Origin of the sequence: Enterobacter sp. EGD-HP1, assembly GCF_000733275.2 — a bacterium.
Classification (GTDB): Bacteria; Pseudomonadota; Gammaproteobacteria; order Enterobacterales; family Enterobacteriaceae; genus Enterobacter.
The window spans coordinates 1-55523 of record NZ_AVOP01000013.1 but is presented as its reverse complement, the minus strand read 5'-3'; the positions used below and the strand labels follow the sequence as shown (position 1 = coordinate 55523).

The window sequence follows — 55523 nt, the reverse complement described above, 5'->3', positions numbered from 1 at the left end:
CGGTATCGACGGCGATAGCACCAAGATTCGTCAACACACCGCGCTCGTATCCTTCCAGTGCTGGATTGAGCTCTTCCTGATACAGCGTATCGTAGTCGGGGTTGTAGACGATTTCCTGGACGTCGTGAATTCCATAAGCCTTGAGATCTTGCGGGGTTAAACCAGTAACACGCATATCACTGCTCCTTAGCCAATATGTACTGCCTGAAATTGTAGGGTTTTTCTGAGGTTGTTAACCGCGACGGGGCTCATAGATTTACGCATCTGGACAAAACCCTTACTAACGGAAAACGCTGCGACTCCAGTCACAGCGCAGGCGGATTATCGCAGGAATCGCTTTTTGGTTGGGGAAAATGTTCCGAAAAGGTTAAAGAGTGGTGATTTTATCGGAAAGAATGTGAATGTAATCGCATACACGTAAGAAAATTACGTAAGAGTTACATAGGGAAAACGATTCAGCTTATGCGGGGATTTTGACCCTCATCCCAAAGGGGAGAGGGTCAGGGTAAGGGGAAGAGGTTTAGTGAACCTGCGGATCCGCCGGGGAGGCGTTATTGCGGATCTCAGCGATATCCATCGAATTGAACACATAGTGGGTACCGCAGTAGTCACAGTGCATATCAATTTCGCCGTCTTCCGCCATGATGCTGTCGATCTCTTCATCCGGCAGGGTTTTCAGTGCGCCAGCGCAGCGCTCGCGTGAGCAGGTGCACTTAAATTCCACCGCCTGCGGGTCGTAGACCGTCACTTCTTCTTCGTGGTACAGACGCCACAGCACGTCGGTCGCCGACAGGTTGAACAGCTCTTCCGCTTTGATGGTTTCGGTCAGCGTTGCCAGGTGCTCAAAGTCATTGGTCTGTGCGTCCTGCGCAGGCAGAACCTGCAGCAGCATACCGCCCGCAGCAGGCTGACCGTCCACTTCACCGGTGCGGATGAAGAGACGCGTCGGCAGCTGTTCAGAACGCATGAAGTAATCTTCCAGGCAGGCTGCCAGCGTATCGCCTTCCAGACCCACCACACCCTGATAGCGCTCGCCTTCCTCAGGAGAGATGGTGATCACCAGATAGCCATTACCCACCAGCGTCTTGAGGTCCGCATTTTCAGGCACGTCGCCCTGAACGCGCGCCACGCCGCGCATTTGCTGCTGGTTGTTGCCGTTGATCACCGCCAGCGTCATCGGGCCGTCACCCTGCAGCTGCACGGTGATATCACCGGCAAACTTCAGCGTCGCCGTCAGCAGGCTGGTGGCAACCAGCAGTTCGCCCAACAGGGTCTTCACCGGCAGCGGGTAGTTGTGGTTTTCCAGAATCTGTTTCCAGGTTTCGGATACGGTGACCAGCTCGCCGCGCACGGCGAATTGTTCAAACAGATAGCGGTGTAATTGGTCGTGTTGGGCCATTTTCATCTCTCGTGCGGGTGAGGTTACTCGGTCTCACCGTGTTTAAATTTCATCAGATCGCGGCGCTCTTTTTTATCCGGTCGCCTGTCCGGGTGAGGCATCGTCAGCGCGTTCATTTTGCGCGCCAGCGCGGTCTTCTCGCGTTTTTCAATGCTCTCCGCCGTCTCTTCATAAAGCAGTACGGCTTCTGTTGCGGGTCGACGCTGTTCGGTAATGGCTTTAATCACCACCGTACGTTCATCGTTGCCCTGACGCAGCGTTAAGGTGGCATTCAGCTCAACCAGCTTGCTCGGTTTGCTGCGCTGGCCGTTGTAATGCACTTTTCCGCCGTCAACCATCTCGCGGGCAAGGGCGCGTGTTTTATAAAAACGCGCTGCCCACAGCCATTTGTCCAGTCTTACCCCGTCAGAGGGTTTTTCTTTCATGGCGTCTCCTTCACGGTCAGTGAGGGGATCATCTGGCGATAGTCGTTCAGCCCGGGGTGGCGCAGATAGCTTTTTTCAGCCAGGCCAGAGTCAGGATTGGTCACGCCCAGACAGTAGCGAATGCCAAACCTTGCCGCGGAATCCAGAATGGGCTCGCTGTCATCAATGAACAGCGTACGTTCTGGCTGCAACCCCGTCTCTTCCTTCACCGCATGCCACAACCGCTGATCCTCTTTCGGATAACCAAATGTGTGGGTGGAAAGTAATAAATCAAGGTGCGACGCCAGACCGGTATGCTCCAGCTTCACCGCCAGATTATGTGGATGCGCGTTGGTCAGCAAAATACGGCGCTTGCCGCTTGCTTTCAGCGCATCCAGAAAGGGCACGGTATCCTCGCGCAGAACGGCGCGCGGGCCCTGGGCGGTGGTCATGGCACAAATATCCAAACCGAGGCGCTCGCTCCAGTAGTCAAGACAGTACCAGTTTAGCGTATGTTGCACTGCGCTATATTGCGAACGAATGAATGCCTGCGCTTCTGCCGGGGAGATCCCCTGCTGTTCGCCATAGGTTTCAGGAACCAGCGTTTGCCAGAAATAGTTATCAAAGGCGAGATCGAGCAGCGTGCCGTCCATATCCAGCAGAACGGTATCAACCTCCTGCCAGGCGATATCAAGATGCATTAGGGGGAACTCCAGCCAGAAGAAACGTGCGCGACAGGGTAGCACATCTTGCCGCGCAACGACGTTATCAGATCAGGCTCTCAGACGAGGGGATCAGCTTAGGATTGAGGCAGTTTTCATAATACTGCTGGATGTCGGCAAGCCGGGTGCGCGAGCGCTGGTAGCGGCGCAGGGCCATAAAGCCGTTCCAGAAAATGGCGATCAGCATCGCGGTCATCAGCAGAGAGGTGCCAATGTAACGCCATAAACCTGCGCTATCCGGCATCCGGTGCAGCCCGATATGGCGGGTGCCGTTAGCATCGGTGTAGATGCTTGTGACAATCCCTTCGGCGCTGAACGGCGTTTGCATCAGCATCTGCGCCAGGCGCTGGAACTGGCTCCACTGCTCCTGCGCCGGGTAGTCATAAAGCGCGACCTGCGGGTAAGGCTGATCGACCAGGTCGCTACCTTCATCGCTGACAATCACAAACCCGCCCGGTGCCGGGCTGTTCAGCGCCTGAGCCGCACGGGTGGTTTCGCGCATCATGAACGGCGAGGTCGAGGTGGCGACCAGGTTATCCAGCGATTCAGCGCTCACCGGACGGAGCAGCACGTTAACGCCGTCCAGTCGCCCCGCTTCCGCGCGCTTTACCAGCGAGTCCCAGTCTTTGCTGTTCCCCAGGTTGACCAGCGCATTCTTGAGGCGGATGCACTCATCCTGCGAGGAGCAGAGATCTTCAGTTTTCAGGACGATGTCACCAAAATCATCCAGCAGAACCATGCCTGATTTCTGAATGGCCGAGCGCAGAGCAGGGCTGACGCGCGAATCATCGTCCGGTTTCGGGTGCAGCTGGCGGTTCACCGTCTGGGTAAGCGCCGTGGCCTTATTCACCACTTCGGATTCCGGCAGCGGCAGCGGCGGCGCGTCGTTCCAGATAATTTGCGAGCAATCGAACGGCATGAACGGCGAGTTCTGGCGGGTGTTCCACGCCCCCGGGGTGTGAATATTACACATCCCGGTACCTTTCAGGCGCAGCGTGTCCCCCACGCGCACACCGGCTTCATCCAGTTTGTTGACGCTGCTCGCTTCAATGGTTTGCGCCCCTTTGATCCACGACAGAGTGAATTTTATGGGCATATCCAGCGGCATGAAAAGCAGCAGCATGGCTAAGACCAGCGCAGCGCCGCCGGCAATGACCGCGCTGCGCAGCCAGTGCTGAAGCGGGAAATTTTTCACTTCATCATGCAAAGACAGGAAGCGTCCCTGACGCACAACGTGGCGGTCAAGGTAGATATCAATATCGGTTTTCTGCCCTAAGTCCTGCGCAATCCACGGTTGCCAGTGGCGCGGGTAGATCAGGTCGATAATACCGAGCGAAATATTGTTGAGATGTTCCTGATCGTTTTCACCGAACAGGCCCCAGCGCTTTGGCGTACCGCGCAGGCAGTGGATCTCGCGCAGCGAGGTTTTGGCCGGTGGGGCAAAGAGCCCCCAAAGCCCGGCAGCCAGCAGCAGCACCGCGCCGCCCGCCAGCCAGGGGACAAACACATCCGGCGTGAGCAGGCAGATAAAAAAGAGCAGGAAGGACGCGACGATCAGAATAGCTTCACGGATGCCGTCCGGGCGGCTCAGGGCGTACTCTTCATGCGTTTCCTGGCGAATGTTCAGCAGTTCGATCTGCTCCGTCTCTTCGCCACGAATGGAAGCCTGCGTTGAACTCGCGCGCTCCAGCGCAAAACGCGGAGCTTCCTGAAGGTATTCATTCAGCGTATGGCCGTTAAGCGAAATAACCAGGGGCAACGAATCGGTGTGAATCAGCTCAACGCTGTTTTCGTCATTAATGTATTGCTCCCAGGACGGGGGCAGATGCACTTCGACGGAATCAAGGTAATAGCGCCATTTATTGGGGTCATCAGTGGTGATGCCATAGCGCGTGATGGAGCGCGTCACGCAGAGCACGGTATCACTTTGCGCATTAAGCTTTAGCGCGACGGGCGCAGCGGTGGCCCCCGTTGGCCCAGGCGTTAACTGAGTACGGTTCAGGATTTCGAGATAGTTTTCAACCGCATCGCGCTCGTCTTGCGTGAGTTTACGCGTGCTCGCACCCGCAAATGCATTTAAAAAGGGCAGACGATAACGGCGCTGTACCCGGCGCCTGTACAACCACCCTGCAACCAATGCGCTGGCCAGCATAGCAGCGAGAACAATCAAAATGGTGCTCATGCTTTCCCCATCTTACTTATCTTACAGGTGTAGTCAGTAGCACCTTTACATTGAATGAGAGTCTGTGGTTGGCTATCGGCAAGTATGGAGTCGAACTTGAGCATTCTGAAGCGCATCCCAGTGACCGGTGATGATAGCAAAGCCTGTTATGGCGCGATATCAGCAAATTCCTGGAAACATTTCAACCTCTTGACATTTGTTTTGAATTGAGGATTGATCCCTGCTACGTTGCATAAATGTAAATAAAGAACGATTGACATTGCCGAAACCGTGCGGCATATCGCACAATAACGCCAGTTCTCACTGCTAAGACCCATCACGATGAGCAAACCACTACAAAAACCCACCATTCTGAATGTTGAAACTGTCGCCAAATCGCGCCTGTTTAATGTCGAAAGTGTGGACCTGGAGTTCAGCAACGGTGTGCGTCGCGTTTATGAACGTATGCGCCCCTCTTCGCGCGAAGCGGTGATGATTATTCCCATTATCGACGATCATCTGATTTTGATCCGCGAATATGCTGTGGGAACGGAATCTTACGAGCTTGGTTTTTCGAAAGGGCTTATCGACCCGGGTGAAACCGTCTTCGAAGCGGCAAACCGCGAGCTGAAAGAAGAGGTCGGCTTCGGGGCGAATGAGCTTTCATTCCTGAAAAAACTGAGCATGGCGCCGTCCTATTTTTCCAGCAAAATGAATATTGTGGTGGCCGAAGATCTCTATCCTGAATCGCTCGAAGGGGATGAGCCGGAGCCGCTGCCGCAGGTTCGCTGGCCGCTAGCGCACCTGATGGATCTGCTGGAAGACCCTGACTTTAATGAGGCTCGCAACGTGAGCGCGCTGTTCCTGGTACGAGAGTGGCTGAAGGGGCAGGGGCGACTGTAGGCCATAAAAAAAGCCGGGTGGCGGCTTCGCCTTACCCGGCCTACGATGCTTTGCCCGGTTTTTACCGGGCATTTTTATTTTTAGAACAGCTCGTGCGTTTCGCCGTTATCAATAATCTCTGTACCCACCTCATGCACCGCCTGCGTGGTTGGCTGCGTGCCCTCGATGAAATACTCTTCGCGACTATTACCGCCGTTGGCGAGCTGACCCGTGCTGCGGTCGATATTGACCGTCACCACGCCTGGCGGTGGCGTCAACGGCTGCTCCGGCACGCCTTCAAGAACGGACTTCATGTAGGCGTCCCAGGCCGGCTGCGCGCTCTTCGCTCCGCCTTCGTAGCCGGAAATCTGATCCTTAATCGCGCCGGATGCCGTTGTACGACCTAAGTCACGGCGGTGATCGTCGAAACCGATCCAGACCGATGTCACCACGCCCGGCCCGTAGCCGGAGAACCACGCATCTTTCGAACTGTTGGTTGTCCCCGTTTTACCGCCGATGTCATGGCGCTGCAAATCACGCCCTGCGCGCCAGCCTGTGCCCTGCCAGCCCGGTTCGCCGAAGATGTTGGTGTTCAGTGCGCTTTTGATCAGGAACGACAGCGGCGTGTTGATCACATGCGGGGCATACTCCGGCGCACCGGTCTGTGCCACCAGCGACTGGTTAGCCTGCTCGAGCTGCGGCTGCGGCACGACGCCGTTCTGCTGCTCCTGAGACACGGCAGGATCTTCCATGTCCTTGTTTTCAAGCACCTCGGATTTCGGCGTATTGCCATAAATGACCGGAATATCGCAGTCAGGACAGGCAATTTTCGGTTTTGCTTCGAACAGCACGCCGCCCTGGTCGTTTTCGATCTTGCTGATGAAGTACGGGTCAATCAGGAAGCCGCCGTTGGCCATCACCGAGTACCCGCGTGCGACCTGAAGCGGCGTAAAGGAGGCGGAACCTAACGCCAGCGACTCGGTGCGAACGATGTTCTGCGCCGGGAAACCGAAGCGCTGCAGATACTCTGCGGCATAGTCGACGCCCATCGCGCGCATGGCGCGCACCATCACCACGTTTTTCGACTGTCCCAGACCCTGACGGAGACGAATAGGACCGGCATACTCCGCAGGGGAGTTCTTCGGCTGCCAGTCGGAACCGGCACCGGCATCCCAGCGGGAGATTGGCACGTCGTTCAGGATGCTGGCGAGGGTCAAGCCTTTATCCATCGCGGCCGTGTAGAGGAACGGTTTGATATTGGAACCGACCTGACGCAGCGCCTGGGTGGCGCGGTTAAATTTGCTCTGGTTGAAATCAAACCCGCCGACCAGGGCCAGGATGGCACCGTTCTGTGGATTGATAGAGACCAGGGCCGAGTTGACGTCCGGCACCTGCGCCAGCCACCAGGATTCGCCTACCTTGCGCACCCAGATTTGCTGCCCGGTTTGTACCGCATCGGTCACTTTACGCGGCGTTGCGCCCTGCAGGGTATCCGAGCGATAAGGACGCGCCCAGCGGATACCGTCCATACGCAGGGAGACGGAGGTACCGTCCGCGAGCGTCGCAACGGCCTCCTGAGGATCGGCCTGCGTCACCACGGCAGGAAGGAGCGGACCATAGGTCGGCAGCGCCTTCAGCGTACGGGTGATTTTTTTGTTGTCCCACGCGCTTTCGCCCACTTTCCAGAGCACGTTTGACGGGCCGCGATAGCCGTGACGCATATCGTAGTCCATCACGTTGTTCCGCACCGCTTCCTGAGCCGCCTGCTGGACTTTGCGGGTGACGGTGGTGTACACGCGATAGCCATCTTCATAGGCCTTGTCGCCATAACGATTCACCATCTCCTGGCGAACCATTTCGGTCAGGTAAGGGGACGCGAAGGCGATCTCAGGAGCGTGGTAGTTAGCGTCAATGACATCGTTACGCGCCTGCTCGTACTCGCTCTGGCTGATGTAGCCTTCGCTCAGCATACGTGACAGGACGACGTTACGACGCGCGGTGGCGCGATCGAGCGAATAGAGCGGGTTAAACGTGGACGGCGCTTTCGGCAGACCGGCAATGGTTGCCATTTCGCTTAAGGTGAGTTGCTCAACAGGCTTACCGAAATATACCTGTGCGGCAGCCCCCACGCCATAGGCGCGGTAGCCCAGGTAGATTTTATTGAGGTACAGCTCAAGGATTTCGTCTTTGCTCAGCAGCTGCTCAATACGAATCGCAAGGAACACCTCTTTGATCTTACGTATCAGCGTCTTTTCAGGGCTGAGGAAGAAGTTACGTGCCAGCTGCTGCGTAATGGTACTCGCCCCCTGAGAGGCGTGGCCAGAGAACAACGCAATGCTCGCGGCACGGAAAATCCCCACCGGATCGACACCGTGGTGCTCGTAAAAACGGCTGTCCTCCGTGGCGATAAAGGCTTTCACCATCACGGGGGGGATTTGGTTTAAGGTCAGCGGAATACGACGCTTCTCGCCATACTGCGCCATCAGCTCGCCATCGGCGCTATAGACTTGCATCGGGATCTGGAGTCGTACATCGCGAAGCGTGGCGACATCAGGTAGCTGTGGCTCAATATATTTGTACAAACCGTAAATCGAGCCTGCTCCCAGCAGAATGCAACAGACTGCAAGGATGAATAAATACTTTACGAACTTCACCGGAGATTTCCCATTTGGTTTCACTTGGGCAGTTTCTAAACAATCGCGCGGTAGTATAAAGGCAAGCCTGATTCATTGATATAGCCGTCAAGACGACGGGCGATAAGGAGATCGTGAAGCATGGCTTTCAAAACATGGCAAACGGGCGTTCATATTCAACAGGATAGGGTGCTGATCGTTGCGCTGGCTCGGGAGAAGTCCGGCTGGTGCTTGCGCCGCTGGTGGGCGGTTCCTCTGGCCGAAGGCATCCTTCGTGACGGCAAAATTTGTCAGCCAGAACAGCTGGTTAATGCGTTACGCGACTGGCGAAAAACGCTGCCTCACTACCACCGGGTGTACCTCTCTTTCCCGGCAGCACGCACCCTGCAACGGTCGCTTCCCCGCCCGACCGTTGCGCTGCGCGACAGCGAGCAGCTCTCATGGCTTGGCGCGGCGCTCGCGCGCGAACTGGAGATGTCTGCCGATACGCTCTGTTTCGATTACGCGCAGGATACCTTCAGCAATAGCTTTCAGGTGACTGCCGCGCAAAACAACGAGGTCGAGACCCTTCTGGCGCTGGCGAAAGCGCTGCGTTTGCGGCTGGTAGCCATTACGCCGGATGCCAGCGCGCTGGCGAATCTTCTTCCTGCGGTGGCGCAAGCGACGTGCGTTGCCTGGCGGGACGATCGGCAGTGGCTGTGGGCGATGCGCCACCAGTGGGGGCGCCGCTTTATCACAGAAGCCGAAAGCGTGGCCGAGCTGTCTGCGCTGCTGGCGCTTGGTCCGGATGACATCGCGCTGTTTGATAACCGACGTGACCCGTGGGAAATCCTGAAACGCTGCCATGCCCCGCTACCGGACTGCGGCGCTGATTATACCGTTGCGCTGGCGCTGGCCATGAGCGAGGTGCCCGGATGAGCATCATGAATTTTCTGCCGTGGCGACAGCAGCGGCGCGCGCGATGCCTGCGTTTCTGGGGCGCAATGTCTGTCGGCACCGTGCTGTTGATGTTCGTGGTTATGTTCGGTCTGCGGATGAACCCTCTTATGAGGCTGCACGTGCTGCAAACGGATCTGACGGGAATGCAGACCGTGCAGCATGCGCTTCTCTCCCGGCAGAAACTCGCCTCACAGGCACAGAAGCCAGCGCAGACGCTTCAACAACGCGCATGGCAACCGGTGCTGGAGTCGCTTTCCCGCACCATTCCTGACCAGGTCTGGCTGGCAGAGCTTCGCTATCAGCCGCCTGCGCTGATGCTGAGCGGGTATGCCCTAACCCTGCCGGCCCTTTCTGCTCTGCGCGATGCGCTTGGACAAATTACCGGCTTCACGCCCGGGACGGCGGGTGAGCTTCGGCAGGACAGCCAGGGGCGCTGGACGTTCACCCTTCATCTTAAAAGCGAGGGTTAACGCGTGGATTTCCTGTTAGAACGCTGGTGCGAAAGCCGTCCCTGGAATCGGGTGCTCTTCTGGTGTCTGGGGAGCCTCCTGGCAGGACTGGCCGCGTGGGGCACCTTGCTCAGGCCGGTAGACAGGCAGTGTGCTGAACGACAACGCCAGCTGATTCAGGACGCGAGAGCTAACGCGGCGTTATGGCCTGTCGTCAGAAAGGGGCCGTTTCGTCCGAAGGCAACGGAATCAAGAGAGTTGACGCCGTTTTCTCCGCTCGATTTTCAGGGCGATAACACGACGCTGGTTTACTGGAAGCCGCTGCCAAAGGGAGGGGAACTGATGCTGGAGCTTGAGTGGCAGGCGCTGCCGGCGCTTTTTTCCCGGCTGGCGCAGCGGGATGTGCAGATCGCCGCTTTCGCGATTGCACCACAAGGTACAGCGCTGCGCCTGCGGCTGGAGCTGGAACATGCGAAATAGCGCGCGATATCTGCTGGTTTGCTCAGCGCTGCTATTGACCGGCATGCGCGATCCGTTTCGCCCGCCGGACGATCCCTGCGCCATTGCCGAACTGGCGCAGTGGCACTATCGCGGCATGGTGGGAGGGCCGCAGGCTATCGGCATTTTACAGGATGGGCAAAAGCGATGGTACCGGCTGAAAATGCATGAGCGCTTCCCGGCGGGCTGGACGATAACAGCCATCAATGAAACGGAGCTGGTTGTTGATGTGGGTGACACATGTGAACCAGGAAAATGGACGTGGCAACGAGAAGGAACGGATAAGAATGAATTTACGGATAATGCTGTGGCTGCTGGCGTTCAGCCATCCGCTGTGGGCCGCCGCGCCAAAACCGGTCACGATGGTGGTGGATGACGTGCCTGTTGTCCAGGTGCTGCAGAGCCTGGCCGCACAGGAGAACCGTAATCTGGTGATATCGCCCGATGTCGGCGGCTCGCTTTCGCTTAACCTGACGCGCGTCCCCTGGCGGCAAGCGTTACAGACGGTTGTCACCAGCACTGGCCTCGTTTTGCGAGAGGAGGGCGGCATTTTTTACGTGCATACCGCCGCCTGGCAGCGTGAACAGCAGGAACGCTCAGAGCAGGAGCGGGCGCGTCGACAGCTTGATGCGCCGCTGGTGTCTCACAGCATCCCTTTTTCCTATGCCGATGCCGGAGAGCTGCAAAAAGCCGCGGAAAAACTCCTGAGTCCAAAGGGAAGTTTATCTGTCGACAAACGCACCAACCGCCTGCTGATTCGGGATAACCTGACGGTGGTGGAGACGCTGCAAAGCTGGGCCGCTCAGATGGATATTCCCGTCGAACAGGTCGAGCTGGCGGCGCATATTGTGACCATGAATGAAAAAAGCCTGCGTGAGCTGGGAGTGAAGTGGAATCTCGCCGACGCCACCGACGCGGGCAAGGTTGCTCAGCTCACCACGCTTGGCAGCGATCTTTCCGTCGCTAGCGCCACCAGCCACGTGGGTTTTAACATCGGGCGAATCAATGGTCGGCTGCTGGATCTGGAGCTCTCTGCGCTGGAGCAAAAACAGCAGGTCGATATCATCGCCAGCCCGCGGCTGCTGGCCTCGCATATGCAGCCGGCCAGCATCAAGCAGGGGAGTGAAATTCCGTATCAGGTTTCAAGCGGTGAAAGCGGCGCCACCTCCGTTGAATTTAAGGAGGCGGTATTAGGGATGGAGGTCACGCCGGTGGTTTTACCGGGAGGGCGCGTGCGCCTGAAATTACATATCAGCGAAAATATGCCGGGACAGGTTCTGCAGCAGGCGGACGGCGAAACGCTGGCGATCGACAAACAGGAGATAGAAACCCAGGTGGAGGTAAAAAGTGGAGAAACGCTGGCGTTGGGCGGAATTTTTTCGCAGAAGAACAAAACCGGCAGTGACAGCGTGCCGGGGCTGGGAAAAATCCCCTGGCTTGGGCAGCTTTTTCGCCATGATGGGAAGGATAATGAACGGCGCGAGTTAGTGGTGTTTATTACGCCACGTCTGGTCGGTATTCGCTGACGGGTGACGATCCCCGCAATGATTTTGCATTCAGTTTGTTGCAGATGTTTGACGTGGGGCATGAATTAGCATACAAGGAGTACCGATTTGAGTTGGACTTACGTCTTATTACCTTATGCGCCCGACGCGGTGATTTAATCAGTTGCCAAACAAGCCGGAGTATTGAGATAATTTTTAGTCTGACTCTCGCTCTATTGCATATGAGGTTTCAGTTCATGTCCTGCTACGCTGAGTGTCTGCGCAGCGGGGATTACCATTAACGAATAGTCTTAGTAGTACCGATAAAATGGCAGAGAAACGCAATATCTTTCTGGTTGGGCCTATGGGTGCCGGCAAAAGCACTATTGGGCGTCAGTTAGCTCAACAACTCAATATGGAATTTTACGATTCTGATCAAGAGATTGAGAAACGAACCGGAGCTGATGTGGGCTGGGTTTTCGACGTAGAAGGCGAAGAAGGTTTCCGTGACCGAGAAGAAAAAGTGATCAACGAACTCACGGAAAAACAGGGCATCGTTCTGGCAACAGGCGGCGGCTCTGTGAAATCTCGCGAAACCCGCAACCGTCTCTCCGCCCGTGGCGTAGTGGTCTATCTTGAGACGACCATCGAGAAACAGCTGGCACGTACGCAGCGCGATAAAAAGCGCCCGCTGCTGCAGGTTGAAACGCCACCACGCGAAGTTCTGGAAGCGTTGGCCGATGAACGCAATCCGCTGTATGAAGAGATTGCCGATGTGACCATTCGTACTGACGACCAGAGCGCTAAAGTGGTTGCAAACCAGATTATTCATATGCTGGAAAGCAACTGATTCTGGCTTTATATACACTCGCCTGCGGGTAAAAGCATTAAAGGTGGATGTCGCGTCATGGAGAGGATTACAGTTACTCTCGGGGAACGTAGTTACCCTATCACCATCGCGGCTGGTTTGTTTAACGACCCAGCTTCCTTTTTACCACTGAAAGCGGGTGATCAGGCGATGCTGGTCACCAATGAGACGCTGGCTCCGCTTTATCTCGACCGCGTACGTCACCTGCTTGAGCAGGCGGGCGTAAAAGTCGACAGTGTGATTCTCCCCGATGGCGAGCAGTATAAAAGCCTGACGGTACTGGATACCGTCTTTACCGCATTGCTGCAAAAACCGCACGGTCGCGATACAACACTGCTTGCCCTGGGCGGCGGTGTTGTGGGCGATCTGACCGGCTTTGCGGCCGCAAGCTATCAACGTGGCGTCCGTTTTATTCAAATCCCGACCACGTTGCTGTCCCAGGTCGACTCCTCTGTGGGTGGCAAAACGGCAGTCAACCATCCGCTCGGCAAAAACATGATTGGCGCGTTCTACCAGCCCGCATCGGTGGTGGTGGATCTCGACTGTCTGAAAACCCTGCCGAAGCGCGAGCTGGCTTCTGGTCTGGCGGAAGTGATCAAATACGGCATTATTCTGGACGGCGAGTTCTTTAACTGGCTTGAAGAGAATATGGATGCGCTGCTGCGCCTGGATGAGGCTAAACTGGCATACTGCATCCGTCGTTGTTGTGAGCTGAAAGCAGAAGTTGTCGCAGCAGACGAGCGTGAAACGGGCTTACGTGCTTTACTGAATCTTGGGCATACGTTTGGTCACGCGATTGAAGCCGAAATGGGTTACGGTAACTGGCTGCACGGTGAAGCCGTCGCGGCCGGAATGGTAATGGCTGCCCGTACTTCAGAACGTCTCGGGCAGTTCACACCGGAAGAGACGGCACGCATCATTGCGCTGCTTGAGCGTGCAGGTTTGCCGGTGACCGGACCGCAGGTGATGTCGGCGCAAGCGTATTTACCCCACATGATGCGCGATAAAAAAGTATTGGCAGGCGAGATGCGTCTTGTACTCCCGCTTGCAATAGGGAAGAGTGAAGTGCGCGGCGGAGTGCCGCACGATGTCGTTCTTGGCGCTATCGCTGATTGTCAGCAGGCGTAACAACTAGAAAGGTCAGGCCACTGTCGCAGGTGGTCGTTTAGCTTCAGGTGAAATGCAAAGTCGTTAGCATAAGCCTTTGAGTGGGGTGTTAAATGGATGAATTCAAACCAGAAGACGAGCTGAAACCCGATCCCAGCGATCGTCGTACTGGTCGTTCTCGTCAATCTTCAGAACGTGATAACGAGCCGCAGATCAACTTTGACGATGTTGATCTGGATGCAGACGATCGTCGCCCTTCGCGCAGCCGCAACGCGCACGAAGAGCGAGCAGAAGAGGATTATGAGTCCGAAGAAGATTCAATGGACGAACAGCCTGTAGAGCGTCGCCCGCGTAAACGTAAAAAAGCCGCTGCGCCAAAACCGGCTTCCCGCCAGTACATTATGATGGGCCTGGGCGTTCTGGTGCTTGTGCTGCTGATTGTCGGCATTGGCTCCGCGCTTAAAGCACCGTCAACGAACTCAACCGAGCAAACTGCTTCCGCTGAGAAGAGCATCAACCTGTCCGGTAACGATGCGTCCAATCAGGCGAATGGCGCACAGCCTGCACCGGGTGCAACTTCCGCAGAGCAGACCGCAGGTAACACCACAGCGCCGCAGGATGTTTCTCTGCCGCCCGTTTCTTCAACCCCTGCTCAGGGTCAGACACCTGCTACGCCTGAAGGCCAGCAGCGCGTAGAAGTTCAGGGAGACCTGAACAATGCGCTGACGCAGCCGCAGAACCAGCAGCAGGTTGATAACGTCGTGGTTAACTCCACGCTGCCAACTGAGCCGGCAACCGTTGCCCCAATTCGCGGTGGTAATGCTCAGCCACAAACGGCTGCGACGGAAACCAAGCCGCGCCAGACGCAAACTGCGACACGTCCTGAACGTAAGCAGGCGGTGATTGAGCCTAAGCGTGAAACCAAACCTCAGGCAGTTGTCAAAGCGCCTGAAGTGAAAGCCGCACCGGCACAGCCGAAACACACCGAAACGGCTGCGGTGAGCGAGCCTGCTAAAGCGCCAGTCACGCAGACTGCGCCGAAAGCAACGGCGACCACAACGGCACCGGCTGCCACAGCTGCGCCTGCGGCAACAGCCTCCAGCGGCGCGGCAGGTAAAACTGCAGGTAACGTCGGTTCGCTGAAGTCTGCGCCATCCAGCAACTACACGCTGCAGCTGAGCAGTTCGTCTAACTATGACAACCTCAACGGTTGGGCGAAGAAATCAAATCTGAAAAACTACGTGGTTTATCAGACGACCCGTAACGGTCAGCCGTGGTATGTGCTGGTGAGCGGTGTGTATGCTTCCAAAGATGAAGCAAAACGTGCCGTGGCGGCACTGCCAGCAGACGTTCAGGCGAAAAACCCGTGGGCGAAGCCGATTCATCAGGTTCAGGCCGATCTGAAGTAATGTTTAAAGCGCAGGATGCTGTCGGAGCTTTCTCCACAGCCGGAGAAGGTGTAATCAGTTAGTCAGCATGAAAAAAAATCGCGCTTTTCTGAAATGGGCAGGGGGGAAATACCCCCTGCTCGATGATATTAAAAAACACCTGCCTAAAGGCGAGTGTCTTATCGAGCCTTTCGTGGGCGCAGGATCGGTGTTCCTCAACACCGATTTTTCTCGTTATATCCTGGCGGATATCAACAACGACCTTATCAGTCTCTATAACATCGTTAAGCTGCGTACCGAAGAGTATGTTGTAGAGGCGCGCAAACTGTTTACGCCCGAGAATAATCTCCCGGACGTTTACTACCAGTTCCGCACGGAGTTTAACCAGAGCCAGGATCCGTTCCGCAGAGCGCTGCTGTTCCTCTATCTCAACCGCCATGGTTACAACGGCCTGTGCCGGTATAACCTGCGCGGGGAGTTTAACGTGCCGTTTGGTCGCTATAAGCGCCCGTATTTCCCGCAGGACGAGCTGTATCACTTTGCCGAAAAAGCGCAGAACGCAGAGTTTCATTGCCTCTCCTATGAAGAGTGTATGGAACTGGCAGGCGTAAACTCGGTGGTCTACTGTGACCCGCCTTACGCCCCGCTGTCTGCAACGGCGAATTTCACCGCTTATCACACCAACAGCTTCAGCCCGGCCGAACAGGCGCGTCTGGCGGAGATGGCGGAAAAGCTGGTCAGCAAAAGAATTCCGGTGTTAATTTCGAATCACGATACCCCTGATACGCGCGAATGGTACAAAGCCGCGAAGCATTTTCAGGTCAAAGTGCGGCGTAGCATTAGCAGCAACGGCGGCACACGTAAAAAGGTGGACGAACTTCTGGCTCTTTATCGCCCCTGAGCCGTTTTGCCCGCCGGTAAACATATTTCAAGGAGAAGCGGATGAAACAGTTTTTGATTGCTCCCTCAATTCTGTCGGCCGATTTTGCCCGCCTGGGTGAAGACACCGCCGAAGCTCTCGCGGCTGGTGCAGATGTCGTCCATTTCGACGTTATGGACAACCACTACGTCCCGAATCTGACCATTGGTCCAATGGTGCTCAAGGCATTGCGTAACTATGGCATTACCGCGCCGATCGACGTTCACCTGATGGTGAAGCCTGTCGATCGCATTGTGCCTGACTTCGCCGCAGCGGGTGCCAGCATCATCACTTTCCATCCGGAAGCCTCTGAACACGTCGACCGCACGCTGCAGCTGATCAAAGAGAACGGCTGTAAAGCGGGGCTGGTGTTTAACCCGGCCACGCCGCTGAGCTATCTCGACTATGTCATGGACAAGCTGGACGTGATTCTGCTGATGTCCGTTAACCCGGGCTTTGGCGGTCAGTCGTTCATTCCCCACACGCTGGATAAGCTGCGTGAAGTGCGCCGTCGTATTGATGAGTCAGGTTACGATATTCGCCTGGAAGTGGACGGCGGCGTGAAAGTAAATAACATTGGTGAAATTGCGGCAGCCGGCGCGGATATGTTCGTTGCAGGTTCGGCCATTTTCGACCAACCGGATTACAAAAAAGTCATTGATGAAATGCGCCGTGAGCTGGCGAAGGTAAGTCATGGATAAATTGCAGGCAATTCGGGGTGTGGCATTCGACCTCGACGGTACGCTGGTCGACAGCGCGCCGGGCTTAACGAGCGCCGTAGACCAGGCGCTGTACGCACTTGAACTCCCCGTTGCGGGGGAAGATCGCGTGGTAACGTGGATTGGCAACGGCGCCGATGTTCTGATGGAGCGTGCGCTGACGTGGGCTCGCCAGGAGCGTGCGTCACAGCGTTCCGCGCAGGGTAAACCGAGCGTTGACCACGCTGATATTCCTAAGGATGAGCAGCTGCGTATTCTGCGCAAACTGTTCGATCGTTTCTACGAAGAGACCGTCGAGGAGGGCAGCTTCCTGTTCCCGGACGTTCAGGAAACGCTGAGCGCGCTGCACGCTAAGGGCATCCCGCTGGGGCTGGTGACCAACAAACCGACGCCGTTTGTTGCGCCTCTGCTGGAAGCGCTGGATATCGCGAAGTATTTCTCCGTGATTGTGGGCGGTGATGACGTGCAGAACAAAAAGCCGCATCCGGAACCGCTGCTGCTGGTGGCAGGAAAATTATCCTTAACGCCTGCGGAGCTGCTCTTTGTCGGGGATTCGCGCAATGATATTCTGGCTGCCCGAGCGGCAGGGTGTCCTTCCGTCGGATTAACCTATGGCTACAACTACGGTGAAGCCATCACGCTAAGTGAGCCGGATGTGGTCTTCGACCACTTCAAAGATTTGTTGCCCGCACTCGGGCTTTCGCACAGTGAACATCAGGAATTGAATAATGACTAAGCCCATCGTTTTTAGTGGCGCACAGCCCTCAGGTGAATTGACCATTGGTAACTACATGGGTGCGTTACGTCAGTGGGTCAGCATGCAGGATGACTATCATTGCATTTACTGCATCGTCGATCTCCACGCGATTACCGCGCGTCAGGATCCTGAGAAGCTGCGTAAAGCCACCCTGGATACGCTGGCGCTGTACCTGGCCTGCGGCATCGATCCAGAGAAGAGCACCATTTTCGTTCAGTCTCACGTGCCGGAGCACGCGCAGCTGGGCTGGGCGCTGAACTGCTACACTTATTTCGGCGAGCTGAGCCGCATGACCCAGTTCAAGGATAAATCCGCGCGCTACTCCGAAAACATCAATGCCGGCCTGTTCGACTATCCGGTGCTGATGGCGGCGGACATCCTGCTGTATCAAACCAACCAGGTGCCGGTGGGTGAAGACCAGAAGCAGCACCTGGAGCTGAGCCGCGATATCGCCCAGCGCTTTAACGCGATTTACGGCGATGTGTTCAAAGTGCCAGAGCCGTTTATTCCGAAATCCGGTGCGCGAGTGATGTCGCTGCTGGAGCCGACCAAGAAGATGTCCAAGTCTGACGATAACCGCAACAACGTTATCGGCCTGCTGGAAGATCCGAAATCCGTCGTCAAAAAGCTCAAGCGTGCGGTGACCGATTCCGACGAGCCGCCTGTTGTGCGTTATGACGTGCAGAACAAAGCGGGCGTCTCCAACCTGCTGGATATCCTCTCCGGCGTGACCGGCCAGAGCATTCCTGAGCTGGAGCAGCACTTCGAAGGCAAGATGTACGGCCACCTGAAAGGTGAAGTGGCAGACGCCGTTTCCGGCATGCTGACCGAGCTGCAGGAGCGCTATAACCGCTACCGTAACGACGAAGCTTTCCTGCAGAAAGTGATGAAAGAGGGCGCGGAAAAAGCCAGTGCGCGCGCGTCAGAAACCCTGAAAGCAGTGTATGAAGCGATTGGGTTTGTGGGTAAGCCTTAAGCCTGCGTTGCCGGGTGGCGCTGACGCTTACCCGGCCTACGGGATCGTGTAGGTCGGGTAAGGCGAAGCCGCCACCCGACGAAAAACCGCCCAAACAAAAAAACCGGGAAATGCCCGGTTTTTTTACGCCTGTAAAACGCTTACTGCTGCGCTGCCGGGCCGCAACCACCGATGATTTTCGAAATGGAGATCGCCGGGTGCAGCAGATAATCGTAGCTGCAATTATTTTTGGTGTTCTGTACGTGACCGGTGCAGGCCGTCAGCGTCGATAACAGGCCAACCAGAACGGCGGCTTTTGCCAGTTTGAACATATGCATTCCTTGTCTAAAAAATGGATGTAATACGAGGGAATAAATGGAAAAGTTCCACTATGCGGGCGGTATGTTATCGGTAGTGGTATGAGGGGAGTAGTCCGCTTAAGGACTACTCCAGGAAGGGAGAATATGCGTTAGTGATTGGAGAACCAGTTCAGCTTGTCGCGCAGTTCAACCACGCGGCCCACCACAATCAGCGCCGGGCTTTCAACCTGCTGCGCCAGTTCGCCTAACTGCGTCAGCACGCCATCCACCACGCGCTGCGTAATAGCGGTACCGTTTTCCACCAGCGCGACCGGCATATCTGCCTCCATGCCGTGCTCCAGCAGCTTCGCCTGAATCGTGGCGGCCTGATTGAGCCCCATGTAGAACACCAGCGTCTGCTTTTCGGCTGCCAGGTTATGCCAGTCCAGCTCGCTGCCGGTCTTCAGGTGGCCCGTCACCAGACGCACGCTTTGGGCGTAATCCCGGTGGGTCAGCGGAATGCCAGAGTACGCTGAACAGCCGGACGCCGCCGTAATGCCGGGCACCACGGAGAACGGAATACCCGCGTCACACAGGGTTTCCAGCTCCTCGCCGCCACGACCAAAGATAAACGGATCGCCACCCTTAAGGCGCACCACGCGCTTGCCTTTCTGCGCCTCGCGCAGCAGGATCTGGTTAATCTCCTCCTGCGGCACGCAGTGGTAGCCCGCCCGTTTGCCGACGAATACGCGGTCGGCGTCGCGACGCACCAGGTTCATGATGTCATCGGAGACCAGACGATCGTAAACCACGATATCGGCCTGCTGGATCTGCTGCAGACCTTTCAGCGTCAGCAAACCTGCATCGCCGGGACCTGCGCCCACCAGCACCACTTCACCGCGGTGATCCAGCGGTTCGCTCAGGAGCCGTTCGGTCATCTCTTCAACGGCTTGGGTGTCCTGATTGGCCAGCGATTGCGCCAGCCTGTCGTTCACAAAGAATTTCTCCCAGAAGCGACGGCGCTCGCCCACAGTGGAGAAAGTTTGCTTCACGCGTGAACGCAGCTGCCCGGCATAATGCGCAATCTGTCCAAGATGCTGGGGCAGTATGGCTTCCAGTTTTTCCCGCAGCAGACGCGCGAGAACCGGCGAGCGACCGCCGGACGACACCGCAATCATCAGCGGCGAACGGTCGATAATCGACGGCATGATGAAGCTGGCCTCTTTCGGCGCATCCACCACGTTACAGAAGATACGGCGTTCTTCGCAGGCGTCGCTAACGCGCTGGTTCACTTCATCGTTATCCGTCGCAGCGATGGTCAGCCAGCAGGTATCCAGCAGGGATTCATTAAACTCACCCTGTTCCAGCGTGAGCATCCCTTCCTGCGCCCAGACGTCAAACTGAGGGGCGAAGGCGAGGGCGTTGACGGTCAGCCGGGCGCCCGCCTCTAACAGCAGGCGCGCCTTGCGTTCAGCCACATCGCCGCCGCCCACGAGCAGGCAGTCGCGGTTGCGTAATTGACAAAAAATCGGCAGGTGATCCACGACGTTACCTCACAGCATTCATGGCGGGGGAAGAATTGACGTCAGGATAACAGCAGGGATCGTACAGAACATACGACTTTCCTGCCGTTATCCCTAAAAGGGCGGGGGATTAGCCTTTCAACTGCACCTTGCCGTCCTTCACGCGGACATCGTAGTGCTTCACAGAGCGGCTCTCATCTTCCATGCAATACCCGTCGCTTAAGCGGAAACGCTGCTTTTTCAACGGGCTGGCGACCCACAGTTCACCCTGATGCTCGGCAATCAATCCACGGGAGAGCACGCTGGCCTCGAAGAACGGGTCAATATTGCTGATGGCATAAACCTGTTCATCGTGGCGAGGGCGGAAAATCGCGACCTGCTCGCTGCCCAGCAGCGCACATACGCCGGTGGCGGGGATAATGTCGTTAATATCGCAAATGTTTATCCACTGGCTCATGCGTTTTCCTCCACCAGCGTCACCGGAATACGTTCATACGGCGTTGCCGGACGATGCTGTTCACGCTCCGGCACAACCTGTACGTTCGGGTCGCGCCGGGTGCTGTTGATAAAGTGTTTGAAGCGCGTCTGCGCCGCCGGGGTGTTGACGGTTTCCGTCCACTCGCAGATCACCGCCTCGCGCAGCCGCGCCATCTCCGCTTCCAGGTGCTCGTTCAGGCCCAGCTTGTCGTCGATGATCACCGATTTCAGGTAGTCGATGCCGCCTTCCAGGTTATCGAGCCAGGAAGCGGTACGGGTCAGCTTATCGGCGGTGCGGATGTAGAACATCATGAAGCGGTCGAGGTACCGAATCAGCGTGTCGCGATCGAGATCCGCCGCCAGCAGGTCCGCGTGGCGTGGCTTCATCCCGCCGTTGCCGCAGACGTACAGGTTCCAGCCCTTCTCGGTGGCGATGATCCCCACGTCTTTACCCTGCGCTTCCGCGCATTCGCGGGTACAGCCGGAGACGCCAAACTTCATTTTGTGCGGGGTGCGGATGCCTTTGTAGCGGTTTTCCAGCTCCACGCCGAAGCCCACGCTGTCGCCCACGCCGTAGCGGCACCAGGTGCTGCCCACGCAGGTTTTTGCCATGCGCAGCGCTTTGGCGTACGCGTGACCGGTTTCGAAGCCGGCTTCAATCAGCTGACGCCAGATTTCCGGCAGGTCGTCTTTCTGCGCACCAAACAGGCCGATACGCTGGGAACCGGTGATTTTGGTGTAGAGGTTAAATTCACGTGCAATACGGCCCACCGCGACCAGCCCTTCCGGCGTAATTTCGCCACCGGCAGAGCGCGGAATGACGGAGTAAGTACCGTCTTTCTGGATGTTCGCCAGGAAGTTGTCGTTGGTATCCTGCAGCGGCGTATGCTCGGGCTTGAGCACGTATTCGTTCCAGCAGGAGGCCAGCAGGGAGCCTACGGTCGGCTTACACGCTTCGCAGCCGTAGCCCTGGCCGTGCTTCGCCAGCAGTTCGTCGAAGGATTTGATGCCTTCCACGCGGATCAGGTGGTACAGCTCCTGGCGAGAATACGCGAAGTGCTCGCACAGGTTGTTGTTCACTTCGATGCCCTGTTTTGCCAGCTCGGCGTTCAGCACCTGAGTGACCAGCGGAATACAGCCGCCGCAGCCGGTACCGGCTTTGGTTTCCGCTTTCAGCGCCGCCACGGTATGGCAGCCTTTGTTGATGGCGGAGATCAGCATGCCTTTGGTGACGTCGAAGCAGGAGCAAATCTGCGCGCTGTCCGGCAGTTTATCCACGCCGATAGACGGCTTGCCGCTGGAGGCATGCGCCGGGAGGATCAGCGCGTCCGGGTTCTCCGGCAGCTCGATGGCGTTCAGCACCAGCTGGAGCAGGTTGCCGAAGTCGCTGGTGTCCCCCACCAGCACCGCGCCGAGCAGGGTTTTATTGTCCTGGCTGACGATCAGGCGTTTGTAGACTTCTTTGCTTTCGTCGAGGTAGACGTAGCTGCGGGAATTCGGGGTACGACCGTGCGCATCGCCAATCCCGCCTACGTCCACACCCAGCAGCTTCAGCTTGGCGCTCATGTCTGCGCCGGTAAACGCGTTTTCGGTGCCGAGAATGTGGTCAACGGCGACCTGCGCCATTTTGTAGCCCGGCGCCACCAGACCGTATACGCGGTTGTTCCAGCTGGCGCATTCGCCTATAGCGTAGATATCCGCATCGGAGGTCTGGCAGGCGTCGTTAATCATGATCCCGCCGCGCTGCGCCACGGCCAGACCGCACTGGGTCGCCAGCTTGTCGCGCGGACGAATACCGGTTGAGAAGACGATGAAGTCCACTTCCAGCTCGCTGCCGTCGGCAAAGCGCATGGTTTTGCGTGCTTCAGTCCCTTCCTGAACGATCTCTTTAGTGTTCTTGCTGGTGTGAACCTTCACGCCCATGCTTTCGATTTTACGGCGCAGCTGGTCACCGCCCATATGGTCCAGCTGTTCGGCCATCAGCATCGGGGCAAATTCGATAACGTGGGTTTCAACGCCGAGGTTTTTGAGCGCGCCAGCTGCTTCCAGACCCAGCAGACCACCGCCGACAACCGCGCCGCGTTTGCTTCGACGTGCGCAGGATTCAATGGCGTTGAGGTCTTCAATGGTACGGTAAACGAAGCAATCCTGGGTTTCCGACCCTTTAATAGGCGGGATCCACGGATACGAGCCCGTCGCCATGATCAGCTTATCGTAAAAAACCGTACGTCCGGCGCTGGAGTGGATCACTTTTTCCTGACGGTTGATGGTGATAGCGCGTTCGCCCACCAGCACTTTTACGCCATGCTTCTCGTAGAAACCTTCACGCACCAGAGAGAGCTCTTCGGCGGTATGATGGGAGAAGTAGGAAGACAGGTGCACACGGTCGTACGCCTTGCGGGGTTCTTCACAGAACACGGTAATGTCGAAACGGCCAGCGTCGGCTTTATCGAGAAGATCCTCAATAAAGCGGTGGCCGACCATGCCGTTACCGATGATAGCGAGTCTGACTTTGCTCATTTTTGCCTCGATTTCTTTTCTATTACTGCCTACCTTAACGATTCAGCAGGGGCACTTATTGATGCAAATCAAATACGTCTTCGCCTACCCCTTAGGTGGTATGCGACTGATTTGTCAGGATTTTTATAAGTTATGGAATTTGCTGGCTTTTCGTATTCGTCGATTTTGTGTACAAAATAGAGTGCGTTTTTTGAAAATGCGTACTCCGAAATATCAGCCGTGTTTTTCGGGAGAAAGGTATGTCTACAACACCGCTTTGGCTTGTCCAGAATGTTCGCTTACCGGGTCGGGAAGGGCTGTGGCAAATCGCCATCGAGAACGGTCGTTTTGGTGATATCACACCAATGGATGATACCCACGCCGAAAGTTATGAAGTCTTGAACGCGCGAGGTGGGCTGGCTATCCCGCCGTTTATCGAGCCGCATATTCATCTCGATACCACCCAGACGGCGGGGGAGCCGAACTGGAACCAGTCCGGAACCCTGTTCGAAGGTATTGAACGCTGGGCCGAGCGCAAGGTGCTGCTCAGCCATGAGGATGTCAAAGCGCGCGCCTGGAAAACGCTGAAGTGGCAAATTGCCAACGGCATCCAGTTTGTGCGCACGCACGTCGATGTTTCTGATCCAACCCTCACCGCTCTGAAGGCGATGCTGGAGGTGAAGCAGGAGGTTGCCCCGTGGGTGACGCTGCAAATCGTCGCGTTCCCGCAGGAAGGTATTCTCTCTTACCCGAACGGCGCGGCGCTGCTGGAAGAGGCGTTAAGGCTGGGGGCCGACGTGGTGGGGGCGATCCCACACTTCGAGTTCACCCGCGAGTATGGCGTGCAGTCGCTGCATATCGCGTTTGACCTGGCGAAGAAGTATGACCGTCCGCTGGATATCCACTGCGATGAAATCGACGACGAGCAGTCGCGGTTTGTCGAGACGGTGGCGGCGCTGGCTTATGAAGCAGGTCTCGGCCCGCGCGTGACGGCCAGCCACACCACCGCCATGCACTCCTACAACGGCGCTTACACCTCGCGGCTCTTCCGCCTGCTGAAAATGTCGGGGATTAACTTCGTCGCCAACCCGCTGGTCAATATTCACCTGCAGGGGCGCTTTGATGACTATCCGAAGCGCCGCGGCATCACCCGGGTGAAAGAGCTACAGGAGGCGGGCATTAACGTCTGCTTCGGTCATGACGACGTCTTCGACCCGTGGTACCCGCTCGGCACCGGCAACATGCTGCAGGTGCTGCACATGGGGCTGCACGTCTGCCAGATGATGGGCTATCCGCAAATCGACAGCGGCCTGAATCTGATCACCCATAACAGCGCCCGGACCTTTGGCCTGAGCGATTACGGCATTGAAACCGGAAACCCGGCGAACCTGATTATCCTGCCTGCGGAGAGCGGGTTTGAAGCGGTGCGCTGCCAGGTGCCGGTGCGCTGGTCGATTCGTCAGGGACGGGTGATCGCTACAACGCAGCTGGCGCAGACGTGGATCCAGACGGACGTCGGGGGAGAAGAGGTAAGCTTTGCCAGAAACAGCCCCTCTGCGTAATGCAAAGGGGCGCAGGGTTTAGTGAGACGCTGCCGCCGCGTTGTGCTGGCGGTGGCGGGTCACGAAGCCCAGGATGAAGCACATAATGAACACCACGGCATACAGACCGTTAGCGGTGTGCAGCGCCGCCAGCGGGCCGCTGTGGGCCACGATCGGGCCAGTGACCACGAAGGTCAGCATGGTGCCGATGGTGCCGCAGGTCAGGACGAAGTTAACCAGCTTCGGCGAGGCCACTTTGGTCTGCAGGGAGCCCAGGGTGATGATCGAGGTATAAATGGCGCTGGAGAAGAAGCCCAGGGTCAGAATGAACCACGGCATATGCTCCGGCGAACCGTTGATGAACAGGTACATCAGCACGGTTGCCAGGCCCGCCAGCACGGTCAAAATGCGCTGCAGGTCGAAGAAGCGCAGGATGAAGCTAAACGCCCACATGCCGAACATGTAAGACATCCAGAAATCGCTCACCAGTTGACCCGCATCGTTCAGGCTCATGCCCAGACCTTTGGCGTATTCCGGTACCCAGGAGATAAAACCCAGCTGGCCCAGGATGTAGCACAGGGCGGCAACGGAGAGGAACAGCACGCCGATGCCCCACTTTTCTTTCGCAACGGGCTCTGCGGTGGTTTGCGCTTTCTTGCCCAGCACCGGGAACTCACAGCCGAAGGTCAGAATAAAGATCGCCACGTAGACCAGACCAATGCAGGCATAGACCCAGTACCACTCGATGCTGCGCGCCAGCAGAACGGCCGCGACCATCGGGAAAATCATACCGGCCATGCTGAAGAAGGAGTCGGTAAACAGCAGACGCGCGCCGCGCTGGCGGCCTTCATACATATGGGTAATCAGGAACGTACCGATCGACATGGTGATCCCGCTGACCAGACCGAGCACGAACATCGCGGCGGAGAACAGCGCGATGCTGTGGCTCAGCATCAGGCCCGCCACGGCGGCGATCATCAGCACAAAGCCAAAACGCAGCTGCGTTTTCAGCGGGACAATTTCCATCAGCCAGGCATTCAGGAAGATAGAGATCAGGATCCCGGCGTTGAGGAAGGTGAAGGTATTACTCATGCTGGAAACGGGCAGCTGGAAGTAGTCTGCGATATTCCCCATCACCATCCCGGTGACGATCACCAACGCGCCGGTCAGAGCGTAGGAGAAGAAGCTGATCCATGTGAGCTTGATGCGATTGCTGTTAGTCATGTCTGGCCTGTTCAGAAAAAGAAAAAGCGCCCGGGGGCGCTGAGAGCGGGCAGATTTTAGACATTAAAGTGATCTATTCATATCTTTTAAGAGAAATTAGAAGTTCATTGCACCATTTTGTGTGATCTTGATCACACAAAATGGTGCTAAAGCCAACCGTTTGCGTGGTTACAACTGTTTCAATTTCGTAAAATTAGGTAAAAGGCTGGTCTCCGTTCATACTGCTCTTTAGAATCAAGCCATTCGCTTTTTATACTGCGCTTTGTTAAGGAATTCTCATGCTCAAATCAACACTGGCGGCTGTCGCAGCTGTGTTTGCTCTTTCTGCCGTTTCCCCTGCTGCGCTGGCAGCCAAAGGGGACCCTCACGTTCTGCTGACCACCTCCGCCGGGAACATTGAGCTGGAACTGAATAGCCAGAAAGCACCTGTTTCTGTCAAAAACTTCCTCGACTACGTGAACAGTGGTTTCTATAACAACACCACTTTCCACCGCGTGATCCCGGGCTTCATGATTCAGGGTGGCGGCTTCAACGAGCAGATGCAGCAGAAGCAGCCGAACCCGCCTATTAAAAACGAAGCGGACAACGGCCTGCTGAACAAGCGCGGCACCATCTCCATGGCGCGTACCGCAGACAAAGACAGCGCGACCAGCCAGTTCTTCCTCAACGTAGCGGATAACGCCTTCCTGGATCACGGCCAGCGCGACTTTGGCTATGCGGTCTTCGGTAAAATTGTGAAAGGGATGGACGTGGCTGACAAGATTTCTCAGGTACCTACTCACGACGTCGGTCCGTATCAGAATGTGCCGTCAAAACCTGTGGTTATCCTCTCCGCGAAAGTTCTGCCGTAATTCTTCTGAACGCGGGCTTCTTCTGCCCGCGTTATGTCGCCCTCCCTGCGAAAGCGCGTTTTGCTGCTTATACTTGTGGCAAACGGACTATTCAGGGAGGCGTTAAGTGAAAAAACTCACCGACAAGCAAAAATCCCGTCTCTGGGAGCAGCAGCGTAACGTCAATTTACAGGCCAGTTGTCTCCTTGAAAAAGGTAATGGTCCCTCAGAACCCCATATTGAGACGCTGGGGCTTGGGCCTTCCGCGCCCGGGTTGCCCCATCTGTGTCTTATTCATCGTCATTTGTACCGCAGCGAGATGAAGCGGGCTGGCGAGCTCCGTACCGACGATATTTTTAAAGGAGACATTCCCTTCTGCCACTTTGAGTACATCGAAAAGATGGGCAACGAGCTGATGGCGGCGCTGGAAGGCGAAAAGTATCTTGTGGGTCTTGAGAAAGCGGCGTTTGTTGACAGAGTTAGCCACTATTACTGCGAAATCAACATGCTGCATCCCTTCATGCGCGGCAACGGTATTGCCCAGCGCGTTTTCTTCGAGCAGCTGGCGCTTCACGCGGGCTACGCGCTGGACTGGCGCGATATCGATCCCGAGCAGTGGGTGGCGGCTAACCAAAGTGGCGCAACGGGAGATTTAACCGCGTTAAACGCTATCTTTGCCAAAGTAGTGAGCGAAGCGCGGGAATCTGAGTAGAATAGGGCGGCATTTTTTTCGGGAGCCGCCATGATTCTGCTGATTGATAACTACGATTCCTTCACCTGGAACCTTTACCAGTATTTTTGTGAACTGGGTGCAGAGGTGGTTGTCCGCCGCAACGATGAGATCGATCTCGCCGATATCGAGACGCTGGCTCCGCAGAAAATCGTGATTTCTCCGGGGCCGTGTACGCCGTCAGAGTCGGGTATTTCGCTGGAGGTTATCCAGCATTATGCCGGCAAGCTGCCGATCCTGGGCGTCTGTCTGGGCCATCAGGCCATTGCCCAGGCGTTTGGTGCCACCATCGTGCGCGCCGCCAAAGTGATGCACGGTAAAACCTCTCCGGTCACGCACTCCGGCACCGGGGTATTCACGGGGCTCAATAACCCGTTAACCGTGACGCGCTACCATTCGCTGGTGATTGACCCGCCGACGCTGCCCGCCTGCTTTGAGGCGACCGCCTGGAGCGATACACAGGAGATCATGGGAATTCGCCACCGCGAATGGGATCTCGAAGGCGTGCAGTTCCACCCGGAAAGCATCCTCAGCGAGCAGGGGCACGCGCTGCTGGCAAATTTCCTCCATCGCTGAATATCTGTTGCCTTGCTGTGATTTTTTATGCATATTTTGTGATTATATTTTCACAATCACTGTGACATAAAATGGATGGTCATGATATGGCAACTGAACAATCAGCAATTACCCGCGCGACATTCGATGAAGTGATCCTGCCGATTTATGCACCGGCTGAGTTTATCCCGGTGAAGGGAAAGGGCAGCCGCGTCTGGGATCAGCAGGGTAAAGAGTATGTGGATTTCGCGGGCGGTATTGCGGTCACGGCGCTGGGTCATTGCCATCCCGCGCTGGTGGAGGCGCTGAAAACCCAGGGCGAAACCCTGTGGCATACCAGCAACGTGTTCACCAACGAACCGGCGCTGCGCCTGGGACGTAAGATCATTGATGCCACGTTTGCCGAGCGCGTGCTGTTTATGAACTCCGGCACCGAAGCCAACGAAACCGCTTTTAAGCTGGCGCGCTACTACGCGACAACGCGCCACAGCCCGTATAAAACCAAAATCATCGCCTTCCACAATGCCTTCCACGGACGCTCCTTCTTTACCGTCTCCGTTGGTGGCCAGCCGAAGTATTCCGACGGGTTTGGCCCGAAACCGGCCGATATCGTCCACGTGCCGTTTAACGATCTGCACGCGGTGAAAGCGGTAATGGACGACCATACCTGCGCGGTGGTGGTCGAGCCGATCCAGGGTGAAGGCGGCGTGACCGCGGCAACCCCGGAATTCCTGAAAGGGCTGCGCGCCCTGTGCGACGAGCATCAGGCGCTGCTGGTCTTCGATGAAGTGCAGTGCGGGATGGGGCGTACCGGCGATCTGTTCGCGTATATGCACTACGGCGTAACGCCGGATATTCTGACCAGCGCCAAAGCGCTCGGTGGCGGTTTCCCGGTGAGTGCAGTACTCACGACGCAGGAGATCGCCTCGGCGTTCCACGTCGGCTCTCACGGCTCTACCTACGGCGGTAACCCGCTGGCGAGCGCCGTGGCAGGCGCCGCATTCGACATTATCAACACGCCGGAGGTGTTGAACGCCGTGAGCGCAAAGCGCGAGCTGTTCGTAAAACACCTGCAAAAGATTGATGAGCAGTACGACGTGTTCAGCGAAATCCGCGGGATGGGGCTGTTGATTGGCGCCGAGCTGAAGCCGCAGTACAAAGGCCGCGCGCGTGATTTCCTGCACGCCGCCGCGCACGAAGGGGTGATGGTGCTGAACGCGGGGCCGGACGTGATGCGCTTTGCGCCGTCGCTGGTGGTAGAAGACAAAGACATCGAAGACGGGTTAATCCGCTTTGCCGCGGCGGTCGCGAAGATCGTTAAAGGCTAATACTCGGTTCGCTTTAACACGCGCGTTAACCAAACCCCGTGATGCGGACGCTGACGCCATGCCACCGACGAAATGGTGTGCATGGTGTTCAGATGTCCCAGAACGCGCTGCAAATGTTGCTCCAGGGTGCTCATTGGCCCGTGGGTTAACGTCTCCGGCGCTTCCAGAATGTTCGAATCTCCCGACTCGCCCGGCGAGTCATACTCCAGACGCTGCTGACACCTCTGCAACGCAATTTCACACGACTGCAAATAGCGCTGCGCCAGATCCGGCGTCAGCATCGTGTGCTCGCGCGCCAGCGTGGTCATGGCGTTAATGTGCTCGACGATAAACTGGCTGTGCGTCACCCAGAGCTTCATGTCTGCCAGATAGTGCGAGTTAAAGCCCGGCTCCTGCATGGCCTGGTTGAGCGAGTTAAACAGAGCGTTGTGCGCCTGGTTGACCTTCATGCGCTGATACGCCAGCGGGGAGGGCTGCGGGTCGTCGCTCAGGATCAGGCGAATGGCCTGCTGGTCGGCTTCCAGCGCGTCGTGGGCGTTCTGGCGCAGCAGTCCGCTTTGCCACTGCGGCCACAGCCAGACCATGCCGCCGAAGGCAATCAGACAGCCGATCAGGGTATCAATCAGCCTGGCGACAATAAACTGTTCGCCATTGAGCGTGAGCAGCTGCAGGGTATATACCGCCGTCACCGTAAAGCCCACCATCGCCCAGCCGTAGTTTTTGCGGATAATCAGGTAGCTCACCAGCGTAATCGCCAGCATGCCTGCCAGGGTATAGCCTTCCGGCACGTGGAAGTGCAGCGTCACGCCCGCGATGATCAGCCCGGCCATCGTTCCGCCAGCCCGATGCAGAATACGCACCCGCGTGGCGCCGTAGCCGTTCTGGGTGACAAACAGCACGGTCATTAAGATCCAGTAGGGTTTCGGCAGATGCAGCGCCATGCCCATCAGGCTGGCGGTACTGAGCATCACGCTAATCCTTGCGGCGTTGCGCAGGGCGGACGATTTAAGAGAAAGATAGCTTTTGAGGGCGGGCAGTAGCGGCAGCCGTTTCTGCTTATCCGCCATCAGGTCGCGGGGATAAAGCGGGCGCTGGGTGCGCAGCACGCGGGCGATGCGGCTGAAGTGCCAGGCGGCAAACTGGCCGACGGGGTTATCCGGATGCTGACGGGCGATTTTCTCCAGCGCGCCCAGCTGTTTATCCATGCTAAAGCGCGTCGGGTAGCGGTGATAGAGAATATCATCGGCCAGCACCCGCAGGCGTGCCGAGACGGTCTGCGCGTTCCAGCGGATCACCGCTTCGGCGTGGCTGCGCTCGACCAGCTTTTGCACTTCCTGCGGGTGGTGCAGGCTAACGGAGATATGCTCCTGCAGATCCAGCCCGACCTGGAAGGTGCGCAGCAGCCGCTTGTACTCGTGGTTCTTGTTGGCGGCGAGCATATGCAGCTGCTGATAGCACTGGCTTATCAGATCCACCACCTTTTGCTGGCGCGTCAGCAGCGGCGGTAAGGATTTCTCCGGATCGGTATGCTGGGTGAGCAGGGTGTATTTGGCTTCGCAGTAATCCGCAAGCTGCACGTAGAGCAGGCTCAGGGATTCACGCAGCGGCTGTTCCCGCCACAGCCAGAACCAAAACCAGTTAAACAGCCCGTACCATAATGTCCCCAGTGCGTAGATCAGCAGCGGCTCCCACACCGGCATATTCCCGGCGAGGCTCAGCGTGAAAATGGCCGCAATCAGCGAAGCGGGAAGCAGGCGGGCGTGCAGCGAACTGATTTCCGCCGTCACGCCGAGGGTCATCGCCAGCACGGTCAGGATCAGCGGCAGCGGGATATCCCGAGCCAGTAAAAGCTGTACGGCGAGGCTACAGCCCGCAAACAGGCAGCCACCGATAATCAGGCGTTTAAAAAAGCGCTTATGCGGCGTGTCCAGACCGGCAATGTTGCAGCAGGCGGGCACGAGGGAAAACAGCAGGCCTTGCTGGAGGTGTCCGAGGATCAGACCTATGGCCACAGGAAGGCACAACACCAGCGTTTGTCGCAGTGCGTAGTTAACTTCCGGGTGATAGATCAGCCTGCGCCACATGGGGAGTAGAGACAAAAACGGCGTGACACCTTGCGATGGCACGCCGTTTAAGCGGAATTAACGCGTTCCGTAGACCACGATGGTTTTACCGTGGGCGGAGATCAGGTTTTGATCTTCCAGCATTTTCAGGATACGGCCCACTGTTTCACGGGAGCAACCGACGATCTGACCAATTTCCTGACGGGTAATTTTAATTTGCATGCCGTCCGGGTGGGTCATGGCGTCTGGCTGTTTCGCCAGGTTCAGCAGGGTCTGCGCGATACGGCCTGTCACGTCCAGGAAGGCGAGGTTACCCACTTTTTCTGACGTGACCTGCAGACGGCGCGCCATCTGGGAAGAAAGACGCATCAGGATGTCAGGGTTAACCTGAATCAGCTGACGGAACTTCTTGTAAGAAATTTCAGCCACTTCACATGCTGTCTTTGCACGAACCCAGGCGCTACGTTCCTGGCCCTCTTCAAACAGGCCCAGTTCACCGATGAAATCGCCCTGGTTTAGATAAGAAAGGATCATCTCTTTCCCTTCTTCATCTTTGATCAGCACTGCCACCGAGCCTTTAACGATGTAATACAACGTTTCCGCTTTTTCACCCTGGTGAATCAGCGTGCTCTTTGATGGGTACTTATGAATGTGGCAATGAGACAAGAACCATTCGAGAGTCGGGTCTGTTTGCGGTTTGCCAAGCACCATGCGCTGTTATCCTCTGTTATAAGCTGTCACCAGAGTCATCAGATGCATCCGGACTCTGGGGTTGCAATCGAATTCTTACCCATACCCTGGGAAGTCGGCTACCGTAACGTTTCGCAGCCAGTAAAGTTTGATGTCCTCTGCATACATGTGTAACGTCAATGTATTACTGTAGCATCCAGAGTGTTTTAGCATAGCTTTCGCCGCGTGTCTCCTGGTGTCTCGCTTCAGCATGATGCAGGTCGCCTTCCATTGCGAGAAATGTAACGCACGCGTAATCTGTCACCAAAAATGCAACGTTGGAGTTTAAGAATATGCAAGCGCGCGTGAAATGGGTTGAAGGTTTAACGTTCCTGGGCGAGTCCGCTTCAGGACACCAGATTTTGATGGACGGTAACTCCGGCGATAAAGCACCAAGCCCAATGGAAATGGTGCTAATGGCGGCAGGGGGATGCAGCGCAATTGACGTGGTGTCGATCCTGCAAAAAGGTCGTCATGACGTGACGGATTGTGAAGTCAAACTCACGTCAGAACGTCGCGAAGAGGCGCCACGCCTGTTCACCCATATTAACCTGCACTTTGTGGTCACCGGTAAAGAACTCAAGGATGCAGCGGTCTCGCGTGCGGTGGACCTGTCTGCGGAGAAGTACTGCTCTGTGGCGTTAATGCTGGAGAAAGCGGTAAAAATCACGCATTCGTATGAAGTGATCGAGGCTTAAAAAACAAAGCCCGGTGGCGCTGCGCTTACCGGGCCTACAACTGCACGAACGTAGGCCGGATAAGCGAAGCGCCATCCGGCAACAGACGTCACGCGATCTGCTTCCCTTCCATCAGTCGCTCCACCAGCGGCGTCATGATGAGCTCCATCGCCAGCCCCATTTTTCCGCCCGGCACCACTAACGTATTCATGTGCGAAATAAACGAGCCCTGCAGCATGGCCAGCAGCCAGGGGTAATCAATGCCGTCGAGGTTGCGGAAATGGATCACCACGAAGCTCTCATCCAGGGACGGGATACTTTTGGCGGCAAACGGGTTGGAGGTGTCCACCGTCGGCACGCGCTGGAAGTTGATATGGGTGCGGGAAAACTGCGGCGTCAGGAAGTTAATGTAATCCTCCATGGAGCGCACCACGGAGTCCATCACCGCTTCGCGAGAATGGCCGCGCTCGCTCATGTCACGCGTCAGCTTCTGGATCCACTCCAGGTTAACGATAGGGACCACGCCGACCAGCAGATCCACGTGGCGCGCCACGTCGTGTTGAGGGGTGACCACGCCGCCGTGCAATCCTTCGTAAAACAGGACGTCGGTGGGTTCCGGCAGCGGCTGCCACGGGGTAAAGGTTCCCGGCACCTGATTCCAGGGAACGGCTTCATCATAGGTATGCAGATATTTGCGGGACTGCCCTTTACCGCTCTGACCGTACTCGATAAAGGTTTGTTCCAGCAGGCCGAAGTCATTGGCCTCCGGGCCGAAGTAGCTGATGTGTTTACCCAGATCGCGCGCCTTACGGATGGCCATGTCCATCTCCGGACGCGTGTAGCGGTGAAAGCTGTCGCCTTCGACCTCCGCCGCACGGAGATTCAGCTGGGCGAAAATCTTGCGAAATGCGAGGCTGGTGGTAGTGGTTCCCGCACCACTCGACCCCGTAACGGCAATAACCGGATGTCTGGCAGACATAGCAACTCCCTGACTGAAAAGGGTGGAAGATCAGCCGTGAAACGCGTTGCGGGGCATGATATTGACCGTCTCATGCAGTTCTGACCACACCAGCACCACGTCGCCGCTTTTTAGCTGGCGCTTTACATCGTTGACCTTTTGCTCAAGCGAGCGTTCCTGTTCACCATAATCGGTGCCTTCACGTAATACAAAGCTTTCAATCAGATTATCGAGCGTTTCGGGAGCCAGATCCTGCCAGGGAATAATCATTTTGCACCCTCCAGATAAGGAGTCAGCCAGTCAGGAATGCGCGCCTCAAGCCACATTTTCGGGCGGCGCAGCGTGCCGCCGATAAACCCGACGTGGCCGCCGTGCTCGGTCAACTGATAGTGAACGTTGTCGGGCAGGAATTCCTGAGCGGGGATAGAGTGATGATCCATAAACGGGTCATCTTTGGCATGAATAATCAGCGTCGGCTGCGTGATCTTGCTGAGCAGCGGCATGGCGCTGCACTGACGATAATAGTCAATCGCATCGGCGAAGCCGTGGATTTTCGCGGTGATCAGGTCGTCGAACTCGCGAATACGGCGCACCTTTTTCAGCTGGCGCAGGCTGACCGGCAGGGTATCCGGGTAGGCCTTCAGCTTACGCGCCGCGTTGGCCTTCAGCAGGTTGAGCAGGTAGCGCTGATAGACGCGGGAAAAGCCTTTATCCATGTGGTAGCTGCACTGCTCCAGCATAAACGGCGCGGAGACAATGACGGCGGCATCCAGCGGGACGCTTTCACCCTCCTTGGCCAGCAGACAGGCCAGCATATTTCCGCCCAGCGAGTAGCCCACCGCGGCGGTGGGCACGGTGCCAAAGTTGTCCCGCAGCCAGTGTAAAAACCACGTCCCGTCTTCGGTTTCACCCGAGTGATAAATGCGTTTCTGACGATTCGGTTCGCCGCTGCAGCCGCGAAAATGCATCACCACGCCGAGCCAGCCGCGCGCTTTTGCCGCCTCAATTAATCCATGCGCATACGGGCTGTGCAGGCTGCCTTCCAGACCGTGAAAGACCACCAGACGCGGCTTATGGCGGGCCTGTTCCGGCGCTTCGCTCCAGGCGAGATCCAGAAAATCACCGTCTGGCAGGTCAAGCCGTTGCCAGTGTGGGGTGAACTGAACCTTGCGGCGGATCAGTCGCGGCAGCATGGTCTGCAGGTGGGGGTTAGCCACGCCGCGCATGGGCACGAACTCAGTGCTGTCTTCGGCCGCAATGTCGAAGCCTGATGGAATGATTTGGGTCATAAGGGCGATGCTGATTCTTGTCAGAAATTTACGGTACTTTCCGAATTGTACCCCGTTTAGCCTGGTTTTCCGAAACATGAACTGATCCCGATCACAAATCTTTACCTTGATTATTACTCTCAGGCTAATGATTCCGCTCTACGCTTAATTGATGCCTTTCTCACCAGAGCGCACACTTTACTCAACGTTAAGCAAATCAAAATGATTAGCTGAATCAGGAGGTTAATAATGTTATCTGGGCAAACACCCACCCGGCAATGGAACACGCGACGCAGCGAAAAAGCGCGTCGTCTGGCCTCCGTACCGGTGCAGGGCAAGGTACTGCCAACCGGCGATCTTGTCGCCATGCTGGAAAAATTAATCGCGCCTGGCGACAAGGTCGTTCTGGAAGGTAACAACCAGAAGCAGGCGGATTTCCTTTCCCGCTCGCTTGCCGAAGTGAACCCGCAAATTGTCCACGACCTGCATATGATCATGCCGAGCGTCGGCCGCAGCGAGCATCTGGATATCTTCGAGAAAGGCATTGCCCGCAAGCTGGACTTCTCCTTCTCCGGGACGCAAAGCCTGCGTATTTCGCAGCTGCTGGAAGACGGCCAGCTCGAAATCGGTGCGATTCACACCTACATCGAACTTTACTCGCGCCTCTACGTCGACCTTTCGCCAAACGTGGCGCTGATTGCCGGTTTTAAAGCCGACCGCAAAGGCAACCTCTACACCGGGGCGAGTACCGAAGATACCCCGGCGCTGGTGGAAGCCGCCGCGTTCCACGACGGCATCGTCATCGCGCAGGTGAACGAGCTGGTGGACGACGAGTGCGATCTGCCGCGCGTGGATATTCCGGGCTCCTGGATCGACTACGTGGTCGTTGCGGACAAGCCGTTCTTTATCGAGCCGCTTTTCACCCGCGACCCGCGCCTGATCAAACAGGAACATATCCTGATGGCGATGATGGCGATTAAAGGCATCTACGCGGAACACCAGGTGCAGTCCCTGAACCACGGGATCGGCTTTAACACCGCGGCGATTGAGCTGCTGCTGCCCACCTACGGCGAACAGCTTGGCCTGAAGGGCAAAATCTGTAAGCACTGGACGCTGAACCCGCATCCGACGCTGATCCCTGCCATTGAAAGCGGCTGGGTGGAAAGCGTGCACTGCTTCGGCGGCGAGCTGGGGATGGAAGAGTACATCCGCGCCCGTCCGGACGTCTTCTTTACCGGTGCCGACGGCTCGATGCGTTCCAACCGCGCCTTCTGCCAGCTGGCAGGCCAGTACGCGGTGGATATGTTCATCGGCTCTACGCTGCAGGTTGACGGCTACGCCAACTCCTCAACCGTGACCCGCGGTCGTCTTTCCGGCTTCGGCGGTGCGCCAAACATGGGCCATGACCCGCACGGTCGCCGCCACGCCACTCCGGCCTGGCTGAACATGATCACCGAGCCGGACCCAATGCAGCGCGGTAAAAAACTCGTCGTGCAGATGGTGGAAACCTTCCAGGCGGGCGTGAAGCCAACCTTCGTGGAAAAACTTGATGCCGTTGACGTGGCGAAAGCCTCCGGCATGCCGCTGGCACCGGTGATGATTTACGGCGATGACGTGACCCACGTGCTGACGGAAGAGGGGATTGCTTACCTCTATCGCGCCAAAGATCTGGAAGAGCGTCGTGCCATGGTCGCCGCCGTCGCCGGTATCACCGACATCGGTCTGGGCGTTGATGCGAAGCGCGTGGCGGAACTGCGTCAGAGCGGCAAAGTGGTCTACCCGGAAGATATGGGGATCCGCCGCACCGACGCCACCCGCTCTCTGCTGGCGGCGGGCAGCGTGTCTGACCTCGTCGAGTGGTCCGGCGGTCTGTATAACCCACCTGCGAAATTCCGGAGCTGGTAATGAAACTTCTGCCCCAGATTCAGGTTGAAGGCGGTGCCGAATGGCTGGCGCGAACCGCCACGCAGTGTCTGATTGACGAAGCACGTTTAAGCCCGAAACCCGGTCTGGTGGACAGTCGGGGGAACGGCGCGCACCACGATTTATCCCTTGCGCTGATGGAGCGCTCCGCGCACAGCCTGACCCCCACGTTTCAGGTGCTGGCGCAGCAGAGCTGGCAGCGGCCGGCAGACATTGCGCTTCGGCAAACCGTTGGCCGTCTTGGCCGCGAAGGCGAGCAGCAGATGATGGCCGCTACCGACGGGGTGAATACCCATCGTGGCGCGATCTGGGCGCTGGGATTGCTGGTCAGCGCGGTAGCGATGCTGGGCGGTGATGCCAGGGCGCAAGACGTCGCCCGCACCGCCGCGCAGCTGGCAAAACTGCCGGACGATGCGGCGCCGAAGGTATTCAGTAAAGGCCTGCGCGCCACGCACCGCTACCGCGTGCCGGGTGCCAGAGAAGAAGCCCAGCAGGCGTTTCCGCACGTTATGCAGCGCGCGCTGCCGCAGCTTCGTCTCAGCCGGCTAAACGGCAGCAGCGAAACGCAGGCCCGGCTCGACGCGCTGATGGCGATCATGACCTCGCTCACCGATACCTGCGTGCTGTCGCGCGCCGGCATGGAGGGGCTGGACGCCATGCAGAGCGGTGCCCGTGCGGTACTGAACGCCGGAGGCTGTGCAACGGCTGCGGGCCAGCAGGCGCTGGCGAACTTAGACCGTCAGATGCTGGCGCTTAACGCGTCACCGGGCGGCGCCGCCGATCTGCTTGCCGCCACGCTGTTTCTTGACCGCGTCGAATCGCCTTATTCAAAGCATTAAGAGGAAGTTATGGAAAAAATCACATTGACCGTGCCAGCCAGCCGCGCGTTAAGCGGCAGGGCGCTGGCGGGCGTCGTCGGCTCCGGGGATATGGAGGTGCTCTTCACCGCGGAACCGGGCCAGACGCTAACCATTGATATCACCACTTCAGTCGACAACAGCCGTAGCCGCTGGGAGGCGCTGTTCAACCGCCTGCAAACGGTCAGCAGCCTGCCGGCAGGCAAACTGACCATTCATGATTTCGGCGCGACGCCGGGCGTGGCCCGCATTCGCATCGAACAGGTTTTTGAGGGGGTGAGCCATGCGTGATGACAGCAGCTTTATCGAACTAAAAGCGCGCCAGCGCGCGCAGGCCCTGCTGGATGACGGCAGCTACCGCGAACTGCTGGATCCGTTTGAAGGCATTATCTCTCCGTGGCTTGGGCCGCAGGGCATTGTCCCGCAGGCCGATGACGGCATGGTCGTCGCAAAAGGCACCATCAACGGTCAGCCTGCGGTCGTCGTCGCGATTGAAGGTGCGTTCCAGGGCGGCAGCATGGGTGAGGTGTCCGGAGCCAAAATGGCGGCGGCGCTGGAGCTGGCGGCGGAAGATAACCGCAACGGCATTCCGACTCAGGCGGTGCTGTGCCTCGAAACCGGCGGCGTGCGCCTGCAGGAGGCGAACCTCGGCCTGGCGGCGATTGCCGATATCCACGCTGCGATTGTAGACCTGCGTCGCTACACGCCCGTCATCGGGATTGTGGCCGGGACCGTGGGCTGCTTCGGCGGGATGTCCATTGCGGCGGCGCTCTGCAGCTACCTGATTGTGACCCGCGAAGCGCGTCTTGGCCTCAACGGCCCGCAGGTTATCGAGCAGGAGGCGGGCATCGAAGAGTACGACTCCCGCGATCGTCCATTTATCTGGAGCATGACTGGCGGCGAAGTGCGCTATCAAAGCGGGCTGGTGGATGCGCTCGTCGGCGACGGTATCAACGCGGTGAAACAGGCGATGAACGACGCGATTGCGAAAGGCGTTCCCGCGAAACATCGTACCGACAACTACGACGATTACCTGAACCGTTTAACGAATTTCGACACCCGCAAACAGGCCGATGCCGAACAGATTAACGCGCTTTTTGCCCGGGAGGTGAAATGATGAGTAATTCAAAAAGCCGTGGCGAGCTCTGGCTGGAAACCCTCGCCCCGAACGCCAAACGTATCGAAGGGCTGTGCCCGTCCGTGCAGGCGGCAGACGGCGAGCTGAACGGTGAGGCGGTGCGCTTTGTGGCCGTGGTGCCGGATGCCAACAACCACTTCCCGCGCGCGGCGAAAGGTGAGGTCGGCCTGCTGGAAGGCTGGACGCTGGCGAAAGTGGTCAGCGAAACCATCGCCGCTGACGCAGATAAGCCGGTCAAACGCCCGATTGTGGCGGTGATTGACGTCCCAAGTCAGGCCTATGGCCGTCGCGAAGAGGCGTTCGGTATCCATCAGGCGCTGGCAGGAGCCGCTGCTGCCTATGCGAACGCGCGGCTGGCCGGTCATCCGGTGATTGGCCTGATCGTCGGCAAGGCGATGTCCGGCGCGTTCCTGGCGCACGGCTACCAGGCCAACCGCCTGATCGCCTTTAACGACAAAGGCGTGCTGATCCACGCGATGGGCAAAGAGTCTGCGGCGCGCATTACGCTGCGTACCGTCGAGGCGCTGGAAAAGCTGGCGGCGACCATTCCGCCAATGGCGTATGACATCAGCAACTATGCGACGCTGGGGCTGCTCGCCAGCCTGCTGGACATCAGCAACCCGGATGCCCCATCCGATCACGATCTGGCGCAGGTGAAAACCACTCTGCAACAGGCCATCAGCGATGCTCGTCAGGACACCACGCTGAAAAACCGTCTGGGTGCTGACAACCGCCGCAGCTCGGCGCTCGTACGCGAACGTATGCGAGCCAGCTGGTAAGTAAAAAAAAGACCTGCCAGAGATGCAAACCCCCGTGGGCGCGCCCGCTGCGCCCGCGTGGAAGCCTGCATCCTGAAAAATAATAAACATCGCACCAGTGCTAAAACTTTTTTTACTACAGGTGATTTATGACTTACGTAATTGTTCATGCTCTTGCACCGATTTTCGTCATCATGCTGCTGGGATTCTGGGCCGGTAAGGCAAAGATGGTCGATAACAAAAACGTTTCCCTGCTCAATATCTTCGTGATGGATTTTGCACTCCCTGCCGCGCTGTTTAGCGCCACCGTGCAAACGCCGTGGACCGGCATCGTGGCGCAGTCACCGCTGATTCTGGTGCTGACGCTGGCAATGTGGATCACCTATGCGGTCATCTACTTCCTCGCGACTAAAGTCTTTAAGAAATCCCCGCAGGACGCGGCCGTGCTGACCCTGACGGTAGCCTTACCGAACTACGCGGCGCTGGGCCTGCCGATTCTGGGCAGCGTGCTGGGTGAGGGATCGTCCACGTCGCTTTCCGTTGCGGTCTCTATTGCCTGCGGTTCGGTGCTGATGACCCCGTTCTGCCTGCTGATTCTGGAGCGTGAGAAAGCGCGCGCTGAGGGGAATAATTCCGGCTCAACGCTCTCCATGCTGCCGGTGCTGATGTGGCGTTCCATTAAAAAACCGATCGTGATGGGCCCGCTGCTGGGCGTGATTCTTTCTGCCATCGGGATCAAAATGCCGGAGCTGGTGCTTGCGGCGATTAAACCGCTGGGGCTGTCGGCGACCGCTGCGGCGCTGTTCCTGACCGGGGTGATCCTCTCTGCCCGCAAGCTGCAGATCAACACCATGGTGATCACCTCCACCATCGCCAAGCTGCTGATTCAGCCAGCGATTGCCTGGGGTATTGTGCTGATCTTCGGTCTGCACGGCTCCGTGGCGATCACCGCTATCCTGATGATTGCGCTCTCCGCGGGCTTCTTCGGCGTGGTGTTCGGTAACCGCTTTGGCGTGCAGTCGCCGGATGCTGAAGCCGTGCTGCTCTTAAGCTCCGTACTGTGTATCCTGTCGCTGCCGCTGTTTATCTCGCTGACTTCAGGAATGTAATCATGAGCACAACATTACGCCCGCACGACCTCATCTGGCTTACCGCGCGCGACGCGCTGGAAGGCATCACCGAATCCTGGGTGGAGGCGGCATGGCATATCGGCCTGCCGGTGGTGGTGCGGCGTGATGTTGATAATGAAGGCCGTATTCCCGTTGGCGTTCGCGGGTTGCGCCGCGACCAGCGGGCGGCCGGATGGGTGAAGCCGGAAAACGTGAAGCGCGTGGTGTCGCCTGAAGAGCTGTGCGCCACCGCCGATCTGCTGCGCTCACCGTTTGTGACCCAGCCGCCGGTTCAGGTGGCGCTGCAGCTGGCGCAGCAGGCATGGCCGTGGACGTGGGGCATTACCGGCAGCACCGGCTATGCCCTGGCGACCGGCATTCCGGTGATCCATGCCGACAGCGATCTCGATCTGCTGATCCGCGCCCCTGAGCCGATTTCCCCCGATGCTTTTACCGCATGGCAGTCGCAGTTGAGCCGCGCACTGTGCCGGGCGGATACGCAGGTGGATACCCCCGAGGGCGGCTTTGCGCTGGCGGAGTGGCTGCGCGACGGCAAAACGTTGCTGAAAACCCGCCGCGGACCGCGCCTGGTGGCGGATCCGTGGCGCAGGGAGGAGTGATGAAAATAGTGTTTACCTTTCCGGGGCAGGGCACGCAGCATGAAGGCATGCTGCAAAACCTGCCGGGATCGGAACTGGCTCAGGCGCGTGAGGTGCTGGGCGCCGAAGTGGATACGCTGGACGGCGCCGACGCGTTAACCCATACCCGCGCGGTTCAGCTTTCGCTGCTGATTGCCGGTGTGGCCTGGGGGCGCGAGCTTGAGCGTCGCGGCGTGACGCCGGATATCGTCAGCGGGCTGTCCATCGGCGCTTATCCGGCGGCGGTTATTGCAGGCGCGCTGGACTTTTCGGACGCGCTGAGGCTGGTGGCACTTCGCGGCGATCTGATGGAGCAAGCGTACCCGCACGGCTACGGCCTGACCGCGATTATGGGCTTAACTCTGCCGCAGGTGGAAACGCTGATTGAAGGCACCGGAACCTATATTGCCAACCTGAACGCTGAAACGCAGATCGTGATTGCCGGAAGCGATGACGGGATGGCGCAGGTGGCGGCACGCGCGCTGGCAAAAGGGGCGAACAAGGCCAGGCGGCTGGCGGTCAGCGTGCCGTCGCACTGCGAACTGCTGGCGGAACCGGCACAAAAGCTGGCGGCGGCATTTGAGTCCGTCACGCTGGCTCGTCCACGCTGCGCGTACCTGAGCGGCAGTACCGGCCGCGTGCTCTGGCAGCCGGAGAAAATCGCTGACGATCTCGCAATGAATATGGCGCGAACCGTGCGCTGGCAGGAGGCGGTGATTTCCGCTAACGAGCGTGAAGCCCGGCTGGCGATTGAAATGCCGCCCGGCGGCGTACTGACCTGCCTGACGCGTCAGGCTGCGTGGGAAGGGGAGACCATCTCATTGGAGCGCAGCGGGGTGGACGTGGCGGTGCATCTGGCGGGTCGGCTTCGTGCGTGAGTTTTGTTGCCCGGTGGCGGCTGCGCCTTACCGGGCCTACGGGTTTGGTTGTCTTGTTTTGTATCACGCACTTTCCTGCAGGCTGCGCGCATACATCCGCCCTTCGGCGGCTAATGCCCGCAGGCTCGGATCCTGCTCGCGGTTGCGGGCAAAGACAATCGCGATCAGCTGCTGCATCTGGTACGGCTCCGCCAGCTTTAACAGCTGCACCGAATTCTCGTAGACCTTCTTCATCCTGCCCGGCATCAGCGTAAAGCCGACGCCCGCCTGCACCAGGCTGAGCATTGAGAAAATGTCGTTCACCCGGGTAACAATCTCTGGTTCAAACCCGGCGATATGGAACGCTTCCTGGAACCCGGCGTAGGTCGCAAAGCCTTCTGCAAGCGCGACAAATTTCTGATCTTTATAATCGCGGAGATCCGCTGGCCCGTGGGTATTTAGCGTGGCGGAAGCCGGTGCGGCAAGGAAGATATCGTCATGGAACAGCGGCAGAACCTCAAGGCTGTTGCGATCGATATCGCTTTCGGAGATGGAGATAAGAATCGCGTCCAGCGAGCCTTCATCCAGCATGTGCAGCAGGGTGTCGTTGGAGCCCATCGTCAGATCCATCTCCAGATCCGGACGGCGCAGCTTCATGCCCATAATCAGGCGCGGCACGGTTTCCAGCGTCAGGGAGTAGAGCGTGCCCACGCGCAGCCGCCCCTGGCCGATTCCGGCAATTTTGCGGGATTCTTCCAGCCCGCGCTCCATCACCTGCATCACCTCCCGGCAATATTCCAGCAGCGTCCAGGCGGAAGGCAGGGCTATCAGGTTGCGCCCCTTGTGGGTAAAAAGCGGGCAGCGCACGTTCTCTTCCAGCGTGTGTAGCGCACGGTGAACGCTCACGCCGCTCAGGCCCAGAGTTTCGGCGGTACGCGCGATATTCCCTTTCTCCATAAACGTCATGAAGATGCTGAGCTTGCGGAACGTAATCTCGCTCGTGATATCGAAACGCATAACCCTCCCGGCGTGTTAGTCGGCCTGCAGCATCGCTTCCAGCTGTTCCTGCGCGTCCAGCCACGCCATCTCGCACTCTTCGAGGCTGGATTTGGTCTTCGCCTGCGTTTGCAGGCAGTCCGTCAGCTCAGCCTTGCGGCTCTGGTCATACAGGCCGCTGTCGCCGAGCTTCTCTTCAACGATAGCCAGCGTGGCGTTGAGCTTTTCCATCTCTTTTTCGAGACGGGCAATTTCTTTACGCAGCGGCTGCGTCTGGGTGCGTAGTTCCGCTTCACGTCGCTTCTGGTCTTTACGCGCCTGCGCGCTGTTGGCGTTATCTTTCGCGGACTCTTCCGGCTGGTTTTCCTGCTTCTGCACGTCCGTCAGCCACTGCTGGTAGTCTTCCAGATCGCCGTCGAACGGTTCGACTTTGCCGTCGTGAACTAAGTAGAGATCGTCCGTGGTGGAGCGGATCAGGTGACGGTCGTGCGAAACCACAACCAGCGCGCCTTCGAACTCGATCAGCGCTTCGGTCAGCGCCTGACGCATGTCGAGATCCAGGTGGTTGGTCGGTTCATCGAGCAGCAGCAGGTTCGGACGCTGCCAGACGATCAGCGCCAGCACCAGACGGGCTTTTTCACCGCCGGAGAAACGCTCGGTGTTTTCAGTGACCTTATCGCCCTGGAAGCCGAAGCCGCCGAGGTAGTCGCGCAACTTTTGCTCCATCTCCTGCGGCGCCAGACGCGCGAGGTGCTGAATCGGCGATTCATCCGCGCGTAAAAATTCCAGCTGATGCTGGGCGAAGTAGCCCAGCTTGATGCCCTTCGCGAGGCCGATTTCGCCGCTGACCGGGTTAAGCTCGCCCGCCAGCAGTTTGATCAGCGTCGATTTACCGGCACCGTTACGTCCCAGCAGGCCGATACGTGAACCCGGGACCAGGTTGAGCTTGATGGAGTCGAGAATAATGCGCTCGGCATAGCCCGCGCTCACTTTTTCCATCTTCAGGAGCGGGTTTGGCAGGCTCTCCGGCTCGCGGAAGCTAAAGTGGAACGGGTTATCCACGTGCGCCGGGGCGATCATCTCCATGCGTTCCAGCATCTTGATGCGGCTTTGGGCCTGCTTGGCTTTTGAGGCTTTGGCCTTAAAGCGATCCACGAAGCTCTGCAGGTGCGCCACGCGCTGCTGCTGGCTTTCGTACATGGACTGCTGCTGGGCAAGACGCGTCGCGCGCTGGCGCTCGAAGGAGCTGTAGTTGCCGGTGTACTCGAACATCGTTTGCTGTTCGATATGAATGATTTTATCCACCACCGGGTCGAGGAAGTCGCGGTCGTGGGAGATCAGAATCAGAGTGCCCTGATAGCTCTTAAGCCACTTCTCCAGCCAAATAACCGCATCAAGATCGAGGTGGTTGGTCGGTTCATCGAGCAGCAGCAGGTCAGAGCGGCAGATCAGCGCCTGCGCCAGGTTGAGGCGCATACGCCAGCCGCCGGAGAAGTCGCTGACCGGGCGTTCCAGCTGCTCATTGCTGAAGCCCAGGCCGTGCAGCAGGCTGGAGGCGCGGGAGCGAATGGTCCACGCGTCGATAGCGTCCAGCTTGCCGTGAACGGTGGCGATGGCGTGACCGTCGTTGCGCTCGTTCGCGGCGTTGAGTTCTGCCTCAAGCTTGCGGTATTCACGGTCGCCGTCGATAACATAGTCGAGCGCCGGCTCACTCAGCGCCGGCGTCTCCTGGTTTACCCACGCGAGCTGCCAGTTTCCCGGGAAGGTAAAGTTACCGCCATCCGCGCTAATCTCGTTTTTCAGCAGCGCCAGCAGGGTGGATTTACCGCAGCCGTTTTTGCCGACCAGGCCCACTTTTTGGCCCGGGTTGATGGTAGCAGTGGCGTTATCCAGCAGGACGCGCACGCCGCGACGAATTTGTAACGAGGAGAAAACAATCATAGAAGCGCCGTATGTTCCGACTATGTTAATTTGTCATTATGATAATGTAAGGTGTGGGCCATTTTCCGCACCGGGCCGCCATGGTAGCCCAAAACAACAACGATACACAAAAACAGAAACAAGACCGGGAGGGGAATGATGTCTCAGACAGCAAAAGTGCTGCTGCTGTATGCCCATCCGGAATCTCAGGACTCGGTGGCAAACCGGGTGCTGCTTAAGCCGGCTACACAGCTCAGCAACGTGACGGTGCACGATCTCTATGCGCACTATCCTGATTTCTTTATTGATATCCCTTACGAGCAGGAGCTGCTGCGTCAGCACGACGTGATTGTGTTCCAGCATCCGCTTTATACCTACAGCTGTCCGGCGCTGCTCAAAGAGTGGCTGGACCGCGTGCTGAGCCGGGGCTTCTCCAGCGGGGTGGGGGGAAACCAGCTGGCGGGAAAGTACTGGCGTAGTGTGATCACCACCGGTGAACCCGAAAGCGCTTATCGCCACGACGGGCTGAACCGCTATCCGATGAGCGACATTCTGCGGCCCTTCGAGCTGACGGCGGCGATGTGCCGTATGCACTGGATGAGCCCGATTATTGTCTACTGGGCGCGGCGACAGGATCCGAAAGAGCTGGCAAGCCACGCCAGAGCCTACGGTGAATGGCTGACGTCACCGATTCCGGCAGGAGGTCGTTAATGGAAGGATCGAATTTGCTCCTCGCCGGGGTGCTGTTTTTATTTGCGGCCGTCGTCGCGGTGCCGCTTGCTGCACGTATTGGTATCGGTGCGGTGCTGGGGTATCTGCTGGCGGGGATCGCGATTGGTCCCTGGGGACTGGGATTCATCAGCGATGTGGATGAGATTCTCCATTTCTCCGAGCTGGGCGTGGTGTTCCTGATGTTCATCATCGGCCTGGAGCTGAATCCTTCGAAATTGTGGCAGCTCCGACGCTCTATCTTTGGCGTGGGCGCCGCGCAGGTGCTGTTCAGCGCCGCTATTCTGGGCGGCCTGTTAATGCTGACGAATTTCTCCTGGCAGGCGGCGGTGATAGGTGGAATAGGCCTTGCCATGTCCTCCACGGCGATGGCGCTGCAGCTGATGCGCGACAAAGGAATGAACCGTAACGAAGCCGGTCAGCTGGGCTTTTCGGTACTGCTGTTCCAGGATTTGGCGGTGATCCCGGCGCTGGCGCTGGTGCCGCTGCTGGCGGGCTCCGGGGACGATCACTTCGACTGGGCTAAAATCGCCATGAAGGTGCTGGCCTTCGCGGGCATGCTGATCGGCGGTCGTTTCCTGTTACGTCCCGTGTTCCGCTTTATCGCCGCGTCGGGCGTTCGCGAGGTGTTTACCGCCGCGACGCTGCTGCTGGTGCTGGGATCGGCGTTATTTATGGACGCGCTGGGGCTGTCGATGGCGCTCGGAACCTTTATCGCCGGGGTGCTGCTGGCGGAGAGTGAGTATCGTCACGAGCTGGAAATTGCCATCGATCCCTTCAAAGGGCTGCTGTTAGGCCTGTTCTTTATTTCGGTGGGGATGGCGCTCAACCTCGGTGTGCTCTATACCCATCTGCTGTGGGTGGTCGTGAGCGTCGCCATCCTGGTGGCGGTGAAGATGCTGGTGCTGTACGTCATGTCACGTATCTACGGGCTGCGCAGTTCGGAACGCATGCAGTTTGCCAGCGTGTTAAGCCAGGGGGGCGAGTTCGCGTTTGTGCTGTTCTCGACCGCCTCCTCCCAGAAGCTGTTTAAAGACGATCAGATGGCGCTTTTGCTGGTGACGGTCACGCTGTCTATGATGACCACGCCGCTGCTGATGAAGCTGGTGGATAAACTGCTGTCGCGTCGCCTGAATCCAGCTGACGATGAAGACGAAGCGCCGTGGGTGGAAGACGACAAGCCGCAGGTGATTGTGGTGGGCTTTGGCCGCTTCGGACAGGTGATTGGACGCCTGTTGATGGCGAACAAAATGCGCATTACGGTGCTGGAGCGTGACATCAGCGCGGTCAACCTGATGCGCAAATATGGCTATAAGGTTTACTACGGCGACGCGACCCAGCTCGAGCTGTTGCGCTCGGCGGGGGCGGAAGCGGCAGAGTCCATCGTGATTACCTGTAACGATCCGGAAGACACGATGAAGCTGGTGGAACTGTGCCAGCAGCATTTCCCGCATCTGCATATTCTGGCGCGTGCGCGGGGACGTGTTGAAGCTCACGAATTGTTGCAGGCGGGTGTGAAACACTTCTCCCGTGAGACGTTCTCCAGTGCGCTGGAGCTGGGCCGCAAGGCGCTGATCTCGCTCGGGATGCATCCGCATCAGGCGCAGCGCGCCCAGATGCACTTCCGCCGGCTGGATATGCGGATGTTGCGCGAGCTGATGCCGGTTCATACCGATACGGCGCAGATCTCCCGCGTGCGGGAAGCGCGTCGCGAGCTGGAGGAGATCTTCCAGCGAGAGATGCAGCAGGAACGACGCCAGCTTGATGGCTGGGATGAATTTGAATAAAGGGTAACGAAAGATGGCTGTACGTAAACGCTTTATTGCGGGTGCAAAATGCCCGACCTGCCAGGCGCAAGATACCCTGGCGATGTGGCGGGAAAATAATATTGATGTTGTTGAGTGTGTTAAGTGCGGTCACCAGATGCGTGAGGCCGATAAAGAGGCCCGCGATCACGTTCGCAAAGAAGAGCAAGTTATCGGGATTTTTCATCCGGACTAGCGATATGCCCTGAGTTTTTTTAAGCTAAAGGGTACACGGGTGCAGATTTCCGCTACAATCTGCGCCAGCAATTTTCCCACGCTCAGGAGATATCATGAAAGTAGCAAAAGACCTGGTGGTCAGCCTGGCCTATCAGGTACGTACAGAAGACGGTGTGTTGGTTGATGAGTCTCCGGTGAGTGCGCCGCTTGACTACCTGCATGGTCACGGCTCCCTGATTTCTGGCCTGGAAACCGCGCTGGAAGGTCATGAAGTTGGCGACAAATTTGACGTTGCTGTAGGCGCGAACGACGCTTACGGTCAGTATGACGACAACCTGGTTCAGCGCGTGCCTAAAGACGTATTCATGGGCGTTGACGAACTGCAGGTTGGCATGCGCTTCCTGGCTGAAACTGACCAGGGTCCGGTTCCTGTTGAAATCACCGAAGTGGAAGATGACCACGTCGTGGTTGACGGCAACCACATGCTGGCTGGCCAGAACCTGAAGTTCAACGTAGAAGTTGTTGCGATTCGTGAAGCGACCGAAGAAGAGCTGGCTCATGGCCACGTTCACGGTGCGCACGGTCACGACCATGACCACGATCACGGCCACGACGGCTGCTGCGGTGGTCACGGCCACGATCACGACCATGGTCACGACCACGGTAAAGGTGGTTGCGGTAACGGCGGCTGCGGCTGCCACTAATTCCGTCATGCGGAAAATAAAAAAGCGGGATAATCCCGCTTTTTTTACGCCTCAATAATGAGGAGGTGGCGTCTCTTCTGACTGAGAGGCAATGTTCGACGGCTGCGTGGCCTTCAGCTTTTCCGTCAGCAAGCGCATATGATCCCGCAGTTTTGCCATTTCAAGCTCATGTGCGGTCACGGTCTGGTTTAGCTCTTCGATGGTGATGTCCTGAAAAGCCAGGCGGCTTTCCAGTTCAGCCATTCTCGCTTCTATCGCTGTATCCTTCATCATTCACCTCGTTTATTTCAGATTCGCCATAATGGCCCTGCGGCGGCGCAGTTTAACTGAGTTTATCCTTAAGTACAGTTCGCATGCCCTTGGCAAGAAACTTATTTAAACAAAAATAGTCTGAAAAGAGGCGAGAATTGGACGTGTCTGTCTGTAGATTTCTTCTGCAACGTTTTATAGTACGTCACTCATTTACGTTTAACGCTGGGGTGAGAGTCCCCAGGCCCTGGAGATATGGATGAAATCACTGTTTAAAGTAACGCTGCTGGCGACCACGATGGCTGTTGCGCTGAACGCGCCGCTGTCATTCGCTGCTGATACTGCTGCGAAGCCTGCTGCTACTGCAGACAGCAAAGCGGCGTTCAAAAATGACGACCAGAAATCCGCCTACGCACTGGGCGCATCTCTGGGTCGTTACATGGAAAACTCTCTGAAAGAACAAGAGAAACTGGGCATCAAACTGGATAAAGCTCAGCTGATCGCGGGCGTTCAGGACGCATTTGCAGATAAGAGCAAGCTGTCTGACCAGGAAATTGAACAGACTCTGCAGGCGTTTGAAGCGCGCGTGAAGGGTGCCGCGCAGACTAAGATGGACGCGGACGCTAAAGACAACGAAGCGAAAGGCAAAGCCTACCGCGACACCTTTGCTAAAGAAAAGGGCGTGAAAACCTCTTCTACTGGCCTGGTGTACAAAGTTGAGAAAGAAGGCACCGGCGATGCGCCTAAAGACAGCGACACCGTTGTTGTTAACTACAAGGGTACGCTGATCGACGGTAAAGAGTTCGACAACTCTTACACCCGCGGTGAGCCGCTCTCTTTCCGTCTGGATGGTGTGATCCCGGGCTGGACTGAAGGCCTGAAAAACATTAAGAAAGGCGGCAAGATCAAGATGGTTATCCCACCGGATCTGGCCTATGGCAAAACCGGCGTTCCGGGTATCCCTGCTAACTCTACGCTGGTCTTTGACGTAGAACTGCTGGATATCAAACCAGCACCAAAAGCGGATGCCAAGGCAGACGCACCGGCTGACGATAAAGCCGCTGCCGCTAAGAAGTAATGCTGAAAAAAAACCGCCGCCTTTAAGGCGGCGGTTTTTTATTGTGGGGCAGATATAATTAACACTGGAAAGCGTTAGGCACGCTGTATTAATTTAGTTGTCCGTGTAGATAATGAGCCTGCCCTGAAAACCTAACGACAGGCTCCTGAAAAGGAGTGTTTTTTTCATGTCCAGGTCGCTTTTAACCAACGAAACCAGTGAACTTGATTTGCTGGATCAACGTCCTTTCGATCAGACCGACTTCGATATCCTGAAATCCTATGAAGCGGTAGTGGACGGGTTAGCGATGCTCATTGGCTCCCACTGCGAAATCGTATTGCACTCCCTGCAAGATCTGAAGTGTTCCGCTATCCGCATTGCGAATGGTGAGCATACTGGCCGTAAAATTGGTTCGCCAATTACCGACCTTGCATTGCGTATGTTGCATGACATGACCGGCGCGGACAGCAGCGTCTCCAAATGCTATTTCACCCGCGCCAAAAGCGGCGTGCTGATGAAATCAGAAACCATCGCGATTCGAAACCGCGACCATCGTGTTATTGGGCTGCTGTGCATCAACATGAACCTTGATGTGCCATTCTCGCAGATCATGAGCACCTTTATTCCACCAGAAACGCCGGATGTGGGCTCTTCTGTTAACTTTGCCTCCTCCGTTGAAGATCTGGTGACGCAGACGCTTGAGTTTACGATTGAAGAGGTGAATGCCGATCGCAACGTCTCGAACAACGCCAAGAACCGTCAGATCGTGCTCAATCTTTATGAAAAAGGGATTTTTGATATTAAAGACGCCATCAACCAGGTGGCCGATCGTCTGAACATCTCCAAGCACACGGTCTACCTCTATATTCGCCAGTTCAAAAGCGGCGATTTCCTGGGACAAGACAAGTAATGCGTTTTGCGTTAATGGTGACAGGCCCGGCGTACGGTACTCAGCAGGCCAGCAGCGCGCTGCAGTTTGCGCATGCGCTACTGGCGGCCGGACATGAGCTGGCGAGCGTCTTCTTCTATCGGGAAGGGGTGTATAACGCGAATCAGTTTACGTCACCGGCGAGTGACGAGTTCGACCTGGTGGGTGCCTGGCAGGCATTAAACGAAAAGCAGGGCGTAGAACTGCACATCTGCGTGGCGGCGGCACTGCGCCGCGGCGTGACCGATACAACCGAAGCCGCGCGTCTTGGTTTATCGGGTTCTAACCTGCAGCCCGGTTTTTCGTTGAGTGGTCTGGGTGCATTGGCACAGGCGGCATTAACCTGCGACAGAGTGGTGCAATTCTGATGAAGCGCGTGGCATTTGTTTTTACCTCTGCGCCGCACGGCAGCGCTTCTGGCCGCGAAGGATTGGATGCGTTACTTGCGACTTCCGCGCTGACCGAAGATATCGGTGTTTTCTTTTTGGGAGACGGGGTGTTCCAGCTTCTGGCGGGGCAACAGCCTCAGGCCATTCTGGCGCGTGATTACATCGCGACGTTCAAAGTGTTACCGCTTTACGATATCGAAACCTTCTATGTTTGTGCTGACTCTTTGGCCGCGCGCGGTTTAAACGAGATAACGCCATTCGTGCTGGATGTGACAGTCCTGTCTTCTGCTGCATTGCGCGAACACCTTTCCCACTACGACACCGTTCTGACTTTCTGAGGCCACCATGCTCCATACTCTGAGCCATTCACCGTGGCAATGTGATATCGACGCGTTACTGAGTATGCTGCGCGAAGGTGATGACCTGCTGCTGATTCAGGATGGCGTGCTTGCCGCACTGGAAGGCAGTCGTTTCGTTGAAATTCTCACGAATACCCCCATAACAGTCTCTGCGCTGAAAGACGATCTGGATGCGCGGGGTCTTTCTGGTCAAATTTCAGCCAAAATTGACGTGGTTGGCTATACTGATTTCGTCAATCTTACTGTGGCGCACGCCAGTCAAATGAACTGGTGATCTGAGATCGCTGTATATTTCTTGACACCTTTTCGACGTAGCCCTAAAATTTCGCGTCCTCATATTGTATGAGGTCGATTTATTACGTGTTTACGAAGCAAAAGCTAAAACCAGGAGCTATTTAATGGCAACAGTTAACCAGCTGGTACGCAAACCACGCGCACGCAAAGTTGCAAAGAGCAACGTGCCTGCGCTGGAAGCCTGCCCGCAGAAACGTGGTGTATGTACTCGTGTATATACCACCACTCCTAAAAAACCAAACTCCGCACTGCGTAAAGTATGCCGTGTGCGTTTGACTAACGGTTTCGAAGTGACTTCCTACATCGGTGGTGAAGGTCACAACCTGCAGGAACACTCCGTGATCCTGATCCGTGGCGGTCGTGTTAAAGACCTTCCGGGTGTTCGTTACCACACCGTTCGTGGTGCGCTCGACTGCTCAGGTGTTAAAGACCGTAAGCAGGCTCGCTCCAAGTACGGCGTGAAGCGTCCTAAGGCTTAATGGTTCTCCGTTAAGTAAGGCCAAACTGATTTATCTTAATGTCAAACTAAACTCTTTGAGTTTTGGACAATCCTGAATTAACAACGGAGTATTCCCATGCCACGTCGTCGCGTCATTGGTCAGCGTAAAATTCTTCCAGATCCGAAATTCGGATCAGAACTGCTGGCAAAATTTGTAAATATCCTGATGGTAGATGGTAAAAAATCTACTGCAGAAGCAATCGTATACAGCGCGCTTGAGACCCTGGCTCAGCGTTCTGGTAAAAATGAACTGGAAGCTTTCGAAGTCGCTCTCGACAACGTTCGCCCAACTGTAGAAGTTAAGTCCCGCCGCGTTGGTGGTTCTACTTATCAGGTTCCAGTTGAAGTTCGTCCGGTTCGTCGTAATGCTCTGGCAATGCGTTGGATCGTTGAAGCTGCTCGTAAACGCGGTGATAAATCCATGGCTCTGCGTCTGGCGAACGAACTTTCTGATGCTGCAGACAACAAAGGTACTGCAGTTAAGAAACGTGAAGACGTTCACCGTATGGCAGAAGCCAACAAGGCGTTCGCACACTACCGTTGGTAATCCCTTCGGAGTATTAGTCACCAGGCGGGCGCTTCAGAGAAGCCGCCCGCTCTGGGTAACTTAACTGAACGCCTAAAGATATAAACGAGGAATCAAATGGCTCGTACAACACCCATCGCACGCTACCGTAACATCGGTATCAGTGCGCACATCGACGCCGGTAAAACCACTACTACCGAACGTATTCTGTTCTACACCGGTGTAAACCACAAAATCGGTGAAGTTCATGACGGCGCAGCCACCATGGACTGGATGGAACAGGAGCAGGAGCGTGGTATTACTATCACCTCCGCAGCGACTACTGCATTCTGGTCAGGTATGGCTAAGCAGTACGAACCGCATCGCGTAAACATCATCGACACCCCAGGGCACGTTGACTTCACCATCGAAGTAGAACGTTCCATGCGTGTTCTTGACGGCGCGGTAATGGTTTATTGCGCAGTTGGTGGTGTTCAGCCACAGTCTGAAACCGTATGGCGTCAGGCGAACAAATATAAAGTTCCACGCATCGCGTTCGTTAACAAAATGGACCGTATGGGTGCTAACTTCCTGAAAGTTGTTGGTCAGATCAAATCCCGTCTGGGCGCGAACCCTGTTCCGCTGCAGCTGGCAATTGGTGCTGAAGAAGGCTTCACCGGTGTTATCGACCTGGTGAAAATGAAAGCCATCAACTGGAACGATGCAGACCAGGGCGTTACCTTCGAATACGAAGATATCCCAGCTGCAATGCAGGACCTGGCTGACGAATGGCACCAGAACCTGATCGAATCCGCTGCTGAAGCTTCTGAAGAGCTGATGGAGAAATACCTGGGTGGTGAAGAACTGACTGAAGAAGAGATCAAAAAAGCTCTGCGTCAGCGCGTTCTGAACAACGAAATCATCCTGGTAACCTGTGGTTCTGCGTTCAAGAACAAAGGTGTTCAGGCGATGCTGGATGCGGTAGTTGACTACCTGCCATCCCCGGTTGACGTTCCTGCGATCAACGGCATCCTGGACGACGGTAAAGATACTCCGGCTGAGCGTCACGCAAGCGACGAAGAGCCATTCTCTGCACTGGCGTTCAAAATTGCTACCGACCCATTCGTGGGTAACCTGACCTTCTTCCGCGTTTACTCTGGTGTGGTTAACTCCGGTGACACCATCCTGAACTCCGTGAAAGCGGCGCGTGAACGTTTTGGCCGTATCGTACAGATGCACGCTAACAAACGTGAAGAGATCAAAGAAGTTCGTGCGGGCGACATCGCTGCAGCTATCGGTCTGAAAGACGTGACCACTGGTGACACCCTGTGTGACCCGGATCACCCGATCATTCTGGAGCGTATGGAATTCCCTGAGCCGGTAATCTCCATCGCAGTTGAACCAAAAACCAAAGCTGACCAGGAAAAAATGGGTCTGGCTCTGGGCCGTCTGGCGAAAGAAGACCCATCATTCCGCGTATGGACTGATGAAGAATCTAACCAGACCATCATCGCTGGTATGGGTGAACTGCACCTGGACATCATCGTTGACCGTATGAAGCGTGAATTCAACGTTGAAGCGAACGTGGGTAAACCTCAGGTTGCTTACCGCGAAGCGATTCGCGCGAAAGTTACCGATGTTGAAGGTAAACACGCTAAGCAGTCTGGTGGTCGCGGTCAGTACGGTCACGTTGTGATCGACATGTACCCACTGGAGCCGGGCTCTAACCCGAAAGGTTACGAGTTCATCAACGACATCAAAGGTGGTGTAATTCCTGGCGAATACATCCCAGCCGTTGATAAAGGCATTCAGGAACAGCTGAAAGCGGGCCCTCTGGCTGGCTATCCGGTTGTTGACATGGGTGTTCGTCTGCACTTCGGTTCTTACCACGACGTTGACTCCTCTGAACTGGCGTTTAAACTGGCTGCGTCTATTGCCTTTAAAGAAGGCTTTAAGAAAGCAAAACCAGTTCTGCTTGAGCCAATCATGAAGGTTGAAGTAGAAACTCCTGAAGAGAACACCGGTGACGTTATCGGTGACTTGAGCCGTCGTCGCGGTATGCTGCGTGGTCAGGAATCCGAAGTAACTGGCGTTAAGATCCACGCTGAAGTTCCGCTGTCTGAAATGTTCGGATATGCAACTCAGCTGCGTTCTCTGACCAAAGGTCGTGCATCATACACCATGGAATTCCTGAAGTATGATGATGCGCCTAACAACGTTGCTCAGGCCGTTATTGAAGCCCGTGGTAAGTAATCCACAGGATTAAAACCTAAGTCCCGTGCTCTCTCCACAGGGGAGAGCACTATAGTAAGGAATATAGCCGTGTCTAAAGAAAAATTTGAACGTACAAAACCGCACGTCAACGTTGGTACTATCGGCCACGTTGACCATGGTAAAACTACCCTGACTGCTGCAATCACTACCGTTCTGGCAAAAACCTACGGTGGTTCTGCTCGTGCATTCGACCAGATCGATAACGCACCAGAAGAAAAAGCTCGTGGTATCACCATCAACACCTCTCACGTTGAATATGACACCCCGACTCGCCACTACGCACACGTAGACTGCCCAGGCCACGCCGACTATGTTAAAAACATGATCACCGGTGCTGCGCAGATGGACGGCGCGATCCTGGTTGTTGCTGCGA

The 55523-nt window shown here is 56.8% G+C and carries 59 protein-coding genes (1 of these 59 running past the window's edge); 40 read left to right on the top strand and 19 right to left on the bottom strand.

Annotated features, from left to right (window positions below):
- The 5 genes from pckA to N037_RS11900 all read right to left on the bottom strand — a co-directional run.
- Positions 1 to 175 carry the 5' portion of a phosphoenolpyruvate carboxykinase (ATP) gene (pckA, locus tag N037_RS11920; RefSeq protein WP_023309493.1) on the bottom strand. The gene continues 1445 nt to the left of window position 1, outside the view, so 175 of the gene's 1620 nt are visible here — the first part of the coding sequence; its start codon is at positions 173 to 175; the stop codon falls past the left edge of the window.
- A gap of 345 nt (positions 176 to 520) precedes the next feature.
- Positions 521 to 1405: an Hsp33 family molecular chaperone HslO gene (gene hslO, locus N037_RS11915; protein ID WP_162269339.1), complete on the bottom strand. Its 885-nt coding sequence runs from the start codon at positions 1403 to 1405 to the stop codon at positions 521 to 523.
- A gap of 17 nt (positions 1406 to 1422) precedes the next feature.
- Entirely contained in the window at positions 1423 to 1824 is a 402-nt protein-coding gene (hslR, locus tag N037_RS11910) for a ribosome-associated heat shock protein Hsp15 (RefSeq protein WP_023333710.1), read from the bottom strand.
- Positions 1821 to 2504 carry a GMP/IMP nucleotidase gene (gene yrfG / locus N037_RS11905; protein ID WP_032641117.1) on the bottom strand — a complete coding sequence of 228 codons (684 nt, stop codon included), beginning with the start codon at positions 2502 to 2504 and terminating at the stop codon, positions 1821 to 1823. The genes hslR and yrfG overlap by 4 nt, the downstream gene beginning before the upstream one ends.
- Before the next feature lie 67 nt (positions 2505 to 2571).
- Positions 2572 to 4707 (bottom strand): intracellular growth attenuator family protein, encoded by a 2136-nt coding sequence (locus N037_RS11900; protein WP_032641115.1) that lies wholly within the window; start codon positions 4705 to 4707, stop codon positions 2572 to 2574.
- Positions 4708 to 5028: 321 nt separating this feature from the next.
- Between N037_RS11900 and nudE the strand changes: the two genes are divergently transcribed.
- A complete protein-coding gene (gene nudE / locus N037_RS11895) occupies positions 5029 to 5589 on the top strand; it encodes an ADP compounds hydrolase NudE (RefSeq protein ID WP_023333707.1) in 561 nt (186 codons plus the stop codon).
- A gap of 80 nt (positions 5590 to 5669) precedes the next feature.
- Here the strand turns inward: nudE and mrcA are convergent, their stop codons facing one another.
- Positions 5670 to 8222, bottom strand: coding sequence for a peptidoglycan glycosyltransferase/peptidoglycan DD-transpeptidase MrcA (gene mrcA, locus N037_RS11890; protein WP_023333706.1), 2553 nt, complete (start codon positions 8220 to 8222; stop codon positions 5670 to 5672).
- A gap of 120 nt (positions 8223 to 8342) precedes the next feature.
- Here mrcA and pilM point away from each other — a divergent pair, with 120 nt between their 5' ends.
- From pilM to trpS, 12 genes are all read left to right on the top strand, one after another.
- Positions 8343 to 9119 (top strand): pilus assembly protein PilM, encoded by a 777-nt coding sequence (gene pilM, locus N037_RS11885; RefSeq protein WP_032641113.1) that lies wholly within the window; start codon positions 8343 to 8345, stop codon positions 9117 to 9119.
- Positions 9116 to 9610 (top strand): PilN domain-containing protein, encoded by a 495-nt coding sequence (locus N037_RS11880; protein WP_023333704.1) that lies wholly within the window; start codon positions 9116 to 9118, stop codon positions 9608 to 9610. Before pilM ends, N037_RS11880 begins: the two co-directional genes overlap by 4 nt.
- Before the next feature lie 3 nt (positions 9611 to 9613).
- Positions 9614 to 10069 (top strand): HofO family protein, encoded by a 456-nt coding sequence (locus N037_RS11875; protein WP_023333703.1) that lies wholly within the window; start codon positions 9614 to 9616, stop codon positions 10067 to 10069.
- Positions 10059 to 10463: a HofP DNA utilization family protein gene (locus tag N037_RS11870; protein WP_032641110.1), complete on the top strand. Its 405-nt coding sequence runs from the start codon at positions 10059 to 10061 to the stop codon at positions 10461 to 10463. The genes N037_RS11875 and N037_RS11870 overlap by 11 nt, the downstream gene beginning before the upstream one ends.
- Complete coding sequence (hofQ, locus tag N037_RS11865; RefSeq protein ID WP_231686685.1) at positions 10390 to 11613, top strand: DNA uptake porin HofQ; 1224 nt, start codon at positions 10390 to 10392, stop codon at positions 11611 to 11613. Before N037_RS11870 ends, hofQ begins: the two co-directional genes overlap by 74 nt.
- Before the next feature lie 286 nt (positions 11614 to 11899).
- A complete protein-coding gene (gene aroK / locus N037_RS11860) occupies positions 11900 to 12421 on the top strand; it encodes a shikimate kinase AroK (protein WP_003861630.1) in 522 nt (173 codons plus the stop codon).
- Between the two features lie 57 nt (positions 12422 to 12478).
- Complete coding sequence (gene aroB / locus N037_RS11855) at positions 12479 to 13567, top strand: 3-dehydroquinate synthase (protein ID WP_032641107.1); 1089 nt, start codon at positions 12479 to 12481, stop codon at positions 13565 to 13567.
- 92 nt (positions 13568 to 13659) lie between these two features.
- Positions 13660 to 14955 (top strand): cell division protein DamX, encoded by a 1296-nt coding sequence (damX, locus tag N037_RS11850; RefSeq protein ID WP_032641105.1) that lies wholly within the window; start codon positions 13660 to 13662, stop codon positions 14953 to 14955.
- Positions 14956 to 15022: 67 nt separating this feature from the next.
- Positions 15023 to 15835, top strand: a complete 813-nt coding sequence (gene dam / locus N037_RS11845; RefSeq protein ID WP_032641103.1) for an adenine-specific DNA-methyltransferase — start codon at positions 15023 to 15025, stop codon at positions 15833 to 15835.
- Positions 15836 to 15876: 41 nt separating this feature from the next.
- Entirely contained in the window at positions 15877 to 16554 is a 678-nt protein-coding gene (gene rpe, locus N037_RS11840; protein WP_023333698.1) for a ribulose-phosphate 3-epimerase, read from the top strand.
- Positions 16547 to 17308, top strand: a complete 762-nt coding sequence (gene gph, locus N037_RS11835; protein ID WP_023333697.1) for a phosphoglycolate phosphatase — start codon at positions 16547 to 16549, stop codon at positions 17306 to 17308. Before rpe ends, gph begins: the two co-directional genes overlap by 8 nt.
- Positions 17301 to 18305, top strand: coding sequence for a tryptophan--tRNA ligase (gene trpS, locus N037_RS11830; protein WP_023333696.1), 1005 nt, complete (start codon positions 17301 to 17303; stop codon positions 18303 to 18305). The genes gph and trpS overlap by 8 nt, the downstream gene beginning before the upstream one ends.
- 140 nt (positions 18306 to 18445) lie before the next feature.
- On the opposite strand, the gene N037_RS23880 is transcribed toward trpS, so the two are convergent.
- The 4 genes from N037_RS23880 to nirB form a co-directional block, all read right to left on the bottom strand.
- A complete protein-coding gene (locus tag N037_RS23880) occupies positions 18446 to 18616 on the bottom strand; it encodes a YhfL family protein (protein ID WP_008503029.1) in 171 nt (56 codons plus the stop codon).
- A 137-nt stretch (positions 18617 to 18753) separates the two neighbouring features.
- Positions 18754 to 20127: a siroheme synthase CysG gene (cysG, locus tag N037_RS11825; protein WP_032641101.1), complete on the bottom strand. Its 1374-nt coding sequence runs from the start codon at positions 20125 to 20127 to the stop codon at positions 18754 to 18756.
- Positions 20128 to 20236: 109 nt separating this feature from the next.
- Entirely contained in the window at positions 20237 to 20563 is a 327-nt protein-coding gene (gene nirD, locus N037_RS11820; RefSeq protein WP_032641099.1) for a nitrite reductase small subunit NirD, read from the bottom strand.
- Entirely contained in the window at positions 20560 to 23103 is a 2544-nt protein-coding gene (gene nirB, locus N037_RS11815) for a nitrite reductase large subunit NirB (RefSeq protein ID WP_032641097.1), read from the bottom strand. The genes nirD and nirB overlap by 4 nt, the downstream gene beginning before the upstream one ends.
- A 239-nt stretch (positions 23104 to 23342) precedes the next feature.
- Between nirB and N037_RS11810 the strand changes: the two genes are divergently transcribed.
- Positions 23343 to 24644 carry a cytosine deaminase gene (locus N037_RS11810; RefSeq protein WP_023333692.1) on the top strand — a complete coding sequence of 434 codons (1302 nt, stop codon included), beginning with the start codon at positions 23343 to 23345 and terminating at the stop codon, positions 24642 to 24644.
- Between the two features lie 18 nt (positions 24645 to 24662).
- Here N037_RS11810 and tsgA read toward each other — a convergent pair whose 3' ends face one another.
- Complete coding sequence (gene tsgA / locus N037_RS11805) at positions 24663 to 25847, bottom strand: MFS transporter TsgA (protein ID WP_032641095.1); 1185 nt, start codon at positions 25845 to 25847, stop codon at positions 24663 to 24665.
- Positions 25848 to 26125: 278 nt separating this feature from the next.
- Between tsgA and ppiA the strand changes: the two genes are divergently transcribed.
- The 4 genes from ppiA to argD all read left to right on the top strand — a co-directional run bounded on the left by ppiA (position 26126) and on the right by argD (position 29290).
- The gene (ppiA, locus tag N037_RS11800; RefSeq protein WP_014885514.1) at positions 26126 to 26698 is read left to right on the top strand and encodes a peptidylprolyl isomerase A; all 573 of its coding nucleotides are present in this window, start codon (positions 26126 to 26128) and stop codon (positions 26696 to 26698) included.
- 106 nt (positions 26699 to 26804) lie between these two features.
- Positions 26805 to 27389 (top strand): putative adenosine monophosphate-protein transferase Fic, encoded by a 585-nt coding sequence (locus tag N037_RS11795; RefSeq protein WP_032641093.1) that lies wholly within the window; start codon positions 26805 to 26807, stop codon positions 27387 to 27389.
- A gap of 30 nt (positions 27390 to 27419) precedes the next feature.
- Positions 27420 to 27983: an aminodeoxychorismate synthase component 2 gene (gene pabA / locus N037_RS11790; protein ID WP_032641091.1), complete on the top strand. Its 564-nt coding sequence runs from the start codon at positions 27420 to 27422 to the stop codon at positions 27981 to 27983.
- A gap of 86 nt (positions 27984 to 28069) precedes the next feature.
- The gene (gene argD, locus N037_RS11785; protein WP_197278578.1) at positions 28070 to 29290 is read left to right on the top strand and encodes a bifunctional acetylornithine/succinyldiaminopimelate transaminase; all 1221 of its coding nucleotides are present in this window, start codon (positions 28070 to 28072) and stop codon (positions 29288 to 29290) included.
- Here argD and N037_RS11780 read toward each other — a convergent pair.
- Positions 29287 to 31374, bottom strand: coding sequence for a YccS/YhfK family putative transporter (locus N037_RS11780; RefSeq protein WP_023333687.1), 2088 nt, complete (start codon positions 31372 to 31374; stop codon positions 29287 to 29289). The two genes, argD and N037_RS11780, sit on opposite strands and share 4 nt — an antisense overlap.
- Before the next feature lie 57 nt (positions 31375 to 31431).
- Positions 31432 to 32064, bottom strand: coding sequence for a cAMP-activated global transcriptional regulator CRP (crp, locus tag N037_RS11775; RefSeq protein WP_000242758.1), 633 nt, complete (start codon positions 32062 to 32064; stop codon positions 31432 to 31434).
- 311 nt (positions 32065 to 32375) lie between these two features.
- On the opposite strand from crp, the gene N037_RS11770 reads away from it, so the two are divergent.
- A complete protein-coding gene (locus tag N037_RS11770) occupies positions 32376 to 32780 on the top strand; it encodes an OsmC family protein (protein ID WP_008503018.1) in 405 nt (134 codons plus the stop codon).
- Between the two features lie 88 nt (positions 32781 to 32868).
- On the opposite strand, the gene N037_RS11765 is transcribed toward N037_RS11770, so the two are convergent.
- From N037_RS11765 to N037_RS11755, 3 genes are read right to left on the bottom strand one after another with little or no spacing between them, the layout of a single operon-like run.
- Positions 32869 to 33738, bottom strand: a complete 870-nt coding sequence (locus N037_RS11765; RefSeq protein ID WP_023333686.1) for a phosphoribulokinase — start codon at positions 33736 to 33738, stop codon at positions 32869 to 32871.
- Between the two features lie 30 nt (positions 33739 to 33768).
- Positions 33769 to 33987 carry a YheU family protein gene (locus N037_RS11760; protein ID WP_008503016.1) on the bottom strand — a complete coding sequence of 73 codons (219 nt, stop codon included), beginning with the start codon at positions 33985 to 33987 and terminating at the stop codon, positions 33769 to 33771.
- On the bottom strand, positions 33984 to 35006 hold the full coding sequence (locus N037_RS11755) for a hydrolase (RefSeq protein WP_032641087.1): 1023 nt from the start codon (positions 35004 to 35006) through the stop codon (positions 33984 to 33986). The genes N037_RS11760 and N037_RS11755 overlap by 4 nt, the downstream gene beginning before the upstream one ends.
- A gap of 228 nt (positions 35007 to 35234) precedes the next feature.
- Here N037_RS11755 and mdcA point away from each other — a divergent pair, with 228 nt between their 5' ends.
- The 8 genes from mdcA (at position 35235) to mdcH (ending at position 42286) form a co-directional block, all read left to right on the top strand.
- The gene (mdcA, locus tag N037_RS11750; protein WP_010436323.1) at positions 35235 to 36890 is read left to right on the top strand and encodes a malonate decarboxylase subunit alpha; all 1656 of its coding nucleotides are present in this window, start codon (positions 35235 to 35237) and stop codon (positions 36888 to 36890) included.
- Positions 36890 to 37747 (top strand): triphosphoribosyl-dephospho-CoA synthase, encoded by an 858-nt coding sequence (locus N037_RS11745; protein ID WP_032641085.1) that lies wholly within the window; start codon positions 36890 to 36892, stop codon positions 37745 to 37747. The genes mdcA and N037_RS11745 overlap by 1 nt, the downstream gene beginning before the upstream one ends.
- A gap of 9 nt (positions 37748 to 37756) precedes the next feature.
- Positions 37757 to 38056 carry a malonate decarboxylase acyl carrier protein gene (gene mdcC / locus N037_RS11740; RefSeq protein WP_032641083.1) on the top strand — a complete coding sequence of 100 codons (300 nt, stop codon included), beginning with the start codon at positions 37757 to 37759 and terminating at the stop codon, positions 38054 to 38056.
- Positions 38049 to 38882, top strand: a complete 834-nt coding sequence (locus N037_RS11735) for a biotin-independent malonate decarboxylase subunit beta (protein ID WP_023333682.1) — start codon at positions 38049 to 38051, stop codon at positions 38880 to 38882. The genes mdcC and N037_RS11735 overlap by 8 nt, the downstream gene beginning before the upstream one ends.
- Positions 38882 to 39682 carry a biotin-independent malonate decarboxylase subunit gamma gene (mdcE, locus tag N037_RS11730; protein ID WP_032641130.1) on the top strand — a complete coding sequence of 267 codons (801 nt, stop codon included), beginning with the start codon at positions 38882 to 38884 and terminating at the stop codon, positions 39680 to 39682. The genes N037_RS11735 and mdcE overlap by 1 nt, the downstream gene beginning before the upstream one ends.
- Before the next feature lie 128 nt (positions 39683 to 39810).
- On the top strand, positions 39811 to 40770 hold the full coding sequence (locus tag N037_RS11725) for an AEC family transporter (protein ID WP_023333680.1): 960 nt from the start codon (positions 39811 to 39813) through the stop codon (positions 40768 to 40770).
- Positions 40771 to 40772: 2 nt separating this feature from the next.
- On the top strand, positions 40773 to 41390 hold the full coding sequence (locus tag N037_RS11720) for a malonate decarboxylase holo-ACP synthase (protein WP_032641081.1): 618 nt from the start codon (positions 40773 to 40775) through the stop codon (positions 41388 to 41390).
- Positions 41390 to 42286 (top strand): malonate decarboxylase subunit epsilon, encoded by an 897-nt coding sequence (mdcH, locus tag N037_RS11715; RefSeq protein WP_032641079.1) that lies wholly within the window; start codon positions 41390 to 41392, stop codon positions 42284 to 42286. The genes N037_RS11720 and mdcH overlap by 1 nt, the downstream gene beginning before the upstream one ends.
- Before the next feature lie 63 nt (positions 42287 to 42349).
- Here mdcH and N037_RS11710 read toward each other — a convergent pair whose 3' ends face one another.
- Together N037_RS11710 and N037_RS11705 are read right to left on the bottom strand one after the other, a co-directional pair.
- On the bottom strand, positions 42350 to 43282 hold the full coding sequence (locus tag N037_RS11710) for a LysR substrate-binding domain-containing protein (RefSeq protein WP_032641076.1): 933 nt from the start codon (positions 43280 to 43282) through the stop codon (positions 42350 to 42352).
- A gap of 15 nt (positions 43283 to 43297) precedes the next feature.
- Positions 43298 to 45202 (bottom strand): ABC transporter ATP-binding protein, encoded by a 1905-nt coding sequence (locus N037_RS11705; RefSeq protein WP_032641073.1) that lies wholly within the window; start codon positions 45200 to 45202, stop codon positions 43298 to 43300.
- Positions 45203 to 45340: 138 nt separating this feature from the next.
- Here N037_RS11705 and kefG point away from each other — a divergent pair, with 138 nt between their 5' ends.
- The 4 genes from kefG (at position 45341) to slyD (ending at position 48596) form a co-directional block, all read left to right on the top strand.
- Positions 45341 to 45892, top strand: a complete 552-nt coding sequence (gene kefG / locus N037_RS11700) for a glutathione-regulated potassium-efflux system ancillary protein KefG (protein ID WP_032641071.1) — start codon at positions 45341 to 45343, stop codon at positions 45890 to 45892.
- A complete protein-coding gene (gene kefB / locus N037_RS11695; RefSeq protein ID WP_032641069.1) occupies positions 45892 to 47697 on the top strand; it encodes a glutathione-regulated potassium-efflux system protein KefB in 1806 nt (601 codons plus the stop codon). The genes kefG and kefB overlap by 1 nt, the downstream gene beginning before the upstream one ends.
- 13 nt (positions 47698 to 47710) lie before the next feature.
- Entirely contained in the window at positions 47711 to 47911 is a 201-nt protein-coding gene (locus N037_RS11690) for a YheV family putative zinc ribbon protein (protein WP_010436300.1), read from the top strand.
- A gap of 94 nt (positions 47912 to 48005) precedes the next feature.
- On the top strand, positions 48006 to 48596 hold the full coding sequence (gene slyD, locus N037_RS11685; protein WP_014885491.1) for a peptidylprolyl isomerase: 591 nt from the start codon (positions 48006 to 48008) through the stop codon (positions 48594 to 48596).
- 51 nt (positions 48597 to 48647) lie between these two features.
- Here the strand turns inward: slyD and N037_RS11680 are convergent, their stop codons facing one another.
- Positions 48648 to 48866: a protein SlyX gene (locus N037_RS11680; protein ID WP_023309461.1), complete on the bottom strand. Its 219-nt coding sequence runs from the start codon at positions 48864 to 48866 to the stop codon at positions 48648 to 48650.
- Positions 48867 to 49104: 238 nt separating this feature from the next.
- Here N037_RS11680 and fkpA point away from each other — a divergent pair, with 238 nt between their 5' ends.
- The 9 genes from fkpA to N037_RS11635 all read left to right on the top strand — a co-directional run.
- Positions 49105 to 49923, top strand: a complete 819-nt coding sequence (gene fkpA, locus N037_RS11675) for an FKBP-type peptidyl-prolyl cis-trans isomerase (protein ID WP_023309460.1) — start codon at positions 49105 to 49107, stop codon at positions 49921 to 49923.
- Positions 49924 to 50089: 166 nt separating this feature from the next.
- Entirely contained in the window at positions 50090 to 50812 is a 723-nt protein-coding gene (locus N037_RS11670) for a helix-turn-helix transcriptional regulator (protein WP_023333674.1), read from the top strand.
- Entirely contained in the window at positions 50812 to 51198 is a 387-nt protein-coding gene (gene tusD, locus N037_RS11665) for a sulfurtransferase complex subunit TusD (RefSeq protein WP_023333673.1), read from the top strand. The genes N037_RS11670 and tusD overlap by 1 nt, the downstream gene beginning before the upstream one ends.
- Positions 51198 to 51557, top strand: a complete 360-nt coding sequence (tusC, locus tag N037_RS11660) for a sulfurtransferase complex subunit TusC (RefSeq protein ID WP_023333672.1) — start codon at positions 51198 to 51200, stop codon at positions 51555 to 51557. Before tusD ends, tusC begins: the two co-directional genes overlap by 1 nt.
- Positions 51558 to 51564: 7 nt before the next feature.
- Complete coding sequence (gene tusB, locus N037_RS11655; RefSeq protein WP_032641066.1) at positions 51565 to 51852, top strand: sulfurtransferase complex subunit TusB; 288 nt, start codon at positions 51565 to 51567, stop codon at positions 51850 to 51852.
- Between the two features lie 124 nt (positions 51853 to 51976).
- Positions 51977 to 52351 (top strand): 30S ribosomal protein S12, encoded by a 375-nt coding sequence (rpsL, locus tag N037_RS11650; RefSeq protein WP_000246815.1) that lies wholly within the window; start codon positions 51977 to 51979, stop codon positions 52349 to 52351.
- Between the two features lie 96 nt (positions 52352 to 52447).
- Positions 52448 to 52918 (top strand): 30S ribosomal protein S7, encoded by a 471-nt coding sequence (rpsG, locus tag N037_RS11645; protein ID WP_004106370.1) that lies wholly within the window; start codon positions 52448 to 52450, stop codon positions 52916 to 52918.
- Between the two features lie 96 nt (positions 52919 to 53014).
- Entirely contained in the window at positions 53015 to 55129 is a 2115-nt protein-coding gene (gene fusA, locus N037_RS11640) for an elongation factor G (protein ID WP_023333670.1), read from the top strand.
- A gap of 69 nt (positions 55130 to 55198) precedes the next feature.
- Positions 55199 to 55523 (top strand): GTP-binding protein (locus N037_RS11635; protein ID WP_032641063.1); only part of this gene is annotated, 325 nt, incomplete at its 3' end.

What these genes read in the sequence shown, in the direction of transcription:
- N037_RS11680 (WP_023309461.1), bottom strand. Translation starts at nt 48,866, where the DNA reads ATGAAGGATACAGCGATAGAAGCGAGAATGGCTGAACTGGAAAGCCGC.
- N037_RS11690 (WP_010436300.1), top strand. Translation starts at nt 47,711, where the DNA reads ATGGCTGTACGTAAACGCTTTATTGCGGGTGCAAAATGCCCGACCTGC.
- N037_RS11880 (WP_023333704.1), top strand. Translation starts at nt 9,116, where the DNA reads ATGAGCATCATGAATTTTCTGCCGTGGCGACAGCAGCGGCGCGCGCGA.
- N037_RS11705 (WP_032641073.1), bottom strand. Translation starts at nt 45,202, where the DNA reads ATGATTGTTTTCTCCTCGTTACAAATTCGTCGCGGCGTGCGCGTCCTG.
- rpe (WP_023333698.1), top strand. Translation starts at nt 15,877, where the DNA reads ATGAAACAGTTTTTGATTGCTCCCTCAATTCTGTCGGCCGATTTTGCC.
- N037_RS11870 (WP_032641110.1), top strand. Translation starts at nt 10,059, where the DNA reads ATGCGAAATAGCGCGCGATATCTGCTGGTTTGCTCAGCGCTGCTATTG.
- dam (WP_032641103.1), top strand. Translation starts at nt 15,023, where the DNA reads ATGAAAAAAAATCGCGCTTTTCTGAAATGGGCAGGGGGGAAATACCCC.
- N037_RS11670 (WP_023333674.1), top strand. Translation starts at nt 50,090, where the DNA reads ATGTCCAGGTCGCTTTTAACCAACGAAACCAGTGAACTTGATTTGCTG.
- tsgA (WP_032641095.1), bottom strand. Translation starts at nt 25,847, where the DNA reads ATGACTAACAGCAATCGCATCAAGCTCACATGGATCAGCTTCTTCTCC.
- mdcA (WP_010436323.1), top strand. Translation starts at nt 35,235, where the DNA reads ATGTTATCTGGGCAAACACCCACCCGGCAATGGAACACGCGACGCAGC.
- damX (WP_032641105.1), top strand. Translation starts at nt 13,660, where the DNA reads ATGGATGAATTCAAACCAGAAGACGAGCTGAAACCCGATCCCAGCGAT.
- N037_RS23880 (WP_008503029.1), bottom strand. Translation starts at nt 18,616, where the DNA reads ATGTTCAAACTGGCAAAAGCCGCCGTTCTGGTTGGCCTGTTATCGACG.
- mdcE (WP_032641130.1), top strand. Translation starts at nt 38,882, where the DNA reads ATGAGTAATTCAAAAAGCCGTGGCGAGCTCTGGCTGGAAACCCTCGCC.
- nirB (WP_032641097.1), bottom strand. Translation starts at nt 23,103, where the DNA reads ATGAGCAAAGTCAGACTCGCTATCATCGGTAACGGCATGGTCGGCCAC.
- N037_RS11720 (WP_032641081.1), top strand. Translation starts at nt 40,773, where the DNA reads ATGAGCACAACATTACGCCCGCACGACCTCATCTGGCTTACCGCGCGC.
- N037_RS11710 (WP_032641076.1), bottom strand. Translation starts at nt 43,282, where the DNA reads ATGCGTTTCGATATCACGAGCGAGATTACGTTCCGCAAGCTCAGCATC.
- fusA (WP_023333670.1), top strand. Translation starts at nt 53,015, where the DNA reads ATGGCTCGTACAACACCCATCGCACGCTACCGTAACATCGGTATCAGT.
- aroK (WP_003861630.1), top strand. Translation starts at nt 11,900, where the DNA reads ATGGCAGAGAAACGCAATATCTTTCTGGTTGGGCCTATGGGTGCCGGC.
- rpsL (WP_000246815.1), top strand. Translation starts at nt 51,977, where the DNA reads ATGGCAACAGTTAACCAGCTGGTACGCAAACCACGCGCACGCAAAGTT.
- tusB (WP_032641066.1), top strand. Translation starts at nt 51,565, where the DNA reads ATGCTCCATACTCTGAGCCATTCACCGTGGCAATGTGATATCGACGCG.
- N037_RS11770 (WP_008503018.1), top strand. Translation starts at nt 32,376, where the DNA reads ATGCAAGCGCGCGTGAAATGGGTTGAAGGTTTAACGTTCCTGGGCGAG.
- mdcC (WP_032641083.1), top strand. Translation starts at nt 37,757, where the DNA reads ATGGAAAAAATCACATTGACCGTGCCAGCCAGCCGCGCGTTAAGCGGC.
- kefB (WP_032641069.1), top strand. Translation starts at nt 45,892, where the DNA reads ATGGAAGGATCGAATTTGCTCCTCGCCGGGGTGCTGTTTTTATTTGCG.
- yrfG (WP_032641117.1), bottom strand. Translation starts at nt 2,504, where the DNA reads ATGCATCTTGATATCGCCTGGCAGGAGGTTGATACCGTTCTGCTGGAT.
- tusD (WP_023333673.1), top strand. Translation starts at nt 50,812, where the DNA reads ATGCGTTTTGCGTTAATGGTGACAGGCCCGGCGTACGGTACTCAGCAG.
- gph (WP_023333697.1), top strand. Translation starts at nt 16,547, where the DNA reads ATGGATAAATTGCAGGCAATTCGGGGTGTGGCATTCGACCTCGACGGT.
- hofQ (WP_231686685.1), top strand. Translation starts at nt 10,390, where the DNA reads ATGCTGTGGCTGCTGGCGTTCAGCCATCCGCTGTGGGCCGCCGCGCCA.
- N037_RS11760 (WP_008503016.1), bottom strand. Translation starts at nt 33,987, where the DNA reads ATGATTATTCCCTGGCAGGATCTGGCTCCCGAAACGCTCGATAATCTG.
- ppiA (WP_014885514.1), top strand. Translation starts at nt 26,126, where the DNA reads ATGCTCAAATCAACACTGGCGGCTGTCGCAGCTGTGTTTGCTCTTTCT.
- tusC (WP_023333672.1), top strand. Translation starts at nt 51,198, where the DNA reads ATGAAGCGCGTGGCATTTGTTTTTACCTCTGCGCCGCACGGCAGCGCT.
- nudE (WP_023333707.1), top strand. Translation starts at nt 5,029, where the DNA reads ATGAGCAAACCACTACAAAAACCCACCATTCTGAATGTTGAAACTGTC.
- pilM (WP_032641113.1), top strand. Translation starts at nt 8,343, where the DNA reads ATGGCTTTCAAAACATGGCAAACGGGCGTTCATATTCAACAGGATAGG.
- aroB (WP_032641107.1), top strand. Translation starts at nt 12,479, where the DNA reads ATGGAGAGGATTACAGTTACTCTCGGGGAACGTAGTTACCCTATCACC.
- pabA (WP_032641091.1), top strand. Translation starts at nt 27,420, where the DNA reads ATGATTCTGCTGATTGATAACTACGATTCCTTCACCTGGAACCTTTAC.
- N037_RS11755 (WP_032641087.1), bottom strand. Translation starts at nt 35,006, where the DNA reads ATGACCCAAATCATTCCATCAGGCTTCGACATTGCGGCCGAAGACAGC.
- N037_RS11735 (WP_023333682.1), top strand. Translation starts at nt 38,049, where the DNA reads ATGCGTGATGACAGCAGCTTTATCGAACTAAAAGCGCGCCAGCGCGCG.
- N037_RS11725 (WP_023333680.1), top strand. Translation starts at nt 39,811, where the DNA reads ATGACTTACGTAATTGTTCATGCTCTTGCACCGATTTTCGTCATCATG.
- fkpA (WP_023309460.1), top strand. Translation starts at nt 49,105, where the DNA reads ATGAAATCACTGTTTAAAGTAACGCTGCTGGCGACCACGATGGCTGTT.
- crp (WP_000242758.1), bottom strand. Translation starts at nt 32,064, where the DNA reads ATGGTGCTTGGCAAACCGCAAACAGACCCGACTCTCGAATGGTTCTTG.
- N037_RS11810 (WP_023333692.1), top strand. Translation starts at nt 23,343, where the DNA reads ATGTCTACAACACCGCTTTGGCTTGTCCAGAATGTTCGCTTACCGGGT.
- N037_RS11765 (WP_023333686.1), bottom strand. Translation starts at nt 33,738, where the DNA reads ATGTCTGCCAGACATCCGGTTATTGCCGTTACGGGGTCGAGTGGTGCG.
- N037_RS11780 (WP_023333687.1), bottom strand. Translation starts at nt 31,374, where the DNA reads ATGTGGCGCAGGCTGATCTATCACCCGGAAGTTAACTACGCACTGCGA.
- trpS (WP_023333696.1), top strand. Translation starts at nt 17,301, where the DNA reads ATGACTAAGCCCATCGTTTTTAGTGGCGCACAGCCCTCAGGTGAATTG.
- argD (WP_197278578.1), top strand. Translation starts at nt 28,070, where the DNA reads ATGGCAACTGAACAATCAGCAATTACCCGCGCGACATTCGATGAAGTG.
- N037_RS11900 (WP_032641115.1), bottom strand. Translation starts at nt 4,707, where the DNA reads ATGAGCACCATTTTGATTGTTCTCGCTGCTATGCTGGCCAGCGCATTG.
- slyD (WP_014885491.1), top strand. Translation starts at nt 48,006, where the DNA reads ATGAAAGTAGCAAAAGACCTGGTGGTCAGCCTGGCCTATCAGGTACGT.
- rpsG (WP_004106370.1), top strand. Translation starts at nt 52,448, where the DNA reads ATGCCACGTCGTCGCGTCATTGGTCAGCGTAAAATTCTTCCAGATCCG.
- mdcH (WP_032641079.1), top strand. Translation starts at nt 41,390, where the DNA reads ATGAAAATAGTGTTTACCTTTCCGGGGCAGGGCACGCAGCATGAAGGC.
- kefG (WP_032641071.1), top strand. Translation starts at nt 45,341, where the DNA reads ATGTCTCAGACAGCAAAAGTGCTGCTGCTGTATGCCCATCCGGAATCT.
- nirD (WP_032641099.1), bottom strand. Translation starts at nt 20,563, where the DNA reads ATGAGCCAGTGGATAAACATTTGCGATATTAACGACATTATCCCCGCC.
- N037_RS11745 (WP_032641085.1), top strand. Translation starts at nt 36,890, where the DNA reads ATGAAACTTCTGCCCCAGATTCAGGTTGAAGGCGGTGCCGAATGGCTG.
- hslR (WP_023333710.1), bottom strand. Translation starts at nt 1,824, where the DNA reads ATGAAAGAAAAACCCTCTGACGGGGTAAGACTGGACAAATGGCTGTGG.
- hslO (WP_162269339.1), bottom strand. Translation starts at nt 1,405, where the DNA reads ATGAAAATGGCCCAACACGACCAATTACACCGCTATCTGTTTGAACAA.